Consider the following 57,671-nt stretch of genomic DNA (forward strand, 5'->3'; position numbering starts at 1 on the left):
GCACGGATCCGCAGGACCGGCACGCCGGCCCGCGGCTCCTCGCCGGTGACCACCCCGTCGGCGAGACCGGCGGGCACCAGCAGGTCGGGGACGGTGACGTGGTGCCAGTCGGCGGCGGTCTCCGCACCCGGCTCGGCCGTACGGGCGGCCGGCAGCGGGAACCCGAAGCCGTGCAGCAGCGCGGTCAGCCGGTCCCACAGCTCCGGACGGCCGGTACGGACGACCACCTCGTTGCCGGTCGCCCAGCCGAGCAGCAGACCGCGCAGGGTGTTGCCCGCCCGCTCGTCGTCGATCACCACGGTGCCGACGGGCTCGTAGGCCACGACGTCGTCGGAGTCGACCAGCGAGTGCCACGGGTACTGGCTCAGCCCGTCGAAGAACTCGTCGAGGCCCTCGGCCAGTTCCGCCGCGTCCCACAGGCCGGCCAGCCCGGCACCGGTGACCAGCCGGGCCAGCTCGGAGTCCGGGCGCTCCGCGAGCTCCCGCTCGGCCTGCTGGACCGCGAGGACCAGGTCGGTCGGATAGAAGCGGACCGTGCTCATGCCGCCGCCCCCGCCAGGACCGCCTCGGTCACCGTGATCTCGGCCGCGCACCGGGCCAGGAAGGCCTGGAGCCGCTCCGGGTCCTCGTCCGAGGCCTCGATGAACACCGGCACCTCCCATTCCTGGTAGGTGACCGATCCGCTCGCGACGGCGTCCTCGGCGTCCAGCACGTACAGCCGGTCCACGGCCGGGTGCTCCCGCAGCTCGTCGGGGATGGTGACCTCGACGCGGGTGCCCTGCGCCATCTGGTGGCCGGGGAAGATGAAGAACCCGTGGTACCGGCCGCTCGGCCGGGCCGGCTCGGGACGCTCGAAGCCCAGCCGGACCGCGATCTCGTGCGAGGGCAGGTGGACGCCCGTGTGCCGCAGGTGGGAGTCGACGATGCCGCCGCCGCCCAGCCGGTTGGCCACCTCCAGGAAGACCAGCTCGCCCTCGGCGGTCTCGAAGAACTCCAGGTGCAGGCAGCCCTCCTCGATGCCGAGGGCCTCGATCACCTGCTTCACGAACGCCTCGTACCGCTCCGAGCGGGGCAGCTGGCCCGAGCCGATCGGGCGGCCCGAGGCGAAGTCCACCGGCTTGCCGACGTACCGGCTGACCACCAGGTCGGAGAGCTCGCCGGCGGCGATGATGCCGTCGGCGTGGAACAGCTCGCCCTCGATGTACTCCTCCAGCTGGAACTCGCCCGGCTCCTCCAGCGTCCGGTGGAACTCCACCGCCGCACGCGCGGTCTCGTGGATGGTGACACCCTCGCTGGACGCGCCCTGACGGGGCTTGACCACCGTCTTGCCCGTCCACGGCAGCGGCTTGCACACCGGCGGCGCGGCCACGAACCGCGGGTGCCGCACCCCGGCGTCCACCAGCGCCTGCTTCATCGCGACCTTGTCGCGCACCCGCTCCAGCTGCTCCAGCGACGGCCCCGGCAGGCCCAGGTGCTCGCGGATCCGGTGCGCGCCCAGGATCCCGGACTCGGACAGGGCCAGCACCGCCTCGAACCCGTCCGCACGCGAGGTGCGGGCGATGACCTGCTCGGTCAGGTCCTGCGTCGGGTCGATCAGCAGCCGCTCGCACCGCAGGTCGCGGGGCAGCTGCGCGTCGCCGATCGGGCCGCAGACGTAGGTCACGTCGTGCTTCTCGTGGTCGATGCCCAAGTGGTACTGGATCTTCCGGTACGGCACCTGATTCATGATCAGAATCTTCATCGTCGGTACTCCAAGGCTGTGATTCCCCAGCTGAAGCCCATGGCGCTGGTGGCCAGGAGGATCAGCTCGCCGCCCCGCAGCCGCTGCTCGTCCCGCAGCCCGCCGAGGGCGATCAATGTGTCGGCTCCGCCCATGTGGCCGAGCCGGTGGTAGTTGAAGACGCTCTTCTCGGCCGGAATGCCGAGATGTTCCAGCAGGCGCCGGTGCATGTCCTGGTCGCCCTGGTTGATCAGCAGGTGGTCGACGTCACCGGGCTTCGCGCCGATGGCGTCGAGGGTCTCGCCGACCAGTGCGGTGAAGTTCTCCACGTACGCGGCCGCCAGGCCCTTGCGGTGGGCGGCCCGGCGGATCGCCACCTCGCCGTCCCGGAACTCGCCGGCGTAGTAGTCCGACCAGCTCGGATCGGTGCGCATCGCCGTGTGCAGCAGCCTGAACGCGGTGTCGCCCCGGGAGACCAGCATCGCCGCGGACGCGTCCCCGAAGTTGAACAGCGCCTTCGAGGCCGGGTCGCTGCGGTCCACCATCCGGCTGAGCCGGTCCCCGACGAGCACCAGCGCGTGGCCCTCGCCCGTGAGGTCGAGCCGGTCGGCGGCCACCTTGAGGGCCGCCATGCCCGCGTTGCAGAAGTTCGCCACCTCGAAGCAGTGCGCCCGGGTGATGCCCAGCTCGTGCGCCACCTTGGCGGCCGGGGACCAGAAAGGCCGGTCCCACTGCCCGGACCCGGCGTAGATCACGTACCGGATCTCCTCGGGGGCCACCGGCGTACGGGCCAGGACCGTGCGGGCCGCGTCGAGGGCCAGCTCCCACGCCGTCTCGTCCTTCCCCAGCGCCGGGAAGTGCCCGGCGTGGGTGACGGCGAGGATGTCGGTCAGCGGGACCCCGGAGGCGGCGTGCAGGTCGTGCACGTCGACCCGCCCCCGGGGGAACGTCACGGCGAAGTCGGCAACGCCGCTCACTGCACCTTCTCTTCGACGGGGCCCACCTCGGCCTCGGCCGACTCGATGCTGACGCGGTGCACGGTGCGGCCGACGCCGGGCTCGACCTCGGTGGCGATGTGGAAGGCCGTGCGGGTCTTCCAGATCACGAGGTCCTTCGGGCTCCACACGTGGGTGTAGACGTGCTCCTCGTCGTGGATGAGCGAGTCGACGAGCTGGAAGAACTCCTCGTTCTCGTTGAGGTCGAAGCCCTCCACCCCGTCCATGTACTCGCGGGAGCCGTAGAGGTACTCGCGGCCGGTGAACTCGTCCTTGCGGATGAGCGGGTGGCGGACCTTGGGGTGCTCGACGTCGATGAGCGCCTTGAACTCGGCGACCGACAGGCCGACGTGCTCCGGACGGATGCGCAGCCGCTTGGAGACGGTGTGCACGCCGATCCGGTCGGCGAGGCGGGCCTTCCACTCCTCGGGCAGCCGGTCGTAGACGTGGGCCGCGTTGGCGAACTTGGTGTGCCCGCTGGTGGAGGGCACGTTGACGCCGTAGAGCATGGTGTACGGCGGCGGCTCGGCGATGAAGGTGGAGTCCTGGTGCCAGAAGTTGCCCACGCGGGCGACGCCGATCGGCTTGCCGTCCTTGGACTCGTTGGAGGAGATCATGATCTCCTCGATCTCCGGGTGGCGGTACTTCGTGAGGACGAACGGCACCGGGCGGCCGAGCCGGCCCGCGAGCTCGACCTGCTGCTGCGGGGTGAGCTCGATCCCCCGGACGACGACGAGCTCGTGCTGCTGGACGCCCTGGACCACCTCGTCCCACACCTCGGGCTGGTCCAGGTCGGCGTACTCGACTCCGGATATCTCCACGCCGATGAAGGGCGTGATCTTACGGACGTTCATGCATCTCTCCGCTTGTCGCTGACAGGGCTGTGTACGTGGGGGGCGTGGGGGTGGGGGTGGAGCGCGGCCGGCCGGAAGGGGTCGGTCAGCACTCGTTGAGGCACTGCTTCATCGCCTCGGCGAACTCGGCGATCTGCTCTTCGGTGCGGAACGGCGCCGTGGTCACGCGGAACCGCTCGCCGCCGCGCGCGACCGAGGGGAAGTTGATGGGCTGGACGTAGATGTCGTGGCGCTCGCGCAGCATCTGGGCGACCTTGCGGACCCGCTCGCCGCCGGGCACCATCACCGGCACCAGGTGGCTGTCGGCGTCGATGAAGTCGATGTTGCGCGCCCGCAGTTCGGCCTTCATCAGGGCCGCCTTGCGGTTGAGCTCCTCGCGCATGTCGGTGGCCTTCTGGACGATGTCCAGGCTCTTGAGCGTGGCCTCCATGACCGCCTGGGGGAGGGCGGTGGTGAAGATGAACCCGGGGGCGTGCGAGCGGACCACGTCCAGCGCCGCGTCGGGGCCGGCCACGTAGCCGCCCACGGTGCCGAGGGCCTTGCCGAAGACGCCCTGGATGAAGGTGGCGCGGTGGTCGTCGAGCTCCTCGCTCAGACCGGCGCCGGTGGCGCCGCGCACGCCGATGGAGTGCGTCTCGTCGAGGAAGGTCAGCGCGTTGTACTTCTCGGCCAGGTCGAAGATCGCGCTCGCGGGCGAGGTGTCCCCGTCCATCGAGTAGACGGACTCGAAGACGATCAGCTTCGGCCGGTCGAGGTCGTAGAGGGCGAGCTTCTCCTCCAGGTCCGCCAGGTCGTTGTGGGCGAAGACGTGCTTCTTGGCCCCGGAGCGGACGATGCCCTCGATCAGCGAGCGGTGGTTGAGGGCGTCGGAGAAGACCACCACGTCGTCGATCGCGGCGATCAGCGTGCTGAGCGTCTCGAAGTTGGCCACGTAGCCGCTGGAGAACACCAGCGCCCGCTCGGTGCGGTGCCAGGCGGCCAGCTTCCGCTCCAGCTCCACGTGCGCGGTGCTCGTGCCGGCGATGTTCCGGGAGCCGCCGGTGCCGGTGCCGTGCCGGTAGGTGGCGTCCACCTGGGCCGCGATCACGTCCGGGTGCTGGCTCATCCCGAGGTAGTCGTTGCTGCACCAGACCTGGATGGTCCGGCCCTCGTGGCGGGTCTGGCCGCGGTCGGCGGCGAGGTGGCCGACGGGGAAGAACTCGCGGTACAGCTCGGCCTGCTTGAGCTCCTCGATCTTCTGCTCGAAGGACTCAAGCACCGGGCTCTGCCGCGTCGACATGGTTGAAATGGACATGACATCTCTCCGGACGTTCCGAGCCGCTACGGACTCTGCTGGGGATTCGGACTGGGGAGCGGATCGGCCCCTCACTGAGATCAATCCTGGACGACGCCTCGACCCGAACCAACGAAATCCGCTGGCGTGGGCTCGCCTGGCTCACTCACGCCAGCACCCCGCCCACCGCCGGCCGACCGGGGGGAGAAACACCTCGCACCCCCGGGCACACCCGTACGCCGCCGGGTGCGAAAAAACGCCCTCCGGCCCGCGTATACGCAGGTCAGAGGGCGTTTCAAAAGTGGAGCCTAGGGGAGTCGAACCCCTGACATCTGCCATGCAAAGACAGCGCTCTACCAACTGAGCTAAGGCCCCGTGCAGCGAAGGCGGCCGCCGCGGAACCCCGCACGGCCACTTCCGCAGACCAGAGTACCGGGTTACCCCCCCGATACCGCAAAATGATAGGGACTCCCGGTCCGCGACCACGCTCCGTAAGATGCTCGCGAGGTTCGCACCAGCGAAGGGGAGTAGTAGTGGACGCAGTGCAGCAAGAGGCCACGGCGAGAGCCAGAGAGCTTCAGCGCAGTTGGTACGGGGAGCCGCTCGGCGCGCTCTTCCGCCGGCTCATAGATGACCTCGGCTTGAACCAGGCCCGCCTCGCTGCCGTGCTCGGCCTGTCGGCGCCCATGCTGTCCCAACTCATGAGCGGACAGCGGGCCAAGATCGGGAATCCGGCCGTCGTCCAGCGCGTCCAGGCCCTCCAGGAACTGGCGAGCCAGGTCGCCGACGGCAGCGTGAGCGCGGCGGAGGCCACGGACCGGATGGACGAGATCAAGAAGACCCAGGGCGGCTCGGTGCTCAGCAACACCGGCCAGACCACCACGAGTTCCGGTGCCCCCACCGTCAAGCGGGTGGTCCGCGAGATCCAGTCGCTGCTGCGCTCGGTCGCGGCGGCCGGCGACATCATCGACGCGGCGGACACCCTCGCCCCGACCCACCCGGAACTGGCAGAGTTCCTCCGGGTGTACGGCGCCGGACGCACCGCGGACGCGGTGTCCCACTACGAGGCGCACCAGGGCTGATCCGGACGGGGAGCGGGCGCAGCGCAATGGGAGAGGTCTTCGCCGGTCGGTACGAGCTGATCGACCCGATCGGGCGGGGAGGGGTCGGGGCCGTCTGGCGGGCCTGGGACCACCGCCGCCGGCGGTACGTCGCCGCCAAGGTCCTCCAACAGAGCGACGCCCACGCCCTGCTGAGGTTCGTGCGGGAACAGGCCCTGCGCATCGACCACCCCCACGTGCTGGCCCCGGCCAGCTGGGCGGCGGACGACGAGAAGGTCCTGTTCACCATGGACCTGGTGAGCGGCGGCTCCCTCGCCCACGTCATCGGCGACTACGGGCCGCTGCCGCCCCGGTTCGTGTGCACGCTGCTGGACCAGCTGCTCTCCGGACTGGCGGCGGTGCACGCCGAGGGGGTGGTCCACCGGGACGTCAAGCCCGCCAACATCCTGCTGGAGGCCACCGGGACCGGGCGGCCGCACCTGCGGCTGTCCGACTTCGGGATCTCCATGCGCAAGGGTGAGCCCCGGCTGACCGAGACCCACTACGTGGTCGGCACCCCCGGCTATTTCGCCCCCGAGCAACTCATGGGGGCGGAACCCGACTTCCCGGCCGACCTCTACGCCGCAGGGCTGGTCGCCCTGTACCTCCTGGAGGGCCGGAAACCCGACTCCCAGGCCCTGGCCGAGCTCTTCCTGACCCGCGGCACCCCGGCGGCCCCGCAAGGGCTCCAGGAACCCCTCTGGCAGGTCATAGCGGGCCTGTTGCAGCCCGACCCCGCCCTGCGCTTCCGTACGGCCACCGGGGCCCGCAAGGCCCTCGCCGAGGCCGTGGAGCTGCTGCCCCCGGCCGCCCCGGACGAGGAGCCCGTCGAGGTCTTCGACCAACTGGGCCCGCTGCCGGAGGGATTCGGCCCGGCAGGCCCCCGGCCCGCCCGTCCCCCGCACCCGGCCGCCCCCGCACCCGCGCACCCGGCAACCCACCCCGCCACCGCTCCGGTGGCGCCGCCCGCCGCACCCGCCCCGGGCACCCCGGCCGGCCCTCCCGTCACTCCCACGGAGCCTCCCGCCAGCCCCGCCAGCCCCGCCAGCCCGGCGGGGCCTGCCGCGGCCCCCGCGGCCCCCGCGGCCCCGGCCGCCCCGCTCCGGCCCCCGACCGCAGGCCCGACGGCAGCAGCGCCCGCGGGCCCGGACACAGGCTCCCTCCCCGTACCGCCTCCGGCAGCCCCCGCAGCGCCCCCAGGCCCGGCCATGCCCCCGCCGGACGGCCCGCCGACGCTGTGGACCCCCGGTGAGCCCACCCGAACGGCGCTCGGGGGTGTTTCACGTGAAACATCGCCCCCGGCCCCCGCCGCGCCACCGTCGCCGCACGCGTCCGCCTCCGCCTCCGCCTCCGAGACCGGCAGCTTCCACCTGGCCCCTCCGGAGCCCACCCGGCCCTACACGGCCCCGCAACCGCTCCCCGCGCCCGCGCAGGCCCCGCAGCCGCACCAGGACCCCGCGGCCGTCCGGGAGCCCGCCGCGGCACCGGAACGCCGGCCCGGCCCCCCGGCCAAGGTGGCCGTCCCGGTCCTGGTGCTCGCCCTGCTGTGCTTCGCCGTCGGCTTCTGGGCCCTCAGCCAGACCTGAGACCCGGCCGCCGGGCGAGCAGTGCCCACCCGCCGAGGCCCAGCAGCAGCGCCGTCCCGGTGCCGATCCCCCCGGCTGCCACCACGCCCAGGCGCGAGCGCCGCTCGGCGGCCTGCCGGGCCTCGACCGCGGTCAGCCCCTCCCGGGCGGCGTCCAGATCCGCCTCCGCGAGCCCGAACCCCGCCTTGACGGCGTCCTCCCGGTACGGCGGCGCCGCGGCCGGCTCCCCCTCGGTCCGCACCCGCAGGGTCAGCGGGATGGCCTCGGCATCGGCCACGAACTCGCCGACCTTCCGGTCCACGGTGACGGCGAGGTAGTACCAGCCCGCGAACCGCACCGGCCGCATCCGGGCATCGTCCGAGAAGCGGTTGTCGTAGGCGACCGGGGGAGTCTTCCCGAAGGCCGCCATGGCCTGCCTGCCGTCGTACGGGGCGGTCTCGGTGCCGACGAGCGCCCGGGCGGGGTTGTAGAGGCTCACGGACAGCCCGTAGGCCGCCGAGCCGTACTCCTTCGTCATCCGGGGGGCCTTCGCCAGCTCGGCGCTGACGCTCAGCTGCCGTCCCCACCCGACGGGGATCCGGTAGAACCGGGTCCGGCCCGGGTGCATCCCGTCCCGCCAGGCTCCCGTCTCCAGGGCCCGGGCGTCGTTGAAGCCCGTACCGCCCTCGCGCACCCGCCCGATGCCGGGCGGCCGCACCGGCTCGGCCGAGGGCCAGGTGCTGGGCCGGGCCGCGGGGGGCGCACTGCCGGTGCTGAGCCCCGGCTCCCGCATGACCGTCAGCTCCACCGGCCACGGGGCCTGGTCCGAGGCCTTGTCGGAGGTGCGGACGAGCTTCACGTAGTACAGGCCCGCCTGTTGGCAGTCCCCGTCCTCCTGGAGCCGCCGCACCGCCACGTCGGTGATCGGCCGGGCCTGGTCCGAGGAGAAGGTGCCGCGCTCCGCGCGGCCGCACTCCTTGCCGGCCGCGGTCATCAGCACCACGTCCACCCCGTCCCCGTAGGCCACCGCGGCCCCGGGGTCCGGCCGGACCACCGCCGAGACGTAGACGCTCGACTCTGCGTCCAGGGACAGCTGGTAGAAGCGCTCCCCGGGCCCCAGGACGTCCTCGTAGCCGCCGGTCTCCAGCGTGGGCGCGGTGGCCGTGCTGGACGCCCCCTGCACGCTCCGGGCGCCCGGAGCGGTCACGTACGCCGGCCCGCTCCCGGGAGGAACCGCCCCGGGGAGCGCCCCGGCAACCGCCTCGGGCACCGCCTCAGGAGCCGCAGCAGCCCCCGGAACCCCCGCCAGCAGCCCCAGCCCCGCGCCCGCCACCACCGCCGCCGCCGCCCGGATCCGACCCCTCACGACCCACCCCGAATTTGCCAGCGCAACTCAAACTTTGCAAACCAGAACTTTTCGTGTCAGAACAGCACAAAGCCCCGGCCGCAGCGGCAGCCGGGGCTTCATGAACTCAGCCTTGGGTCTCACACACCGGAACCGGACGGCACGGAGTCGGTCGCCTCCGTCCACAGGTCCTGCTCGGCGCGGTCCGCCTGGATCTGGCGGTACACGAGGAGCCCGCCGATGGCGGCCAGTGCGACCAGGAGCAGCTTCTTCACCGCGCGACCTCGTCTTTCGTTGACGTAGGGGACTTCTGGCGCCCGACTATACACACCGACCGATACCGATTGGTTATCTGGGAAGCACCCGGATGCCACAACGGCAACGGCCCGGCGGAGAATCTCCGCCGGGCCGTTGCCGTTCTGTGGGGCTAACAGGATTTGAACCTGTGGCCTCATCCTTATCAGGGATGCGCTCTAACCAACTGAGCTATAGCCCCTCCGCGCTGCGCGCTGACTCCTGAAGATTAGCGCACAGACCCGGGAGTTCCCAAATCGCAGGTCACAGGGGCTCGAGAGCCCCTACTCGTCCTCGGCGAGCGTCAGCTCGACACCGCCCACGAAGCCCGCGGACAGGTTGTAGATGAACGCCCCGAGGGTCGCGAGGGCCGTCGCCAGCACCACGTCGATCACCGCGATCACCGAGGTGAAGATGATGACCCGCGGCAGCGACAGGAACGACTGCAGATCGAAGCCGTTGCTCTCGTTCGAACCGGTGGCCTCGCTGATCGTGCCGCCGACCGTCTCGAACACGCCCATCGCGTCCATGACCATCCACAGCACCACCGAAGCCACGATGGTGCACACGCCCAGCGCGATCGACAGCAGGAAGCTGACCTTCATCACCGACCACGGGTCGGCCTTCGCCACCCGCAGCCGCGCCTTGCGCGTACGCGGCTGGGTGCGCGAAGCACCCACGCGCACCCGCTCCCCGCCCCGCGGCGCCGCCGGGCCGCTGCCCGGGGCCGCATACGCCTGCGGCGGGTGGTACGGCTGCGACCGGTCGGCCGACTGCTGCTGCGCCTGCGGCTGGGCCTGGGGCGCTCGCGGGTCCGTCACAGTTCCCCCCTTGGAGTCCGCGGCGGGGCCACGGGCACCGTTCGCTCCAGACGTGGCCGATCCGGCGCCCGTGGCTCCACTCACGCTCTACTCCTCGTGCTCCGCGGCCGGGGCTTCGGTGCCCTCGGCGGCCTCGACGGCCTGTCCCTCGGCTGCGTCGGTCGTCTCGTCGACCTCTTCAGCGTCCTGACCGGCCTCGGCGTTACGAGCAATGCCTACCACGGCATCGCGCTTCCCCAGGTTGATCAGCTGGACGCCCATGGTGTCACGGCCGGTCTCCCTGACTTCATTGACTCGCGTACGAATCACACCACCGCCGAGCGTGATGGCGAGAATCTCATCGGACTCGTCCACCACCAGCGCACCGACGAGCGACCCGCGGTCCTCCACGATCTTGGCGGCCTTGATGCCCAGACCGCCACGGCCCTGCACCCGGTACTCGTCCACCGGCGTCCGCTTGGCGTAACCGCCGTCGGTCGCGGTGAACACGAACGTACCCGGCCGCACCACGCTCATCGAGAGCAGCTCGTCGCCCTCGCGGAAACTCATGCCCTTCACACCGGAGGTGGCACGGCCCATCGGGCGCAGCGCCTCGTCCGTCGCGGTGAAGCGGATCGACTGCGCCTTCTTGCTGATGAGCAGCAGGTCGTCCTCGGCCGACACCAGCTCCGCGCCGATCAGCTCGTCGTCGCTGCCGTCCGCCGTCTCGCGCAGGTTGATCGCGATGACACCGCCGGAACGCGGCGAGTCGTAGTCCTTCAGCGCCGTCTTCTTCACCAGGCCGGCCTTCGTGGCCAGGATCAGGTACGGGGCCGCCTCGTAGTCGCGGATCGCGAGGATCTGCGCGATCTGCTCGTCCGGCTGGAAGGCCAGCAGATTCGCCACGTGCTGCCCGCGGGCGTCCCGGCCCGCGTCCGGCAGCTCGTACGCCTTCGCACGGTAGACCCGGCCCTTGTTCGTGAAGAACAGCAGCCAGTGGTGCGTGGTGGACACGAAGAAGTGGTCGACGATGTCGTCCTGCTTCAGCTTCGTGCCGCGCACGCCCTTGCCGCCGCGCTTCTGCGAACGGTAGTCCTCGGTCTTGGTGCGCTTGACGTAGCCGCCGTTGGTGATGGTGACGACGATGTCCTCTTCGGCGATCAGGTCCTCGATGGACATGTCGCCGTCGAACGGCACCAGCTTCGACCGGCGGTCGTCGCCGAACTTCTCGACGATCGCCGCCAGCTCCTCGCTGACGATCCCGCGCTGCTTCTCCGGGGACCCCAGGATCGCGTTGTACTCGTTGATCTTGGCCTGGAGCTCGTCGTGCTCCGCGACGATCTTCTGCCGCTCCAGAGCGGCCAGCCGGCGCAGCTGCATCTCCAGGATCGCGTTCGCCTGGAGCTCGTCGATCTCCAGCAGGCCCATCAGGCCCTCGCGTGCGATCTCGACCGTCTGGCTGCGCCGGATGAGCGCGATGACCTCGTCGATCGCGTCCAGCGCCTTGAGCAGGCCGCGCAGGATGTGCGCCCGCTCCTCGGCCTTGCGCAGCCGGAACCGCGTCCGCCGGACGATGACCTCGATCTGGTGCTGCACCCAGTGCCGGATGAACGCGTCCAGCGACAGCGTGCGCGGCACGCCGTCCACCAGCGCCAGCATGTTCGCACCGAAGTTCGTCTGCAGGTCGGTGTGCTTGTACAGGTTGTTCAGCACGACCTTCGCCACGGCATCGCGCTTCAGCACGATCACCAGGCGCTGGCCCGTCCGGGACGAGGTCTCGTCGCGGACGTCCGCGATCCCGCCGATCCTGCCGTCCTTCACCAGGTCGGCGATCTTCTGCGCGAGGTTGTCCGGGTTCACCTGGTACGGGAGCTCCGTGACCACCAGGCACTGGCGGTTCTGGATCTCCTCGACCTCGACCACCGCACGCATCGTGATCGAGCCGCGGCCCGTCCGGTACGCCTCCTCGATGCCCTTGCGGCCCACCACCAGCGCACCGGTCGGGAAGTCCGGTCCCTTGACCCGCTCCATCAGCGCGTCCAGCAGCTCCTCGTGCGAGGCGGCCGGATTCGCCAGGTACCACTGCGCACCCTCCGCGACCTCGCGCAGGTTGTGCGGCGGGATGTTCGTGGCCATGCCCACGGCGATACCGGCGGAGCCGTTCACCAGCAGGTTCGGGAAGCGCGCCGGCAGGACCGTCGGCTCCTGGTTGCGGCCGTCGTAGTTGTCCGTGAAGTCGACGGTCTCCTCGTCGATGTCGCGGACCATCTCCATCGACAGCGGCGCCATCTTGCACTCGGTGTAGCGCATGGCGGCCGCCGGGTCGTTGCCCGGGGAGCCGAAGTTTCCGTTGGAGTCCACCAGCGGCATGCGCATCGACCACGGCTGGGCCAGACGCACCAGGGCGTCGTAGATCGACGTGTCACCGTGCGGGTGGTACGTACCCATGACGTCACCGACGACACGGGCGCACTTGTAGAAGCCCTTCTCGGGCCGGTACCCGCCGTCGTACATCGCGTACAGCACGCGCCGGTGCACCGGCTTCAGACCGTCGCGTACGTCGGGCAGCGCGCGGGACACGATGACGGACATCGCGTAGTCCAGGTAGGAGCGCTGCATCTCCGTTTCGAGCCCGACGGGCTCGATCCGCAGCTGCGGCCCCTCTTCTTCGGGCGTGGTCCCGGAAGAGACGGGAGTGTTCTCGTCGGCCATTGCTGGTCTTCAGTCCTTTCAGGCGGTCAGCTGAGACCGACTCAGATGTCGAGGAAGCGGACGTCCTTGGCGTTCCGCTGGATGAACGAACGCCGGGCCTCGACGTCCTCACCCATCAGCACCGAGAACAGGTCGTCGGCCTGCGCCGCATCGTCCAGCGTGACCTGGCCGAGCACGCGGTGGTCCACGTCCATGGTGGTGACGCGCAGCTCCTCGGCGTTCATCTCGCCCAGACCCTTGAAGCGCTGGATCGAGTCTTCCTTGATCCGCTTGCCCTGCTGCTTGCCGAGCTCCACCAGGGCGTCGCGCTCACGGTCCGAGTACGCGTACTCGAAGTCGTCGCGACCCCACTTGATCTTGTAGAGCGGCGGGCGGGACAGGTACACGTGCCCCGCCTCGACCAGCGGCCGCATGAAGCGGAACAGGAAGGTCAGCAGCAGGGTGTTGATGTGCTGGCCGTCCACATCGGCGTCCGCCATCAGAATGATCTTGTGATAGCGGAGCTTCTCGATGTCGAAGTCCTCGTGCACACCGGTACCGAACGCCGAGATCAGCGCCTGCACCTCGGTGTTCTGCAGGATCTTGTCGATCCGCGCCTTCTCGACGTTCAGGATCTTGCCGCGGATCGGCAGGATGGCCTGGTACATCGGGTTGCGGCCCGACTTCGCCGAACCGCCGGCGGAGTCACCCTCGACGATGAAGATCTCGCACTTCGTCGGATCGTTCGACTGGCAGTCCGACAGCTTGCCCGGCAGGGAAGCACTCTCCAGCAGACCCTTGCGACGCGTCAGGTCACGCGCCTTCCGGGCCGCCACACGCGCCGTCGCCGCCTGCACCGACTTGCGGACGATGTCCGCCGCCTCGTTCGGGTTCCGGTCCAGCCAGTCGCTCAGGTGCTCGTAGACCGCCTTCTGCACGAAGGTCTTGGCCTCCGTGTTGCCCAGCTTGGTCTTCGTCTGACCCTCGAACTGCGGCTCGCTCAGCTTCACCGAGATGATCGCGGTCAGACCCTCGCGGATGTCCTCACCCGTGAGGTTGTCGTCCTTCTCCCGCAGGATCTTCTTGTCACGCGCGTACTTGTTGATCAGCGAGGTCAGCGCGGCGCGGAAACCCTCCTCGTGGGTACCGCCCTCATGCGTGTGGATGATGTTGGCGAACGAGTACACGCCCTCGGTGTAGCCGTTGTTCCACTGCATCGCGATCTCGACCGAGAGCAGACGCTCCTTGTCCTCGGCCGCGATGTCGATCACCGTCGGGTGGATCAGCTCACCCTTGCGCGAGTTCAGGTACCGCACGAAGTCGACGATGCCGCCCTCGTAGTGGTACTCGACCGTCCGCACCTGGTTCTCGTCGGACTCCTCCGCCGAGTCCGCACCGACCGTCGCCTTCGCCGACTCGCGCTCGTCCGTCAGCCTCAGCCGCAGGCCCTTGTTCAGGAAGGCCATCTCCTGGAAACGCCGCGACAGCGTCTCGAAGGAGTACTCGGTCGTCTCGAAGATGTCCGGGTCCGCCCAGAACGTCACCGAGGTACCGGTCTCGTCCGTCTCCTCGTTCCGCGCCAGGGCAGCGGTCGGAGCACCCAGCTTGTAGTCCTGCGTGAAGCGGTAGCCGTCCCGCTTCACCTCCACGGACACCCGGCTCGACAGGGCGTTCACGACGGACACGCCGACGCCGTGCAGACCACCGGAGACGGCGTAACCGCCACCGCCGAACTTGCCGCCCGCGTGCAGCACCGTGAGGACGACCTCGACGGCCGGCTTCCCCTCGGACGGCACGATGTCGACGGGAATGCCACGGCCGTTGTCGATCACACGCACCCCGCCGTCGGCGAGGATCGTGACGTCGATCGTGTCCGCGTGCCCGGCCAGGGCCTCGTCGACCGAGTTGTCGACGACCTCGTAGACGAGGTGGTGGAGTCCGCGCTCACCGGTCGAGCCGATGTACATGCCCGGCCGCTTGCGGACCGCATCCAGCCCCTCCAGGACCTGGATGTTGCTTCCGGTGTACGAGGCCCCCGCGACCTCGCCGCTCTGCTCGGCTGTGGACTTGTTCTCGTTGGGGTTGCCGGAATCGGCCACGAAGCGCCCTTTCTGGCACAGCACAGGCCGTACTCCGGGCCAGCAGGCATGCAAGCAGGAGCGGCTGCGTCGTTCTGCGTTGTCAGCGTTCTTCAGCGGGATCCCACTCAAACGCGGGATTACCCCCCAGTCTACCGGTACCACGGACATGAATGGGGGTTTGCAGGTACCTGAGTCCGCATGTGCCGCCCTGAACCCGCCTCGGCCGACTCCCCATATCCGGACCGGGGCCCAAAGAGGCTCACACGGGCACCCAGCCCCTCGGGCTGTCAAGCTCCGGACACCGTGCGGGACACCACACCCCCCACGGCCCGCAGCCGGCCCCCGTCACCCGTACGTATCCCCAGGTCCCGTCGACCCCGGAGCCCGCAGCGGCCCGTACCGACGCGGCCCGCCACCCGGCGGCAGCACCTTGATGAACCGCACCGTTCCCTGCCCCAGCTGCCCGTTCAACCGCGCAACCAGCTGCGGAGTCAGGTGCCTCAGCTGCACCATCCACGCGGAAGAATCACACCGCACCGTCAGCTCGCGCTTCTCCGGATCCGCGTCGTACGCCTCCGGCCGGCAATGCGCCGCCACATCCGGACCCACGATCTCGTCCCAGCGCTGCATCACCCCCGCCACCGCCATCGGCTGCTCCCAGCCGTGCTCGGTCCGCATCCGCTCCAGCGCCGCACCCAGCCGCATCGGATCCCGGCCGTCCGCCCGCGCGCCCGACCGCAGCCCGCCCTGACGCGAACGCCGCCGGTCGTCCACCGCAGCACCCCGCGCCCGGGCCGCCTCCTTCGCCGCCGCCAGCGCCTGCCGGGCCAGATCCACACCCGACAGCTCGGGCCCCCGGCCCGCCTCGGGCCGGCCTTCCTTCTCGCTCACAGCCGGGTCACCTCACCACCCGAAACCGCGTACCGGGCCCCCACCAGCACGCCCGGAACATCGTCGTCCACCGCCGCCGTCACCAGCACCTGCTCACCCGGAGCCACCAGCTCCGCCAGCCGCTCCCGACGCCGCGCATCCAGCTCCGCGAACACGTCGTCCAGCACCAGCACCGGCTCACTGCCCTCCGCGCGCAGCAAGTCGTACGAAGCCAGCCGCAGCGCCAGCGCATACGACCACGACTCCCCGTGACTCGCGTACCCCTTCGCCGGCAGCTCCCCCAGCCGCAGCACCAACTCGTCACGGTGCGGACCCACCAGCGTCACCCCGCGCTCGATCTCCTGCTTGCGGGCCTCACCCAGCGCCCCGAGCAGCGCCGTGCACAGCTCCTCGCGCGAACTGTGGACAGCGCAGTCCACCGCCTCGCCCACCGAACTCCGGTACGCCAGCGCCAGCGGGCCACCGCCCGGCGCCAGCTGCTCGTACGCCTTGTCCGCCAGCGGCTGCAGCGTCGCGATCAGATCCAGCCGCTGCGCCAAGAGCTCGGCACCCGCCCGCGCCAGGTGCTGGTCCCACACGTCCAGCGTGGACAGGTCCATCGACCGGCCCCCGTGCCGCCGCGCCATCGCCGCCGACTTCAGCAGCGTGTTCCGCTGCTTGAGCACCCGCTCGTAGTCCGAGCGCACCCCCGCCATCCGCGGGGACCGCGCGGTGATCAGCTCGTCCAGGAACCTCCGGCGCTCCCCCGGATCCCCCTTCACCAGGGCCAGATCCTCCGGCGCGAACAGCACCGTCCGTACGATCCCCAGCACGTCACGGGGTCTGACCTGCGAGGACCTGTTGATACGGGCCCGATTCGCCCGGCCCGGATTCAGCTCCAGCTCCACCAGCTGCCGACGCTCGCCCTGGGCCACCGCGGCCCGGATGACGGCGCGCTCGGCCCCCATCCGCACCAGCGGAGCGTCCGAGGACACCCGGTGGCTGCCGAGGGTCGCCAGATAGCCGACCGCCTCGACGAGATTCGTCTTGCCCTGCCCGTTCGCGCCCACGAAAGCCGTGACGCCCGGGTCGAGCGGAACCTCGGCCCGGGCGTACGAGCGGAAGTCGGCCAGCGACAGATGCGAAACATGCATGGTTGCGCCGACCTCCCCCGGCTGCAGGTGTGTCGTTACTTCTTCTCGACCGCGTGGCCGCCGAACTGGTTGCGCAGCGCAGCGATCATCTTCATCTGCGGGGAGTCCTCCTGACGCGAGGCGAACCGCGCGAACAGCGAAGCGGTGATCGCCGGCAGCGGCACCGCGTTGTCGATCGCCGCCTCCACCGTCCACCGGCCCTCGCCGGAGTCCTGCGCGAAGCCCTTCAGCTGCTCCAGGTGCTCGTCCTCGTCCAGCGCGTTCACCGCGAGGTCCAGCAGCCAGGAACGGATGACCGTGCCCTCCTGCCAGGACCGGAACACCTCGCGGACGTCGGTGACCGAGTCCACCTTCTCCAGCAGCTCCCAGCCCTCGGCGTAGGCCTGCATCATGGCGTACTCGATGCCGTTGTGGACCATCTTCGCGAAGTGGCCCGCACCGACCTTGCCCGCGTGCACGGAACCGAACTCGCCCGCCGGCTTCAGCGCGTCGAAGATCGGCTGTACGGCCGCGACGTGCTCCTTCTCGCCGCCGTACATCAGCGCGTAACCGTTCTCCAGACCCCAGACACCGCCGGAGACCCCGCAGTCCACGAAGCCGATGCCCTTGGCGGCCAGCTCCGCGGCGTGCTTCTCGTCGTCGGTCCAGCGGGAGTTCCCGCCGTCCACGACGATGTCGCCCGGGGAGAGCAGCTCGGCGAGCTCGTCGATCGTGGACTGGGTGGCGGCACCGGCGGGGACCATCACCCACACCACGCGCGGACCCTGCAGACCGTCCACAAGCTCCCGAAGGCTGTGGACATCGGCGAGATCCGGGTTGCGGTCGTATCCGATGACGGTGTGGCCTGCGCGGCGGATGCGCTCGCGCATGTTGCCGCCCATCTTGCCGAGACCGACGAGACCGAGCTCCATCAGGTGTTTCCTTAAGCGTTGAGGCCGTCGGACCCGGGGATTCCCGGGCCCTCTCCCGGCTCCGAGCCTACGCCGGGGCACGGGGCGCGGCCCCACAGGAGTCGCAAGGCCCGGCCCCGCGCGTCGCGGAACCGGGCCTGAACTGCGAGAACGGCCGTCCGGAGGATTCGGCCGGAAGACTCAGCCGGGGAAGGCTCAGCCCGAGAGGCGGACCGGCATGATCAGGTACTTGTACGCCTCGTCCGCCTCGGCGTCGACGGCCGGGCGGCCGCTGAGCAGGGCCGGCTTGGTCGAGGTCGTGAAGGAGAGCTGGGCGACCGGGGAGTCGATGGCGCTCAGTCCGTCGAGCAGGAAGGTCGGGTTGAAGGCGATCGAGATGTCGTCGCCGTCCAGCTTGGCGTCCACACGTTCCACAGCCTGTGCATCGTCGCTGGAGCCGGCCTCCAGGATCAGCACGCCCTGCTCGAAGCTCAGGCGCACCGGGGTGTTGCGCTCGGCGACCAGCGCCACGCGCTTGACGGCCTCGACGAACGGGGCGGTCTCGATGACGGCGACGGAGTTGAACTCGGTCGGGAACAGGGTGCGGTACTTCGGGAGGTCGCCCTCCAGCAGCCGGGTGGTGGTGCGGCGGCCGGCGCCCTCGAAGCCGATCAGGCCCTCGCCCGCGCCGGAGCCCGACAGCGCCAGGGTGACCGTGTCACCGCTGGTCAGGGACTTGGCGGTGTCCAGCAGGGTCTTCGCGGGCACCAGGGCCACGGCGGAGGCGTCCGGGTTCTCCGGCTTCCACAGGAACTCGCGGACCGCGAAGCGGTAGCGGTCGGTGGAGGCCAGGGTGACGCGGTCGCCCTCGATCTCGATGCGCACACCGGTGAGCACGGGCAGCGTGTCGTCGCGGCCGGCCGCGATGGCGACCTGGGCGGCCGCGGAGGCAAAGACCTCGCCGGGCACGGTGCCGGTGGCGGTGGGCATCTGGGGGAGCGCCGGGTACTCCTCCACGGGCAGGGTGTGGAGGGTGAAGCGGGAGGAGCCGCAGACCACGGTCGCCCGTACACCGTCTGTGGAAATTTCGACCGGCCGGTTGGGGAGGGCGCGGCAGATGTCGGCGAGCAGCCGGCCGGAGACGAGGACGGTGCCGTCCTCCTCCACGTCGGCGTCGACCGAGACGCGCGCCGAGACCTCGTAGTCGAAGCCGGAGAGGCTCAGGGAGCCCTCCTCCGCCTTCAGGAGAAGGCCTGCGAGGACGGGCACCGGCGGCCGGGCCGGGAGGCTACGGGCCGCCCACGCCACCGCCTCCGCGAGTACATCGCGCTCCACCCGGATCTTCACCGGAACCGCCTCCTGCTGTTGCTGGCTCGCCCTGCTGGCCTTCGTCGTCGGCTGAATGCCGGAGACCAGTCTGACGTACGGCGCCGACACTCGGTGCTGCTGCCCGTCAAGTCGGGCCCGAGTCGCCGGGGAGGCCGAGGGACGAGTTGTGCACAGGACCTGCTTGAAAACGGATTCCGGCCTAACTCTCTATGGGGGTAGTAGTAGGCCCTGTGGATACCGTGGATAACCCGGTTCCCGCAGCTCAGCGCCCCTTTTTTGTCCCCACCCCCTGTGGGCGGCACCGGTGGACAACATGCCCTGCTTGTGGAGAACGGAAAGTTCTGCACAGGTCGTCCCCAGGGAGGGCCGGGTACTCCACAGAGCCGTCCCCAGCTTTACCCAGCTTGCCCACAGGGCAACCGTCCACCTTGGTGTGACGCCTTTCACTCCGGACGGTGAGGGGACCCTCCCGGTTGCCGAACAGTGGACAACGGTGTGGAGAAGATGCCCGGAGCTGTGCACAAGACGGTCCACCCTGTGGGCCGACGGTGGACAACACTGTGGGCAGTCCTGTGGACAGTTTTTTCGTCCACAGCCTGTGGACTTCTTTCGCCCACAAATTCACACCCCTCTGACCTGCCCTGATGCCCACTCACCCGGCCACCCTGTGGACGGATTGTGGGCGACTCCCGGAGTCCCCAGGGTGTGGACGAAACAAAGTCTCCCGATCTGTGGGCAACTTGCGTAACCCGCGCGCTAATCGAACACACCGGCCGTCCGTTCACCGCCCCACGCCCGCGCATCCCCGGCCCCCGCCCACGCATCACCGCCCCCCCGCCCACGAAAAAGCGCCCCGGGACTGTCGTCCCGGGGCGCCCGAGCCGCCTCCGCAGGGCCGGTGCCGGCCCCGGGTGCGACCGCGTCAGCCGTTCTTGATGCGGTTGGTCAGCTCGGTGACCTGGTTGTAGATGGAGCGCCGTTCGGCCATCAGGGCGCGGATCTTGCGGTCCGCGTGCATGACGGTGGTGTGGTCGCGGCCGCCGAACTGGGCGCCGATCTTCGGCAGGGACAGGTCGGTGAGTTCGCGGCAGAGGTACATGGCGATCTGCCGTGCCGTCACCAGCACGCGGCTGCGCGAGGATCCGCACAGGTCGTCGACCGTCAGTCCGAAGTAGTCCGCGGTGGCGGCCATGATGGCGCCGGCGGTGATCTCGGGTGCGGTGTCCTCGCCGCCGGGGATGAGGTTCTTCAGCACGTCCTCGGTCAGCCCGAGGTCGACGGGCTGCCGGTTGAGGCTGGCGAAGGCCGTGACGCGGATGAGCGCGCCCTCCAGCTCGCGGATGTTGCGCGAGATCCGGGAGGCGATGAACTCGAGGACCTCCGGCGGGGCGTTCAGCTGCTCCTGGACCGCCTTCTTGCGGAGGATCGCGATGCGGGTCTCCAGCTCGGGCGGCTGGACGTCGGTGATGAGGCCCCACTCGAAGCGGTTGCGCAGCCGGTCCTCGAGGGTGACCAGCTGCTTGGGCGGCCGGTCGGAGGACAGCACGATCTGCTTGTTCGCGTTGTGGAGGGTGTTGAAGGTGTGGAAGAACTCCTCCTGCGTCGACTCCTTGCTCGCGAGGAACTGGATGTCGTCGACGAGCAGGATGTCCATTTCGCGATAGCGCTTGCGGAAGGCGTCGCCCTTGCCGTCGCGGATGGAGTTGATGAACTCGTTGGTGAACTCCTCGGAGCTCACGTACCGCACCCGGGTGCCGGGGTAGAGGCTCCGCGCGTAGTGCCCGATGGCGTGCAGGAGGTGGGTCTTGCCCAGTCCGGACTCGCCGTAGATGAAGAGCGGGTTGTACGCCTTGGCGGGTGCTTCGGCCACGGCGACGGCAGCGGCGTGCGCGAACCGGTTCGAGGCACCGATGACGAAGGTGTCGAACAGGTACTTGGGGTTCAGCCGGGCGGTCGGCTCGACGGGGCCGGAGGAGGAGCCGGACGGGGCGGGGGGCGGCGCGGCCGACCCGACGGCCCCGCCGCCGGGCCGGCCCGGCGGGGGCTGCGGCTCGGTGCGGTCGGGGCGCTGCTGCTCGTACGGCTTGGGTTCGTACGGGTAGGGCTCGTACGGGGGCTGCTGGTCGTAGCCGCCGGGCTCGTTCTGGGGCAGGTAGCCGTGCTGCGGCTGCTGCGGCTGCTGCGGGGAGGAGTAGGGGTCGCGCTCGGGGAAGCCGCCGAGGCGGGGCTGCTGCCAGCCGTACTCGTCCTGCTGGGTGGCGCGGGGCCAGGCGCCGGGTTCGGGGCGCGGCTGCTGGTAGTCGGGGTAGGCGGGGCGGATGGCGGGGAGCTGGTCCTCGCCGGGCCGCGGTCCGTACCCCTCGTAGCCGTCGCGGCGGTCCTGCTCTCGGCGGTCCTGCTCGCGGCGGTCCTGGTCCTCGTAGCGGGGCTGGGGGGCCGGCGGGGCGGGCGCGGGTTCGCCGACGGAGTCGTCGACGGTGATCGCGATGCGGATGGGCCGGCCGCATTCGCGGCTGAGGGTTTCGCTGATGAGGGGGGCGAGGCGGCCTTCGAGGACCTGCTTGCCGTATTCGTTGGGTACGGCAAGCAGGGCGGTGTCGGCGACCAGCGCGAGGGGCTGGCAGCGCTCGATCCACTGCTGGTCCTTGGGCTCGATCCCCGTCGTGCCGTCTCCGAGGAGCTGGTCGAGGACCCGCGGCCACACTGCGGCAAGATCGGCAGGTACGTCAGCCACAGGGCACGCTCTCTCACAGGTCCCACGAATGTGTGGTTCTTTGGGACGGTCGGGACAAAAAAATGCGGGGTCAAGCCAAGGTAGTCAGCGCGACCGCCGTGGTTCAAGTTGTTGTCCACAGGCTGTGCACAGTGGGGGGTCGGCGGGGCTCGGTTTGACCGGATGGCGTAGCCGCGCGTACCGTAACGAGGTCGAGTTGTCGATGGCTGCTGCCGCCTGCCTACCGATGGGCGAAGATCACTACGTGTGATCGTTTAGCGGTGCCACTCGGGCGATACGCGAGTTTCTCGTGGGCGCACGGTGACAGCCAGGCGATGTCCCGCCACAACGATTCATTTTCTGGAGCCCCCGAGTGAGCAAGCGCACCTTCCAGCCGAACAACCGTCGTCGCGCCAAGACCCACGGTTTCCGTCTGCGTATGCGTACCCGTGCCGGCCGCGCGATCCTCGCGAACCGCCGTGCCAAGGGTCGCGCCGCCCTGTCCGCGTAATCGCGCACAGGTCATGACGTCGTGCTGCCTACCGAAAATCGGCTGAGGCGGCGCGAGGACTTCGCGACCGCGGTACGACGAGGCCGCCGGGCCGGCCGCCCGCTCCTCGTCGTCCACCTACGTACCAGCGGTGCAACGGACCCGCACGAGCCGGGGGACTCTGCTTCCCCGACGCGTGCGGGTTTCGTCGTCAACAAGGCAGTGGGCGGAGCGGTCGTCCGCAATCGGGTGCGGCGCAGGCTGCGGCACCTGATGCGCGACCGGCTCGCCGAGCTGCCCGCCGGTAGCCTGGTCGTGGTGCGTGCTCTGCCCGGATCGGGCGAGGCGGACCACGGACAGCTTGCCCGGGACCTGGATGCCGCCTTGCAGCGGCTACTGGTGGGAGGCGCGGCTCGATGAAGTACCCGCTGCTCGCTTTGATCAAGCTGTACCAGTGGACGATCAGTCCGCTGCTCGGGCCGGTGTGCCGTTACTACCCCTCGTGCTCGCACTACGGGTACACGGCCATCGACCGGCATGGTGCGGTGAAGGGGACAGCTCTCACCGCCTGGCGGATCCTGCGGTGCAATCCGTGGTCCCCGGGCGGCGTCGATCATGTCCCACCTCGTAAACGCCCGCGTTGGCACGAACAGCTGCGCAGTGCGTTGCGTAGACCTCGCAATGCTCAAGGAGCCTGATTAGTGGACACGATTGCCAGTCTGTTCAGCTTTATCACCACACCGGTGTCATGGGTCATCGTCCAGTTCCACAAGCTGTACGGCGCCCTCTTCGGTGACGACACCGGCTGGGCCTGGGGCCTGTCGATCGTGTCGCTGGTGGTGCTGATCCGTATCTGCCTGATCCCGCTCTTCGTGAAGCAGATCAAGGCGACGCGTGGCATGCAGGCGCTCCAGCCGAAGATGAAGGCGATCCAGGAGCGCTACAAGAACGACAAGCAGCGTCAGTCCGAAGAGATGATGAAGCTGTACAAGGAGACGGGCACCAACCCGCTCTCCTCGTGCCTTCCCATCCTGGCGCAGTCGCCGTTCTTCTTCGCGCTGTACCACGTGCTGGCGAGCATCGCCAACGGCAAGACCATCGGTGTCATCGACCAGCCGCTGCTGGAGAGCGCCCGTAAGGCCCACATCTTCGGTGCCCCGCTGGCGGCGAAGTTCACGGACGGTGCCGACAAGGTCGCCGCGCTGAACGCCTCGATCACCGATGTCCGCGTGGTCACGGCGATCATGATCGTCCTGATGTCGCTGTCGCAGTTCTACACGCAGCGCCAGCTGATGGCGAAGAACGTCGACCTGTCGGTGAAGACCCCGTTCATGCAGCAGCAGAAGATGCTCATGTACATCTTCCCGCTGATCTTCGCCGGCATGGGCATCAACTTCCCCGTCGGTGTTCTCGTCTACTGGCTGACCACGAACGTGTGGACCATGGGCCAGCAGATGTACGTGATCAACCAGAACCCGACGCCGGGCAGCAAGGCCCAGGACCAGTACCTGCAGCGCCTGCTGAAGCACGTCAGCGCGCACGGAGACGTGAAGGGCCGGCGCCGCAAGAACATCGTCGCCGCCATCGTCGCCAAGGGGCCGGACCGCAACGACAACGAGCGCCGGTTCATCACCGCGCTGTCGAAGCAGGGTCTGGCAGCGCAGGCCGACGGCACGGTCCTCGCGAGCTCGGAGTCCACGGCCGACGCCGATGCCGCGAGCAGCGGTGCGCCGAAGCGGCAGCAGCCGAAGCGGCAGTCGAAGTCGCAGCGCCAGAACCCCCCCAAGTCCTCGCCCAAGAAGTAAGAAGGAGTCCATCCCGTGACGGAAGGCACCACCTCCGCCGCCGCTGCCGAGGGTGGCGACACCCTCACCCGCCTGGAGCAGGAGGGCGAGATCGCGGCCGACTACCTCGAGGGTCTGCTCGACATCGCCGATCTGGACGGCGACATCGACATGGACGTCGAGGCCGACCGGGCAGCGGTTTCGATCATCAGCGACTCGGGCAGCCGGGACCTGCAGAAGCTCGTCGGCCGGGACGGTGAGGTCCTGGAGGCGCTCCAGGAGCTGACCCGTCTCGCGGTGCACCGCGAGACCGGCGACCGCAGCCGCCTGATGCTGGACATCGCGGGCTTCCGCGCCAAGAAGCGCGAGGAGCTCGCGGCGATCGGCGCCAAGGCCGCGGACGAGGCGAAGAGCACCGGCAAGCCGGTGAAGCTGGACCCGATGACCCCGTTCGAGCGGAAGGTCGTCCACGACGCCGTCGCCGCTGCGGGCCTGAGCAGCGAGTCCGAGGGCGAGGAGCCGCAGCGCTTCGTCGTTGTGCTTCCGGCCTGATCCGGAGCGAGTCGAGAAGTCGGCCCCGTCTGTATCGCAGGCGGGGCCGATCTTTGTCAGCCTGGCAGTGCCAGTCCGGTGTCGCCCGGACGGCGTTCCCGGTGTTCACACCACGGCTTCACAGCCACCTCAGAGTTCAGACATCACAGCACGGTACGGAAGGACGGTCCCCGTGACGGAGGCAGCAGCCGAGCTTCCCCCGGCCCCCGAAGAGGCCCGGGCGGTATTCGGCGAGTATTTCCCCGAGGCCGTCCGGTACGCGGAGCTGCTGGCGGATGCCGGCGTCAAGCGCGGCCTGATCGGTCCCCGTGAGGTGCCCCGCCTGTGGGAGCGGCACCTGCTGAACTGCGCGGTGCTCTCCGAGGTGGTGCCCGAGGGTGTCACGGTCTGCGATGTGGGCTCGGGTGCGGGCCTGCCCGGTATCCCGCTGGCCCTGGTCCGGCCGGATCTGAAGATCACCCTGCTGGAGCCGCTGCTGCGGCGCACGAACTTCCTGCAGGAGGCCGTCGAGCTGCTGGGCCTGGACCACGTGACGGTGGTCCGGGGCCGTGCCGAGGAGATGCTCGGCAAGCTCCAGCCGGTGCACGTGGTCACGGCGCGGGCGGTGGCCCCGCTGGACCGGCTGGCCGGGTGGGGTGTCCCGCTGCTGCGCCCGTACGGCGAGATGCTCGCGCTGAAGGGGGACACGGCAGACGAGGAGCTCGTGGCCGCCAAGGCTGCGTTGAGCAAGCTCGGTGTGGTGAAGACCTCGGTGCTGCAGGTGGGCGAGGGGGTTGTCGACCCGCTGTCCACGGTGGTGCGGGTGGAGGTCGGGGAGAGCCCGGGCGGGGTCCGGTTTGCGGCCAAGCGGGCCAAGGCGGCCCGGGCGGGGCGTGCCCGTCGGCGCCGTTGATCCGTTGCGCCCCACAAGGTATGGATTTCGGAGTGTCGTAGCGGGCTGATGAGGCCGCCCGTGCATCGTGTTTCACGTGAAACGTCGCTCACTGCTGCACGGAATCATCAGCCGCGGCCGTGCGGCTGCGGCCCCTCGCGCCCGCAAGGAGGCGGGGGTGACAGAGTTGTCCACATCGGTGGATTCATCCACAGGTGGGCAGGCCCCGCTGGTTCGCAACCCCGAAGGCATGGGAGGCTCTGGGTGTCCCGAGCCCGAAGTCGTCGAGGAGAGTGAATCCGTGCGGTCCGACGCCAACCTTGCGGGGCCCGTGGCCGACCCGGTCCCCGGCCCCCGCTCCGAGTCGGCCGGCGAGGATGTTTCACGTGAAACACCTCCACCGGTCGACAGCACCCCGTTCGAGCGTGCCGCCCATCTGGCGGTACAGGCGCTGAGCCGTACGGGCGAGGCACTGCCCCGTCCGGCTCAGACCCGCGTGATGGTGGTCGCCAACCAGAAGGGTGGCGTGGGCAAGACCACGACCACCGTGAATCTGGCGGCCTCGCTCGCCCTGCACGGGGCCCGCGTCCTCGTGATCGACCTCGATCCGCAGGGCAATGCCTCCACCGCGCTGGGCATCGACCACCACGCCGATGTGCCGTCCATCTACGACGTCCTGGTCGAGGGACGGCCGCTGCTGGAGGTCGTCCAGCCCGTCCCCGATGTGGAAGGCCTCTTCTGCGCCCCCGCCACGATCGATCTGGCAGGTGCCGAGATCGAGCTGGTGTCGCTGGTGGCGCGTGAGAGCCGGCTCCAGCGGGCGATCCAGGCCTACCAGCAGCCGCTGGACTACATCCTCATCGACTGTCCGCCGTCCCTGGGCCTGCTCACGGTCAACGCCCTGGTGGCGGGGGCCGAGGTGCTCATCCCGATCCAGTGCGAGTACTACGCGCTGGAAGGCCTCGGCCAGCTGCTGCGGAACGTGGACCTGGTCCGGGCGCACCTGAATCCCGGGCTGCACGTCTCCACGATCCTGCTGACGATGTACGACGGCCGGACCCGGCTGGCCTCCCAGGTGGCGGACGAGGTGCGCAGCCACTTCGGCAACGAGGTCTTGAGGACGAGCATCCCGCGGTCGGTGCGTATCTCGGAGGCGCCGAGCTACGGTCAGACGGTGCTCACGTACGACCCGGGCTCCAGTGGTGCCCTGTCCTACCTGGAGGCGGCGCGTGAGATCGCGCTGCGCGGGGCGGGGATTGCGTACGACGCCCAGCACGCCCACATGGGCGGTGCCCAGATCAGCACAGAGAGCATGGCGGAGGGGATCCAGTGAGCGAGCGACGTAGGGGTCTGGGGCGGGGGCTCGGTGCGCTGATCCCTGCCGCTCCCCAGGAGAAGCCGGGTACTGCGGTGGGGGCGGGTTCCACGTCTCCTTCGGCGGTTCCCCTGTTGACGGCGGAGCGCGGGGTGGCGGCGGCGAAGGTCGCGAGTCTGCCGCACAGCGCTGTTTCACGTGAAACATTGGTGCCGGAGGTGGAGCCGGAGCGCCAGGAGCTGCCGTCGGTGGCCGGGGCGACGTTCGCGGAGCTGCCGCTGGAAGCGATCACTCCGAACCCGAAGCAGCCGCGTGAGGTGTTCGACGAGGATGCTTTGGCGGAGCTGGTCACCTCCATCCAGGAGGTGGGTCTGCTCCAGCCGGTGGTGGTCCGGCAGGCGGGTGCCGAGCGCTTTGAGCTCATCATGGGCGAGCGGCGCTGGCGGGCCTGCCGTGAGGCGGGTCTGGAGCGGATTCCGGCGATCATCCGGGACACGGATGACGAGAAGCTGCTGCTGGACGCTCTTTTGGAGAACCTGCACCGGGCGCAGCTGAATCCGCTGGAGGAGGCGGCTGCGTACGACCAGCTGCTGCGGGACTTCGAGTGCACGCATGACCAGCTGGCCGACCGGATCGGCCGTTCGCGGCCGCAGGTGTCGAACACGCTGCGGCTGCTGCGGCTGTCGCCTCCGGTGCAGCGCCGGGTGGCAGCCGGGGTGCTGTCTGCGGGCCATGCCCGGGCCCTGCTGTCGGTGGAGGATTCGGAGGAGCAGGATCGTCTGGCTCACCGGATCGTGGCCGAGGGGCTGTCGGTGCGTGCGGTCGAGGAGATCGTGACGCTCATGGGTTCGAGCCCGGCGAGCTCGGTGAAGCCGAAGGGGCCGCGGGCGGGTGCCCGTGTCTCGCCGGCGCTGACGGAGCTGGCTTCGCGGCTGTCGGACCGGTTCGAGACCCGGGTGAAGGTGGACCTGGGGCAGAAGAAGGGCAAGATCACTGTCGAGTTCGCCTCGATGGAGGATCTGGAGCGGATTCTGTCGACTCTGGCGCCGGGTGAGGGCCGGGTGCTGGAGCAGGGCGGCACCGAGGGCTGAGCAATGTGTTGCGTGCGGGGGCGGGCTTCGGTCCGCCCCCGCGGCGTTTCTGCCGGCTTCCTGCCGCCGGTGTCCTTTTGCTTTCCACCGGTGTCGGGGCAATCGCCGGGTGGATACGATGCGTTCAGGTATGGCATTTCCACTCAAGAGCACCTCTATGTGGAGGGGGCGGGGGCCATGCGATCGGTGAGTCGTACCGGGCTGGTGACCGTGGGCCTGGGACTGGGAGCCGTCGGAGGTTTTGTCGGATCATGGGCCGTCGGCTTGTACCGCTCACGCTGGACAACCTCAAAGATCTGCCCCAGCAGTGCCGGTCCTGCGTTTTCTGGGAGCTCGATCCGGTCAGCGGTGAGGCTGCGCTGAAGGCGGGCACTTCGGAGCAGGAGAAGGAGGCCTGGATCTCGGCCGTGCTCCTGGAGTGGGGTTCCTGCGGGCGGGTGGTCTATGTGGACGAGGCCCCGGTGGGCTTCGTGCTCTATGCGCCGCCGGCGTACGTTCCGCGGTCGCTTGCCTTTCCCACGAGTCCGGTGGCGCCGGATGCGGTGCAGCTGATCACGGCGCGGATCCTGCCGGGGTACCAGGGGCAGGGCCTCGGGCGGGTGATGGTGCAGACGGTGGCGAAGGATCTGCTGAGGCGCGGTTTCCGTGCGATCGAGGCTTTCGGTGATGCGCGCTGGGAGGGTCCGGCCTGTGTGCTGCCGGCGGACCATCTGCTGTCGGTGGGGTTCAAGACGGTGCGTCCGCATCCGGCGCATCCGCGGTTGAGGCTGGAGCTGCGGTCCACGCTCTCCTGGAAGGAAGACGTGGAGATGGCCTTGGACCGGCTGCTGGGAGCGGTGCAGAAGGAGCCCGCCCTGCGGCCGCTGTGAGGGGAACGTGAAACAGGGCCGCCCCGGAGGGCGGCCCTGTTTCACGTGAAACGCTGTGGCGGTCAGGCCTTCAGCTCGACGAAGCCGTCGAGGTCGCGCAGGAGCGCGGCCTTCGGCTTGGCGCCGACGATGGTCTTGGCGACCTCGCCGCCCTGGTAGACGTTCAGGGTCGGGATGGACATGACGCCGTACTTGGCGGCGGTGTCCGGGTTCTCGTCGATGTTGAGCTTGACGATCTCGATCTGGTCGCCGTACTCGGCCGCGATGGCCTCGAGGGACGGGGCGATCTGGCGGCACGGGCCGCACCACTCGGCCCAGAAGTCCACGAGGACGGGCTTGTCGCTCTTGAGGACTTCGGCCTCGAAGGTCTTGTCGGTCACGTTCTTCAGGGTGCCGGCCACAGCGGCCTCCTTCTTCTCCTGCGGTGGGGTGTGGGGGAGCTCTGGGGGGTCAGACGGTCGCGGCCGCGGTCTCCGCGTCGGAGAGGGCGGCGAGGAAGCGCTCGGCGTCGAGGGCGGCCGAGCAGCCGGTGCCGGCGGCCGTGATCGCCTGGCGGTAGGTGTGGTCCACGACGTCGCCGGCGCCGAAGACACCGGTGACGTTGGTGCGGGTGGAGGGGGCGTCGACCTTCAGGTAGCCCTCGTCGTCGAGCTCCAGCTGGCCCTTGAACAGCTCGGTGCGCGGGTCGTGGCCGACGGCGATGAACAGGCCGGTCACGGGGAGCTCGCTGGTCTCGCCCGTCTTGGTGTTGCGCAGGGTCAGACCGGAGAGCTTCTGCTCGCCGTGGATCGTGGCGACCTCGCTGTCCCAGGCGAACTTGATCTTCGGGTCGGCGAGGGCGCGGTCCTGCATGGCCTTGGAGGCGCGCAGGGTGTCGCGGCGGTGGACGATGGTGACGGACTTGGCGAAGCGCGAGAGGAAGGTGGCCTCCTCCATCGCGGTGTCGCCGCCGCCGACCACGGCGATGTCCTGGTCCTTGAAGAAGAAGCCGTCGCAGGTGGCGCACCAGGAGACACCGCGTCCGGAGAGGGCGTCCTCGTTGGGCAGGCCCAGCTTGCGGTGCTGGGAGCCGGTGGTGACGATGACGGCCTTGGCGCGGTGGACGGTGCCGGCGGTGTCGGTGACGGTCTTGATCTCACCGGTCAGGTCCACGGAGACGATGTCGTCCGGGACGAGCTCGGCACCGAAGCGCTCGGCCTGGGCGCGCATGTTGTCCATGAGGTCCGGGCCCATGATGCCGTCGCGGAAGCCGGGGAAGTTCTCCACCTCGGTGGTGTTCATGAGCGCGCCACCGGCGGTGACGGCGCCCTCGAAGACCAGCGGCTTGAGCGAAGCGCGTGCGGTGTACAGGGCGGCGGTGTAACCGGCCGGCCCGGAGCCGATGATGATCACGTTACGGACGTCGCTCACGGGTGTTTTCCTCGTCTCTGCGGACTGCCTGCTGACTACCGGGGGGCCGGTGCTTGGTCTCACCCCACCCAACGGATCCTACGGCGCGTGCATTCCCGGACGGTCCGCGTGACCACTGGGCGAGCCTTCAGGGGCGCGGGTAGGTGTTCTTCAGCAGGATCTTTCCCTTGCCCTGGGGAGCGGTGCTCTCGCAGGCTGCGTCGACGAGGTAGGCGTCGGCCGTGCGGCTGTCGCCGGGGTGGGGGAGCACGACGAGGTAGACGTCGGTCCCCTGGTAGGTGCCCCGTTCGGCGGCGAGCGCGGGTTCGGTGCGCCCGGTGCCGGAGCGGATGCAGGGGGGGACGGGGGCGGCGTCGCCCTTGGCGGTGTCTTCGGGGGTGCCTTCCGCGCTCATGGGGTCGGGGACCGGGTCTCCGCCCTTGGAGGCGGCGATACCGGGTCCGCCGAGGAGCTGCTGAACGGTTCCCTCCAGGCCGGCGGCGGTGAATTCGGCTGCGGGGGCGCTGGCGGTGAGGGCGGAGCCCGCGTCCTTCTTCATGTCCGAGGAGGGGCCGGTCTGCATGTTCTGGGTGAGGAAGATGCCCAGGGCGCAGACGGCGGCGCCGGTGAGGGTCCCGAGGACGGCGAGCCGGCGGCGGGAGCGGCGGCGGCCGGGGCCGGTGGCGGCGCGGCCCCGCCCGGCGGGGCGGTCCGGGCCGGCGGTCCGGGTTTCGGGTGCCGCGGGCTCGCCCGGCGGTCTGGTTTCACGTGAAACACGGCGCGGGGCGGGCTGGGGGTCTTCGGCGGGCTCCGGGTGGCGGGCCTCGGGGGAGGTCGCGTCCAGGAGTGCTTCGGCGGCGAGGGCGGCGTCGATCCGCCCGGCGATGTCGGCGGGCATCCGCGGCTGGCCGGGCAGGGTGCCGAGCAGCCCGCGGATCTCCTCCAGGGAGGCGCGGACATCGGCGCACAGCTCGCAGCTGCTGAGGTGCCCGCGGACCTCGGCCGTCCGGGCCGGGGAGAGGAGTCCTTCGGTCAGGTCGGAGATCTCCGAGACGTCCGGGTGCCGGATTGCGCCGGTCGTAGAAGTCACGCTCGCCCACCTCCGCCCTTCACAGCATCTGGGTCCCTGGGTTCTGCTGCTGGTGGGACGGCTGTCCCCTGCGACCGGTTCCTTCCCCGGTCGGCGCCACTGTTATCCCCGGGGCCGGCGCGCAGATGAGTGAGCATGGGGAGAAGTCTTGCCCGACCGCGGGCGCAGCGGCTCTTCACGGTGCCGGTGGGTACGTCGAGGATGCGGGCGACCTCGGCCACGGGGTATCCCTGCATGTCGACGAGGATGAGGGCGGCCCGCTGTTCGGCGGGGAGGGTGCTGAGGGCGGCCAGGAGCTCGCGGTGGAGGTCCTGGCGTTCTGCGGGTGCCTCGGCGGACTCGTGGGGCTCCAGGAGGGTTTCCAGGCGCTCTGTGTCGTTGAGCGGGGAAGTGCGCCGCGTGGCTGCTTTGCGGGCGCGGTCGAGGCAGGCGTTGACGGTGATCCGGTGCAGCCAGGTGGTCACGGCGGACTGGCCGCGGAAGGTGTGGGCGGCGCGGTAGGCCGAGACGAGGGCGTCCTGGACGGCGTCTGCGGCTTCCTCGCGGTCGCCGAGGGTGCGCAGGGCGACGGCCCAGAGGCGGTCGCGGTGGCGCCGCACGAGCTCGGCGAATGCGTCGGGATCCCCGGCGACGTGCTGCGCCAGGAGTTCCTGGTCGCTGGCGTCGCCGGGTGCGGAGTCGTCCAACGGTGTGCCCCCTCCTGTGCCGTTCCGTCAGCCGGAGAACTTCACATCCGTGATGGCCTGCTTGTAGCCGGCCCGGGAGCCGCTCTCCTGGTCCCCGGCGGAGTAGGGGACGTCGGTGATCCAGAGGAGAACGTAGCGGGTCTTCACCGGCTGTTTGGCGGTCATCCGGAGACCGGTGCCCGAGGTGGTGCCGGTGGCGATCTGCTTCATGGAGTCGACCGAGCCGGACGGGGACAGGGAATCGGCGGCGTAGAGGTTGATCGTGGTGTGCCCGGAGCCGTAGCGCAGGGTGACGGAGGCCGCCGCGACCTCGTGGGCGGAGCCCAGGTCGTAGACGATGCCGACGCCCTGCTTGTAGGGGGCGAGGCGCGGTCCGTCTATGAAGGTCTTGGACTTCCAGAAGGTGCCCGGGTTCCCGTCGTAGCTGTTGCCGACGCCGTCGAGGTCCTGGGGGGTGCCGTCGGGGTAGTACTCCTCGGCTGCCTTGATCTGGAGCGGGACGGGTGCCTTCTTCTTGGGCGCGTCGTCGCCCTCGTCCTGGATCTGGTTGCCGTTGGTGGGGTTGCCGCCGTTGCGGTGGTCGAGGAGGCTGTCGGCGAGCTGCCAGCTGCCGAGTCCCAGGGCGGCGATGAGCAGGGCGGCGACGCCCCACTTGAGGGCCCTGCCGGTGCGGCTCTGCAGCGGGGGCGGGGGCGGGGTCACGGCCATGGGCGCGGTGACGGGGGCTCCGGGGTGCTGCGGCGGGCGGCCGTAGCTGCCCTGCTGGTAGGTGGTGTGCTGGTACTCCGGCGGGGCGGCGAAGGCGGGCTCCGGCGGCCGGATCCGGGGCATGGCGGCGACGGCCTTGGCCAGCTCCTCGGGGGTGGTGCAGGGGGGTTCCTGCCGGGAGGCGGTGGCTCCGTCGTTGGCGAGGGCGCGCATGGCGAGCTCGCCCAGGCCGCGGTGGACTCCGGCGCGGACCTGGTCGGGTGCGAGGAGGCCGATGCCCTTGGGCAGGCCGCTGAGGCCGTGGGCGTCGTTCTCGTAGGGCCAGCGCTGGGTGAGGGAGGCGTAGAGCAGGGCGCCGATGGCCTCGGTGTCGGTGCGCTGGGGGTGCTGACTGGTGATGCCGCGCAGGGCGGCGTTCACGGCGAGTCCGCGGATCCGGTACTGGCCGGTGGACGTGCGCAATATGGCGCTGGGTGTCAGCCGCAGGTGGGCCAGGCCCTCCCGGTGTGCGGCGGCCATGGCCTGCGAGACCTGGCTGACGAGCTGGTACGCCTCGTGGGGTTCGAGGGGGCCGGCGGCCAGGATGGTGGTGAGCTCGGTGGCGTCGGGCAGCCACTCGTGGACGACGTAGACGAGGTCGTTCTCCTCGACGGCGTCGAGGACCTGGACGAACCGGGGGTCGCCGAGGAGGGCGGAGGAGCGGGCGGCGGCGAGGACGGAGCGGGCGCGGGGGTGGTCCGCGGGCAGCAGGTGGACGCCGACGGCCCGGCGCAGTTTTTCGTCCATTGCACGCCAGCTGCTGAAACCGTCCAGACGGGTGACGCACTCCTCGAGTCGGTAGCGTCTGGCGAGCTTGTGGCCGCTGTGCAGTTCGGGTGCGGCGGCGGCTGCCGTGCTCTTGCGGTCGGCCTCCGGTTCGGGCGTGGTGTTGTCCGTCTGCTGCTGGGCTGTCCGGGCCTGCTGGGTCTCCGCTGCCCCGTCGGCCGTGGCCTTCGCCGCGTTGGCGGCCAGCGGCTTGTCGCCGCTGTTGTCGGCCACGTCGACGGCAGCTGTGCTACGTTCCGCCACCGTCGTTCCTGCCTCCCCATCCGTTGCGCGCTGTCGGCCAGTCTGCAAAGCCATGCCAATTGTGCCCACAGTCCGTCGCTATGCACGACACGCGGCGGGGGGCGATGGTTGTGCGCATCAGCGCCCGAGGCGCCCGCGCACCATGCCGACCATCGCGTTGAGCTCGGCGATCCGCATGCGCTTGGCGGCGACGAGGAACACGCCCAGCAGGACGATTCCGCCTGCGGTCAGGGACAGCAGTGAACCGCCGATTCCGCTGCCGAGCATTCGGGTGACGCCGTAGGCGGCGGCACCGGCGAGGACGGCGGCCGGGAGGCAGGCTCCGGCGAGTCGCGCGTACGTGCGGATGACGTGTGCGCCGTCGAGGTCGCCGCCGAGGCGGGTGCGGAGCCGGCGCCAGGCCACGCCCACGCCGACGGTGTAGCCGAGGCCGTAGGCGACGGCCATGCCGACGACGGCCCATCGGGCGGGCAGGACGAGGAAGGCGATGCCGGAGACGGCTGCGTTCACCGAGGCGACGATGACCGTGTTGTAGAAGGGGGTCCGGGTGTCCTCGTAGGCGTAGAAGCCGCGGAGGACGACGTACTGCACGGAGTAGGGGATGAGGCCGAGGCCGAAGGCCATCAGGACGTAGCCGATGTTCTGGGCGCCGGCGCCGGAGCCGGCGTAGAGCAGGGTGGACATCGGGACGCCGAGGGCGAGGAAGGCGAAGGCGCAGGGCACGATCGCCACGGCCGAGGTGCGCAGCCCGTAGGAGATGTCGTCGCGGACGGCGGCGGCGTCTCCGTCGTGGGCGGAGCGGGAGATGCGGGGCAGGACGGCGGTCATCACGGAGACGGTGATGATGGCCTGCGGCATCTGCCAGAGCAGCAGGGCGTAGTTGTAGGCGGTGATGCCGGTGCCGGGGTGGCCCTGCTTCTCGGCGACGGATCCGGCCCAGGTCGCGAGCTGGGTCACGACGACGAGGCCGAGCTGGTTGGCGAGGACGAAGAAGAAGGTCCACTTGGCGAGGCGGGCGGCCTTGCCGAGGCCGTGGCCCTTCCAGTCGAAGCGCAGGCGGGGCTTGAAGCCGGCGTCGCGGAGGTAGGGGAGCATCGCGAGGGCCTGGACGGTGAGGCCCAGGAGGGTGCCGATGCCGAGAAGCCGGACTCCGTCGGCGGTGACGTTGGAGGCGGTGACGCCGGATTCGGTGAAGCCGCCGAAGGCCCAGATGAACGCGCCGAAGGTGGTGATGACGACGATGTTGTTGAGGACCGGGGTCCACATCATCGCGCCGAAGCGGCCGCGGGCGTTGAGGATCTGACCGAGCACCACGTGGATGCCCATGAAGAACATGGTGGGCAGGCAGTAGCGGGCGAAGGCCACGGCCACTTCCAGCTGCTCCGGGTCGGATGCGATCTTGGTGGACATCATCCGGATGAACAGCGGTGCCGCGAGGACGCAGACCGTGGTGACGCCGGCGAGGAGGACCACCACGAGGGTCAGGAGGCGGTTGGCGTAGGCCTCTCCCCCGTCCTCGTCGTTCTTCATGGCGCGGACGAGCTGGGGGATGAAGACGGCGTTGAGGGCGCCGCCGCCGACGAGGACGTAGATCATCGTCGGGAGGGTGTTCGCGACCTGGTAGGTGTCGTTGAGGGTGCCGACGCCGATGGCGGCGGCGATGACCAGGGTGCGCAGGAAGCCGGTGATGCGGGAGACGATCGTGCCGGCCGCCATCAGGGCCGAGGACTTCAGGAGGCTCGCCGCCTTGCCCGCGGGCTTGCTCGGTGCCGGGGCGGCCACGGGGGCTTCCTCGGCGGGCGCCGGGGGCGGGGCCTGGTCCGGGGTGCGCGGGGCGGGGGCCTGCTGGTCCCGGTACAGGTGCGCGAAGGCGTCGGTTTCGGGCTGCTCGTCCGAGGCGGTGGTGACCAGGGCGTCCACGCCGACGAACTGGGTGGTCGCGGCCTGGTCCCCGTAGGGCAGGTGCCGGGAGGGGCCGTCGGGCTCGGGCGGCGGGGTCTGGGCCCACACCCGGGGGTCGGGACCGTGCGAGGCCGCGGCCGGGCTGCCGTACAGCGGGCCGGGTTCCCGGAAGGTGCCGGGCGGGGGCGGCGGGTGTGCCGCCCGGTCGTAGAGCGCCTCGGTGACCGGGTCCTGTGCGGACAGGTCCTGGGCGCGGTACGGGTCGTGGTCGTAGGCGTCCTGGACGTACGGGTCGGGCTGCGGGGGCGCGGGCGGAGTCGCCTGCCCCGGCACGGGTGCGCCCTGGCCCGCGTCCCGGAAGGGCGCAGGACTGCCCGCGCCCTGCGGGCGGTCACCGTCGTACGGCGCGTTCATCGAAACCCCACCTCATCGTCCATTGGCCGGCCGGCCACGGTCGCTCAACGGTCCACTGTCTCACCCGCGCCGGACGGGTCCCCGCTTTCGGGTCCGGTGTCCGGCGTCGGGTCACTCGGCTGCGTGCTCTGCTCCGAGGCGGCCCGGGCCGCGGCGCGCTTGCGGCTGGCGTACATCTTGATGCCGGCCAGCACGAGGAGCAGCATGCCGCCCGCGATGACGAGCATCACCGTGGGGGTGATCTCCGTGGCGTCCACCGTGAAGGTGCGTTCCTTGCCGTAGGGGACACCGTCCTTGGTGAAGAGCTGGGCGGTGACCTCGACCGGGCCGCTGGCGGTGGCGTTCGCGGTGAACTTCACCGACTGGCTGTGGCCGCCCTGCACGGTCACGTCCTGCTGGTCCTCGCCGCGGTCGCCGAACATCAGGCGGGTGGGGTTGCTGGACTTCAGCCTCAGGACCAGGCCGCGGACGTCCTGGACGAGGCTGTTCTGCACGGTGACGGGGATGGTCGCACTGTGACCGGAGAGGGTGACGTCGGTCTTGGGGATCAGCTGCACCCGCTCGGTGAGGGTGAGCAGGTAGTCCTGTACCTCGTTGCGGTAGATCCGGCCCGCCTCGGCGCGGCCCCGCCAGGAGGTGGACATCTCCCGGTTGAAGGTGTTCCCGAAGGGCTGCTCGACCCGCTCGGGCTTGCTGAGGATCACCTTGAAGTTGTCGAGGGTGTCCTGCGTGGTGCGGATCTGCTCGAACGCCTTCTGGGACAGCTCCTGGCGGCTCAGTGCGCGCGGGTAGCGGCCGGCGCCGGGCACGAGGGAGGTGGCGTCGGGGTCCGGCTTTGCCTTGGCGGCGGTCTCCAGGTCCACGGCCTGGCTCCAGCGCCCGGACTGGAGGGTGCGCAGGGCGGAGGCCATGCTCTGCACCTGGCTGACGGTGGGCATGCGCTGGGGGGCGACGACGAAACTGCGCGGGGTCTCGGCGCCCTGGAGGTTCAGGGCGAGGCTCTGCGCGAGGAAGTTCTGCACGGCCAGGGTGGAGCTGCCGGTGTGGAGCATGTCCCCGGCGAAAGCGGTGGACAGCCGGGCGTCGGCGACGACGGCGGTCCGGCCGGCACCGATGGGGCGCGCTGCGGAGGGGGTGTAGCCGAGGCTGCCGGTCTCCTGGAAGCTGTCGCTGCGGGCCAGCACGTTGTGGGCGCCCGCGGAGGTGGCCACGCTGACGATGGAGGGGTCCACCGCTCCGTCCACGGGCCAGGAGAAGTCGGTGGAGGGGGTCACGTGCAGGACGGTCTCCACGGCCTGCCTGGCCTTCTGGGTGGCGGGCCGGAGCTGGCCCAGGGAGCCGGAGACGTTCTTTCCCCGGTGGGCGAGGGAGGCCAGGTCGGGGTCGGCGAACGGGAGGGCGACGACCTTCTTGCCCTGGACGGCCTGCTCCAGCGCGTTCAGCCAGCTTTTGGCGACCTCCTGGTTCCGGCCGGGGACGGTGCGCCCGTCCTCGGTGCGGACCTGGTAGCCGCCCTTCATCGCGTCTGCGCTGGCGAGCAGGTCGGGGTCGATGACCCAGGTGACGGGCAGTTCGGCGCCGAGCGAGACCATCTGCTCCAGGCGGCCGCCGGGGCGCAGCTCTTCGGCGAGGTCGTCGTTCTCGAAGACCGGGGTCTGGGTGTCGTCGGAGCCGGTTTCCGCGGTGAGGTGGGTCGTGGAGACCAGCGGCCAGACGAAGCTGAGCTGGGAGCGCTTCCCGGCGGCTTCCGGCTGCCACGGCAGCAGGGTCCGGCGGATGCCCTGGACCTGCTCGTAGCGGCGGCTCTCGGTCTGGCCGGACACGGAGACGCCCAGGGGATAGACCCCGTCGTCGTCGAGTCCGAGTTTGGCGACGGGGACCTTGAGGGTGAAGGGCTGGGCGACCTTCGAGGGGAGCGCGGGGAGTTTCACGGCGTACGCCGAGTCGATCTCCGCCGGGTCCACCCCGGGCTGGAAGGAGCTCCGCTCCGCGATCTCGTCGATCGAGCCGCGGTCGGTGAGGGCCGAGCCGACCCGCAGTCCCACGTGGGCGTCGGTGATGGGCTCGGAGCCGCGGTTGACGACGGTCCCGGTGATCGTGAGGGTGTCGTCCTTCACGGGGGCGCTCGGCGTCAGGGAGTCCAGGGAGATCTCGACCGGGGAGGAGCCGGAGCGGGGGCCCGCGGGGGTGCTCGGGGCGGTGGGGGCGGCCGGCGCGGCCGCGGCGGCCTGGGCGGCGGAGCCGTCCTGGACGTAGACCAGTCCGGCCAGGACCGGCGTCCCGGCAAGCAGAACGACCGCTCGCCGCAGCCAGCGGCGGGCAGGAGCGGGGGTGGTCCCCTGGATGTCTGCCGCCTCGGCCACGCGCTCGCCCGTCCCTCGTCGTGTCAGTGGTCGTCGGTTGTGCGTCCACGCATGGTAACGAGGGCCGCTGCACGTGAGTGCCGCGGACTGCTCCACATGATCGGCAGGGCCCGGCGGGGGCCTGTTGCCGGGGCCTGCGGTGAAACGGGGAAGCCCGGACCGGGCGGGCCACGTACCCTCTTCTGTTGTGCCGAACGCCAATGAAGACACCCCCAGCGCCCTGAACCAGGTGCAGCAGCGCGCCGTGACCGAGCTGCTGCGGGTCTCCCCTGTCGCAGACGATCTCGCCCTCCGGTTCCAGGAGGCGGGCTTCAGCCTCGCCCTGGTCGGCGGGTCCGTGCGGGACGCATTGCTGGGTCGGCTCGGCAACGACCTCGACTTCACCACCGACGCCCGTCCCGAGGACGTGCTCAAGCTCATGCGCGGCTGGGCGGACTCCGTCTGGGACGTCGGCATCGCGTTCGGCACGGTCGGTGCGCAGAAGAGCGGCTACCAGATCGAGGTGACCACCTACCGCTCGGAGGCGTACGACCGGACCTCGCGCAAGCCCGAGGTCTCGTACGGCGACTCCATCGAGCAGGACCTCGTCCGCCGCGACTTCACGGTGAACGCGATGGCCGTGGCCCTTCCGCAGAAGGAGTTCGTGGATCCGCACGGGGGTCTGGACGACCTCGCCGCACGGGTGCTGCGCACCCCGGGGACTCCCGAGGAGTCCTTCTCGGACGATCCGCTGCGCATGATGCGGGCGGCCCGGTTCGCCGCGCAGCTGGACTTCGAGGTGGCGCCCGAGGTGGTCGCCGCGATGTCGGCCATGTCCGACCGGCTGGAGATCGTTTCCGCCGAGCGGGTGCGGGACGAGCTGAACAAGCTCCTGCTCTCCGCGCACCCCCGCAAGGGCCTGGCCCTGCTCGTGGAGACGGGTCTCGCCGACCACGTGCTGCCCGAGCTGCCGGCCCTGCGGCTGGAGAGCGACGAGCACCACCGGCACAAGGACGTCTACGACCACTCGCTGATCGTTCTGGAGCAGGCGATCGACCTGGAGGAGGACGGTCCGGACCTGGTGCTGCGGCTCGCGGCCCTGCTCCACGACATCGGCAAGCCGCGCACCCGGCGTTTCGAGGACGACGGCCGGGTCTCCTTCCACCACCACGAGGTGGTGGGCGCGAAGATGACCAAGAAGCGCATGACCGCGCTGAAGTACTCCAACGACATGATCAAGGACGTCTCGCGGCTGGTGGAGCTGCACCTGCGGTTCCACGGTTACGGGACCGGGGAGTGGACCGACTCGGCCGTGCGCCGGTACGTGCGCGACGCCGGTCCGCTGCTGGACCGGCTGCACAAGCTGACCCGGTCGGACTGCACCACGCGGAACAAGCGCAAGGCGGCCGCGCTGTCCCGGGCCTACGACGGCCTGGAGGAGCGCATCGCCCAGCTCCAGGAGCAGGAGGAGCTGGATGCGATCCGGCCCGACCTGGACGGCAACGAGATCATGTCGGTGCTGGGCGTCGGTCCCGGCCCGGTGATCGGGCAGGCCTACAAGTTCCTCTTGGAGCTGCGCCTGGAGAACGGCCCCATGGGGCCGGACGCAGCAGCCGAGGCCCTCAGGGAGTGGTGGGCGGCGCAGAACTGAGCCGCCGACGCGGGTGCCTGCGATGTTTCACGTGAAACAGGGGCGGGCGCGGTACGGGATCTGTGCGAGCGGGGCGATGTTTCACGTGAAACATCGCCCCGTTTCACGTGAAACCGCGGGCGGCCCGGGCCGGCCGGGGATGTTTCACGTGAAACGTCGTCCGGTGCGCAGGAGGGCCAGGGCGACCACGCCGTAGAGGGCCGCGACGCACAGGATCAGGGGCACCGAGGTCCCGTCGGGGGGCAGCATCAAGGCGGCGACTGCCGCGGCGCCCACGAAGGCGACGTTGAACAGCACGTCGTAGACGGAGAAGACGCGGCCGCGGAACTCGTCGTCCACCCGGAACTGGACCTCGGTGTCGGTGCAGATCTTGGCGCTCTGGGTGACCAGGCCCAGGACGAAGGCGGCGGCCAGCATGGGGGCGACGGCGAAGGGCAGTCCCAGGGCGGGGACCAGGACGGCCGCTCCTCCGGCGCAGGCCGTGATCCAGCCCTGGGTGCCGAGCTTCGCCACGGCCCAGGGGGTGACCAGCGCGGCGAGGAAGAACCCGCCTCCGGACACCCCGACCGCGAGGCCGAGCAGGGCCAGCCCTTCCGACTCCGAGTCCGTCCAGGCGTACCGGCAGAGCATCAGCAGCATGACGGTCAGTGCCCCGTAGCAGAAGCGCATCAGGGTCATGGCGGTCAGTGCCCGGGCCGCTTCCCGGCGTCCGGCCAGGTGCCGCAGCCCTTCCCGCATGCCCCGCGCGGTGAGCAGGACGGCCTCGCCCAGTGCGGGGTGGCGGTGCTCGGGGCTGTGGTCCGGGCCGAGCAGCCCGGCGGGCAGCCGCAGGGAGGCGAGGGCGGCGCACAGGTAGAGGGCGGCGCCCAGCAGGACGACGAGGGCGTCGGATTCGGAGGAGAGCAGCCGGACGAGGAAGGCGAGGGCCCCGCCGGCCGTGGCGGCGAGTGTTCCGGCGGTGGGTGAGAGGGCGTTCGCGGTGACCAGTTGGTTGGAGTCGACCACCCGGGGCAGGGAGGCCGAGAGCCCGGCGAGGACGAAGCGGTTGACTGCGGTGACCGACAGGGCCGAGGCGTAGAAGAGCCAGTCGGGAACGGGGACGAGGACGAGGCCGGCGGTGCCGCAGGCCAGGGCGGCCCGCAGCAGGTTGCCGTGGAGGAAGACCTGACGGCGGCGCCAGCGGTCGAGCAGGACCCCGGCGAAGGGGCCGATCACCGAGTACGGCAGGAGCAGCACGGCCATGGCGGAGGCGATCGCGGCCGGCGAGGTCTGCTTTTCCGGGGAGAACACCACGTAGGTGGCAAGGGCCACCTGGTAGACGCCGTCGGCGGCCTGGGAGAGCAGTCGTACGGCGAGCAGGCGGCGGAAGTACCGGAGGCGCAGGAGTACGCGCAGATCACGTACGACAGGCATGTGGGCAAGCGTCACATACGCAGAGGGTCTCCGGACACCTTGTCCGGAGACCCTCTGTGAAGAACGGCCGAAGAGCAGCCGAAGCCGCGGCGCCTGCGGCCCGTCGGCGCTACTTAGCGCTCGACCTCGCCCTTGATGAACTTCTCGACGTTGGCCAGGGCCTCGTCGTCGAAGTACTGAACCGGCGGGGACTTCATGAAGTAGGAGGACGCGGAGAGGATCGGGCCGCCGATGCCCCGGTCCTTCGCGATCTTCGCGGCGCGCAGGGCGTCGATGATGACACCCGCGGAGTTCGGGGAGTCCCACACCTCGAGCTTGTACTCGAGGTTCAGCGGAACGTCACCGAAGGCGCGGCCCTCGAGGCGGACGTACGCCCACTTGCGGTCGTCGAGCCACGCGACGTAGTCGGACGGGCCGATGTGGACGTTCTTCTCGCCCAGCTCGCGGTCCGGGATCTGCGAGGTGACGGCCTGGGTCTTCGAGATCTTCTTCGACTCGAGGCGGTCGCGCTCGAGCATGTTCTTGAAGTCCATGTTGCCGCCGACGTTGAGCTGCATGGTGCGCTCAAGGCGGACGCCGCGGTCCTCGAACAGCTTGGCCATCACACGGTGCGTGATGGTCGCGCCGACCTGCGACTTGATGTCGTCGCCGACGATCGGGACACCGGCCTCGGTGAACTTGTCCGCCCACTCCTTGGTGCCGGCGATGAAGACCGGGAGGGCGTTGACGAAGGCGACCTTGGCGTCGATGGCGCACTGCGCGTAGAACTTCGCAGCGTCCTCGGAGCCGACCGGCAGGTAGCAGACCAGGACGTCGACCTGCTTGTCCTTGAGGACCTGGACGACGTCGACCGGGGCCTCGGCCGACTCCTCGATGGTCATGCGGTAGTACTTGCCGAGACCGTCAAGGGTGTGGCCGCGCTGGACCGTGACGCCCTTGTTCGGGACGTCGCAGATCTTGATGGTGTTGTTCTCGCTGGCGCCGATGGCGTCCGAGAGGTCCAGGCCGACCTTCTTCGCGTCAACGTCGAAGGCGGCGACGAACTCGACGTCACCGACGTGGTAGTCGCCGAACTGGACGTGCATCAGGCCCGGGACCTTGGTGGCCGGGTCGGCGTCCTTGTAGTACTCGACGCCCTGCACCAGCGAGGCGGCGCAGTTGCCCACGCCGACGATGGCTACGCGAACCGAACCCATTCCGGTTGCTCCCTGTCAGTTCTCAGTGTTCCGGTTGAGTGCCTGCCTCGGGCAGGCGCTCACTTTGCAGTGTCGTCGGACGGGCCGGATCGTCGCCGATCCCGCCCCGCCCTCTCGCTCTCGATGAGCTCGTTCAGCCAGCGCACTTCGCGCTCCACGGACTCCATTCCGTGCCGCTGCAGCTCAAGCGTGTAGTCGTCGAGGCGCTCCCGGGTGCGGGCCAGCGAGGCTCGCATCTTCTCCAGGCGCTCCTCAAGCCGGCTCCGGCGGCCTTCGAGCACCCGCATCCGCACTTCGCGTTCGGTCTGGCCGAAGAAGGCGAAGCGGGCGGCGAAGGACTCGTCTTCCCAGGTCTCGGGACCGGTGTGGGACAGGAGCTCTTCGAAGTGCTCCTTACCTTCGGCCGTCAACCGGTAGACGATCTTGGCTCGGCGCCCCGCGAGTGAAGCGGCGAGGGCGTCCTCCGGGGCATTGCCCGGTTCCTCGATCAACCAGCCGTTGGCCACCAGCGTCTTGAGGCACGGGTAGAGGGTTCCGTAGCTGAACGCCCGGAACACCCCCAGCGAGGTATTGAGCCGTTTCCGCAGCTCGTAGCCGTGCATGGGGGATTCGCGGAGCAGTCCGAGGACGGCGAATTCGAGGATCCCGGAGCGTCTGCTCACCGCCGCCTCCTCCTCCGCCCTGGTTCCTTATGCCGAGCTGATGTATCGACTCGATACATCCAGACGATAGAACGGGCTGGATCAAGCAGCAAGGCCGGAGATGGTGACCGGCGTCACATCACCAATTCGTAGGAGGCAAGTTGCCTGATTTGGGGTGAACTTCGGTGCTGCGAGGGTTTTGACCGTGCGTAGTCTGTGCGGCAGACACCGGGGGGAACCGGAACTCAACTGCCGCTTCAGGCGTACCTGCCTGCCCGAGGAGTAGTCGTTCGATGAGCGAGCACCGTCGCAAACCGCCGCAGTCGCAGGGTGGTGGACGCGCCGCGGCCCGCCGGGCTGCGCAGCAGCGTCCCGGTCGCCGAGGAGCGGCCGGACGGGACGTCCCCACCGGGTCGCCCTCGGCCCCCTACGGTCAGACCCCCTACGGGCAGCAGGGCCACGGCGGCCAGGGATACGGCCAGTCCCCCTACGGTCAGGGCGGCTACGGCCAGGACGCGTACGGCCAGGAAGCCGCCCAGGGCGGCCGCGCGGAGGCCCGCCGGGCCGCCCAGCGCGGCGCGGGCGGCCGCCGGCGCGGGGCGGAGCCCCAGGGCCGCGGCGGGCAGGCCGCGGGATCCCGCTTCATCAACTATCCGCGGTCGGACAAGTACGGCTGGAAGCGGTTCGTGCCGAGCTGGAAGCTGGTCGGCGGCACCGCCCTCGGCTTCACGGCCCTGGTGACCGCAGGCGCCGGCATCGCCCTGGCCATGGTGGGCACGCCCAACGAGAAGGACGCGGCGATCGCCCAGAACAACGTCTACTACTGGGCCAACGGCGACCAGATGGCGGCGGTCGGCGGCGAGCGCAACCGCCAGATCGTCCGGATCGAGAAGATCCCGAAGTCCCTGCAGAACGCAGTGATCGCGGCCGAGAACGCCTCGTTCGACACCGACAAGGGCGTCGACCCCATGGGCATCGGCCGCGCCGTCTTCAACATGATGACGGGCGGCGACACGCAGGGTGGTTCCACGATCACCCAGCAGTTCGTGAAGAACACCTACCTGGACTCGGAGCAGACCCTCAAGCGGAAGGTCACCGAGCTCTTCATCTCGATAAAGGTCGGTGCCACGAAGAAGAAGCCCGAGATCATGCAGGGCTATCTGAACACCGCCTACTTCGGCCGCAACGCCTACGGCTGCCAGGCCGCGTCGCAGGCCTACTTCAAGAAGGACTGCGAGGAGCTCGACCCCTCCGAGAGCGCCTTCCTCGCCCAGCTCCTCAAGGGCCCCAACCTCTACAACCCGGACGGCGGCATCGGCTCGGCCGCCACCCCCGAGGCCAACACCGACCGCGCCAAGAAGCGCTGGAAGTGGGTCCTCGACCGGGAGGTCGAGGTCGGCCGCATGACGCAGGAAGAGCGGGCCAAGTACCAGACCTTCCCCAAGCTCCAGCCCTCCGAGCAGGCCCTCGCGCTGACCGGCCAGACCGGCTACCTGGTCGAGACGGCCAAGCAGTACGTCATGAAGAAGCTGGACCTCAAGCCCGAGGACCTCGACCGCGGCGGCTACCGGATCTACACCACCTTCGAGAAGCCCCGGGTGGACGCCCTGGCGAAGGCCGTGGACAAGACCCGCAAGGAGTTCCTGGACGAGAAGGCCCGGCCGCGCACGGACAAGTTCGTGCAGTTCGGCGCCGCTTCGGTGGACACCAGGAGCGGGGCCATCGTCGCCCTGTACGGCGGCGCCGGCTACGACAAGAACCACTTCTCGAACAACGCCAACACCATCGGCGTCCCGGTCGGCTCCACCTGGAAGCCGTACGTCCTGGCCGCCGCGATGGAGTACGGCACGTCGAACTCCGACGGCGAGGGCATCTCGGTCGACAGCAAGTACAACGGCAACGACCTGACGATCATCAAGAACCGCAACGGCGAGCCGCTGCGGTACGCCGACGGCCGCCCCTTCCGGCAGAAGAACGAGAGCCCCACGCAGTACGGCTACGTGACCCTCAACGAGGCGATGGAGAAGTCCATCAACACGCCGTTCGCCCAGCTCGTCTTCGACGTCGGGCACGACAAGGTGCGCAAGGTCGCCGAGGCCACCGGCATCCTCAAGGAATCGATGGACCCGAACGACAACGCCTCGTTCGCCCTCGGCACCTCCACCCCGAGCGCCATCCGCATGGCCGACTCGTACGCCACCTTCGCGGCCTCCGGCACCCACCACGAGCCGTTCTCCGTCACGAAGGTGAGCAAGGACGGCTTGGACCAGCCCGGCTTCGAAGCCCCCGAGGGCGAGAAGGCGATGGACAACGACATCGCGGACAACATCACCAAGGTGCTGCGCAACGTCGTCGAGAACGGCACCGGCACCAAGGTCAAGAAGCTGGGCCGGCCGGCCGCCGGCAAGACCGGCACCACCGACAAGAACAAGTCGGCCTGGTTCGTCGGCTACACCCCCCAGCTGTCGACCGCCGTGACGCTGTTCCGCACCGACCCGAACTCCAAGGACAAGGGACTCATCTCCATGAACGGCACGGGCGACGTCCCGTCCATCCACGGTGGTGACATCCCGGCGGAGATCTGGGTCAACTACATGAAGGACGCCGTCAAGGGCCTTCCCGTGAAGGACTTCCCCGAGGCCGAGGACATCGGCGTCGATGCCGACGCCCTGGGTGCGCCCACCCCGAAGCCCACGCCGACGGCGACCAAGTCGGTGGAGCCCACGCCCAGCGCCACCACGGAGTCCCCCGACCCGACGCCCACCCCCACCCGGGGCGGGAAGCCGACCTGCAAGCCCTGGAAGTGGGACTGCAACACCGACGGCGGCACTGACTCGGGCACGACCACCGGCGCCGACAGCGGAGGCGCAGCCGACGGCGGCACCATCGGCGGGGCCACCCCGACGCCGACCCCGACCAGCACCGGGAAACCGGGCCGCAACGGCGGCACCAACAGCGGACTGATCGGCGGGACCGGCGAGGGCGGCTGATCCCGGACCACCACGGCGGAGGGCCGTCGCACCCCGGTGCGGCGGCCCTCCGCCGCGTTCCGGGTCCGTACGGCAGGATGAGCCCATGACCAAGGTGCACGAGGACCGCCCCGTACTGCCCACCCAGCAGGACGAGGTCGCCGCGGCCGGCAGCGGGCTGCTCGGCGGCCCGCTCGGCAGGTACGCCCGTACCGGCGGCCACTGGCTCACCCCCGTGCGCGTGGTCGTCCTGGTCGCCCTCGGCATGTTCGCCCTGGGCATGGCCCAGAAGGCGCCCTGCTACGACTGGGCCTGGTTCCGCGGAGCCGCCTCCCAGTACACCCACGCCTGCTACTCGGACATCCCGCACCTCTACGTGGCCCGCGGGTTCTCGGACGGCCTCACGCCGTACGTGGACCGCATCCCCGGGGACATGGAGTACCTGGAGTACCCGGTGCTGACCGGGCTCTTCATGGAGTTCGCCTCCTGGCTCACCCCGGGCGGCGGCACCATGCAGCACCGGGAGCAGGTCTACTGGATGGTCAACGTGGGCATGCTGATGGCCTGCGCCGCGGTGATCGCCGTCTGCGTGGCCCGCACCCACCGCCGCCGCCCCTGGGACGGGCTGCTCGTCGCGCTGGCCCCCGCCTTCGCCCTGACCGCGACGATCAACTGGGACCTGCTGGCCGTGGCCCTGACCGCGGCCGCCCTGCTCATGTGGTCCCGGGGCCGCGCCCTCGCCTTCGGCATCCTGCTCGGCCTGGCCACCGCCGCGAAGCTCTACCCCGTGCTGATCCTGGGGCCGCTGCTGGTGCTGTGCTGGCGGGCCGGCACCTGGCGCGCGTACGGGACCGCGCTGGGCGGGGCCGTGGGCGCCTGGCTGCTGGTCAACGTGCCGGTGATGCTGATGGCTCCGCAGGGCTGGAAGAAGTTCTACACCTTCAGCCAGGAGCGGCCGGTGGACTTCGGCTCCTTCTGGCTGATCCTCTCCCAGCGCACCGGTAACCCCCTGGACAACGCCAACACGTACGCCGTCGCGCTGATGCTGCTGTTCGCCGCAGGCATCGCCCTGCTCGCGCTGACCGCCCCCCGGCGGCCTCGCCTCGCCCAGCTGGCCTTCCTCGTCGTGGCCGCGTTCATCCTGACCAACAAGGTCTACTCGCCGCAGTACGTGCTGTGGCTGGTCCCGCTGGCCGCGCTCGCCCGGCCGCGCTGGCGCGACTTCCTGATCTGGCAGGCCGGCGAGACCGCGTACTTCCTCGGCATCTGGCTGTACCTGGCGTACACGACCAGCGGGGACAAGCACCAGGGGCTGCCCCTGGAGGGCTACCAGCTGGCCGTCGCCGCGCACCTGCTGACCACGCTGTACCTGTGCGCGATGGTCGTACGCGACATCCTGCGGCCCGACCGGGACCCGGTCCGCCGGGACGGCAGCGACGACCCCTCCGGCGGGGTCCTCGACGGCGCCCCCGACGTGTTCGTCCTCGGAGACGCCGCGAGGGCGCCGCACGATGCGGCGCCCCCGGAGGCACAGCGGGTGGACTGGGGCCGGCCCTGAACCGGCCCCGCCGGTCCTAGCGGTCGACCAACCGGTCGAACTGCGTGGTGGTGTGCCGCAGGTGGGCCACCAGCTCGTCGCCGACCTTCGGCTCCGTCGCGTCGGCGGGCACGAAGAGGATCGACACCTGCATGTGCGGGGGCTCGGCGAACCAGCGCTGCTTGCCCGCCCACACGTACGGCGACAGGTTGCGGTTGACCGTGGCCAGGCCGGCGCGGGCGACACCCTTGGCCCGAGGCATCACACCGTGCAGGGCCTTCGGAGCCTCCAGGCCCACGCCGTGCGAGGTGCCGCCGGCCACGACGACCAGCCAGCCGTCCGAGGCGGCCTTCTGCTGGCGGTAGCCGAAGCGGTCCCCCTTGGCGACCCGGGTCACGTCCAGCACCGAACCGCGGTACTCGGTCGCATCGTGGTCGCCCAGCCACAGCCGGGTGCCGATCCGGGCCCGGAAGCGGGTCTGCGGGAACTGCTGCTGGAGCCGGACCAGCTCCTCGGCCCGCAGGTGGCTGACGAACATCGTGTGCAGCGGCAGCCGGGCCGCGCGCAGCCGGTCCATCCAGCCGATGACCTCCTCGACGGCGTCCGAGCCGTCCGGGCGGTCCAGCGGCAGGTGCAGGGCGAAGCCCTCCAGCCGGACGTCCTCGATGGCCGAAGCGAGCAGGCCGAGGTCCTGCTCGGAGACGCCGTGCCGCTTCATCGAGCTCATGCACTCGATCACGACCCGGACGCCGACCAGGGCGCGGACCCCGTCGACGGACGAGACGGAACGGATCACCCGGTCCGGCAGCGGCACCGGCTCCTCGCCCCGCCGGAACGGGGTGAGGACCAGCAGGTCGCCGCTGAACATGTCCTTGATCCGGGACGCCTCGTACGTCGTACCCACGGCCAGCACGTCGGCGCCCAGCCGGGTCGCCTCGTCGGCGAGCCGCTCGTGGCTGAAGCCGTATCCGTTGCCCTTGCAGACCGGGATCATCCCCGGGAACTGGTCCAGGACGTGCTTCTGGTGCGCACGCCAGCGCGCGGTGTCGACGTAGAGCGTGAGCGCCATGACGCGGACGGAGCCTTTCTCGAGAAGGGGGTGGAGGGGGTGCGCCCGCCGTCAGCGGCGGGACATGTAGATGTCGAGCGCCTTGTGGAGGAGCTTGTTGAGCGGGAAGTCCCACTCTCCGACGTACTCGACCGCCTCGCCGCCGGTGCCGACCTTGAACTGGATCAGACCGAACAGGTGGTCGTTCTCGTCCAGGGTGTCACTGATGCCGCGCAGGTCGTAGACCCCGGCGCCCAGCGCGTACGCGTCGCGCAGCATGCGCCACTGCATCGCGTTCGAGGGGCGGACCTCGCGCTTGTGGTTGGCCGAGGCGCCGTACGAGTACCAGACGTGCTGGCCGACCGTCAGCATCGTGGCGGCGGCGAGCGGCTCGCCCTCGTGCTTGGCGATGTACAGGCGCATGCGGTTGGGGTCCTCGGAGTTGAGGGCCGTCCACTGGCGCTGGAAGTAGCTGAGCGGGCGCGGGCGGAACTTGTCGCGCTCTGCGGTGATCTCGTACAGGTGCTGCCAGGTGGGCAGGTCCTCGTAACCGCCCTGGACCACCTCGACACCGGCCTTCTCGGCCTTCTTGATGTTGCGGCGCCACAGCTGGTTGAAGCCCTTGAGGACGTCGTCCAGGGAGCGGTTGGCCAGCGGGACCTGGAAGACGTAGCGCGGCTGGACGTCGCCGAAGCCGGCGCCGCCGTCCTCGCCCTGCTGCCAGCCCATGCGGCGGAGCTTGTCCGACACCTCGAAGGCCCGCGGCTCGATGTGGGTGGCCTCCACGTCACGCAGGCGCTTGACCTCGGGATCCTGGATGCCCGCCTTGATGGCGGCGGAGTTCCAGCGGCGGATGACCACCGGCGGGCCCATCTTCACGGTGAACGCGCCCTGGTTCTTCAGGTGGGCCAGCATCGGCTGGAGCCACTCGTCGAGATTGGGGGCGTACCAGTTGATGACCGGGCCCTCGGGGAGGTACGCGAGGTAGCGCTTCACCTTGGGCAGCTGGCGGTACAACACCAGCGCGACACCGACGAGTTCGCCGGACTTGTCGAACCACCCGAGGTTCTCGGAACGCCACTCGTTCTTCACGTCGGCCCATGCCGGGACCTGACAGTGACTCGCCGAGGACAGGCTCTGGATGTAGGCCAGATGCTGCTCTCGGCTGATGGTCCTCAGGGACAGGCTCATGCGGGGTGTCTCCTCCGGCGGCTTCGCTGGGTATGGCGCGAAGCCTACTGCGACAAGGGCGGCACCCATCTGGGGGACGGGCTGCGGAAACTCCGCAGCCCGTCGCACCGCCCCTCGCGGAGGGAGCCCGGTCAGCCCAGAACGCCGCCGAAGAGCCCGCCGTGGGCCATGCCGAGGAAGAAGCCGATGGCCGAGGCTCCGAGCCCGATGATCAGTGCGAAGCGCTCGCGTGTCGTCTCCGAGATGAACTGGCCGTAGGCCCCCGTGAGGATGCCGATCAGACCGGTCCACGAGCTGAGCAGGTGCAGGTTGTGGAAGAACGCCGTGACGAAGGCCACGGCGCCCAGCACCAGGGTCACCGCGAGGAGCGTGTCCTGGAGCGGATGGGGCTTGTGGTCGGTCGAGAGCAGAGAGATGGACTGCTGCGGACGCATTGCCTGTGCCATGAGGGGCACCTCCCGGCGAAGGAGAGACGTGCCGCAGTGCTGCGCCGGCCGCTCCGGCGGCCCTAGCACCGCGCACACCCGATGCATACAGATTGTGGCCCTCCGGTGCCGGATTTCAACCGGAAGGAGGTGAGCAGGTACTCTGTACGGTCTGCGCGGTGTCTGCTCTCAGGCTGCCGTGCAGCACGCATCACGACCCTCCTGCCACGGAACGACCGTGGCCGCTGAGTCCAAAGGAGGTGGGTTCCACATGCGTCACTACGAGGTGATGGTCATCCTCGACCCCGATCTCGAGGAGCGCGCTGTCTCCCCGCTGATCGAGAACTTCCTCTCCGTCGTCCGTGAGGGCAACGGAAAGGTCGAGAAGGTCGACACCTGGGGCCGTCGTCGTCTCGCTTACGAGATCAAGAAGAAGCCCGAGGGCATCTACTCGGTCATCGACCTGCAGGCCGAGCCTGCGGTCGTCAAGGAGCTCGACCGCCAGATGAACCTGAACGAGTCGGTCCTCCGGACCAAGGTCCTCCGTCCCGAGACCCACTGAGCTTCCGGCTCAGAAGTCATCGGGTTCGAGTAGCCAAGCACCAGCAGCCAGCAGCAATCCCCGCCGAGAGGTTCATCCATGGCAGGCGAGACCGTCATCACGGTCGTCGGCAATCTCGTCGACGACCCCGAGCTGCGCTTCACCCCGTCCGGGGCGGCCGTCGCGAAGTTCCGCGTCGCGTCCACCCCGCGCACGTTCGACCGCCAGACCAATGAGTGGAAGGACGGCGAGAGCCTGTTCCTGACCTGCTCGGTGTGGCGCCAGGCGGCTGAGAACGTCGCCGAGTCGCTTCAGCGCGGTATGCGCGTCGTCGTACAGGGCCGGCTCCGCCAGCGCTCGTACGAGGACCGCGACGGAGTCAAGCGCACGGTCTTCGAGCTGGACGTCGAGGAAGTCGGCCCCAGCCTGCGCAACGCCACGGCCAAGGTCACCAAGACCGCCGGCCGCGGTGGTCAGGGTGGCTACGGCGGCGGTGGCGGCCAGCAGGGCGGTGGCGGCGGCTGGGGCGGAGCCCCCAGCGGCGGTGGCCAGCAGGGCGGCGGAGCTCCCTCCGACGACCCCTGGGCCTCCAGCGCGCCGGCCGGTGGCCAGCAGGGCGGCGGGGGCGGCTGGGGTGGAAACTCCGGCGGCTCCGGCGGCGGCTACTCGGACGAGCCGCCCTTCTAGGGCAGCCCGTTCCCCACTTCTTGATCACACAGGAGAAACACCATGGCGAAGCCGCCTGTGCGCAAGCCTAAGAAGAAGGTCTGCGCGTTCTGCAAGGACAAGACCGCGTACGTGGACTACAAGGACACGAACATGCTGCGGAAGTTCATTTCCGACCGCGGCAAGATCCGTGCCCGTCGCGTGACCGGCAACTGCACGCAGCACCAGCGTGACGTCGCCACGGCCGTCAAGAACAGCCGTGAGATGGCGCTGCTGCCCTACACGTCCACCGCGCGATAAGGGAAGGGTGACCGAACAATGAAGATCATCCTGACCCACGAGGTCTCTGGCCTCGGCACCGCCGGCGACGTCGTTGACGTCAAGGACGGCTACGCTCGCAACTACCTGGTCCCGCGTGGTTTCGCGATCCGCTGGACCAAGGGTGGCGAGAAGGACGTGGCGCAGATCCGCCGCGCCCGCAAGATCCACGAGATCGCGACCATCGAGCAGGCCAACGAGGTCAAGGCCAAGCTCGAGGGCCTGAAGGTCCGCCTGGCCACCCGCTCGGGTGACGCCGGCCGCCTCTTCGGCTCCGTGACCCCGGCCGACATCGCCACGGCGATCGAGTCCTCCGGTGGCCCGAAGGTCGACAAGCGTCGCGTGGAGCTGGGCTCCCCGATCAAGACCCTCGGTTCGCACCAGGTCTCCGTGCGTCTGCACGCTGAGGTCGTGGCGCAGCTGGGCGTCGAGGTCGTCGCTGCCTAAGGCTGTACGGGAAGGGCCGCACCCCCGAGGGGGTGCGGCCCTTTCGCATGTCCGGGGGTCGTGTTTCACGTGAAACGTCGCCCGTGCTTCGCCTGAAGCGTCGGCCGAGGATGTGTTTCACGTGAAACGTCCGTGCCCGGCCCCGCGGGGTGGTGTTTCACGTGAAACGTCGGTCAGCGGCTGGCGCCGGTGACCAGCCAGCGGCCCGAGCGGGCCCGGAGCTGGAGGGTGGCCATGCGGACCAGCATCATCAGGGTCATGGCCCACCACAGGGTGGTGAGCCCGCCCCCGACCACAGGGACGAGCAGGGCGGCCGGGGCGAACACGGCCAGGGTCACGAGCATGGCCCGGGCCAGGTAGGGGCCGTCACCCGCCCCCATCAGCACCCCGTCGAGGACGAAGACGATGCCGCAGACGGGCTGGGAGACCGCCACCACGAGCAGGGCGGGCAGGAGCGCGTCCCGTACCACCGGATCGCCCGTGAAGAGCGGGATGAACAGCGGGCGGGTCAGGACGACCAGGATGCCCAGCACCGCGCCCGAGACGATTCCCCACTGGACCATGCGCCGGCAGACCGCCCGGGCGCCTTCGGTGTCCCCGGCTCCCAGGTAGCGGCCGATGATGGCCTGCCCGGCGATGGCGATCGCGTCCAGGGCGAACGCGAGCAGGCTCCACAGGGACAGCAGGATCTGGTGGGCCGCGATGTCCGCGTCGCCGAGCCGGGCCGCCACCGCGGTGGCGATCATGAGGACGGCCCGCAGGGACAGGGTGCGGACCAGCAGCGGGGCGCCCGCCTGGGCGCAGGCCCGGATGCCGGCCGCGTCCGGACGCAGGGAGGCCCCGTGGCGGCGGGCTCCGCGGACGACCACGGCCAGGTAGACGCCGGCCATGGCGCACTGGGCGATGACCGTGCCCCAGGCGGATCCGGCGATGCCCAGTCCGGCGCCGTAGACGAGTCCGATGTTGAGGGCCGCGTTGGCGGTGAAGCCACCGAGTGCCACGTAGAGCGGTGTACGGGTGTCCTGGAGGCCGCGGAGCACGCCGGTGGCGGCCAGGACCACGAGCATGGCCGGGATGCCGAGGGCGGCGATCCGGAGGTACTCGACGGCGTAGGGGGCGGCGGTGCCGGAGGCGCCGAACAGGGAGACCAGGGCGGGCGCGGTGGGCAGAATGGCGGCCACCACGGCGGCGCCGAGCAGCAGGGCGAGCCAGATGCCGTCCATGCCCTGCCGGATCGCGGCCTGGAGGTCCCCCGCGCCGACCCGGCGGGAGACGGCGGCGGTGGTCGCATAGGCCAGGAAGACGAAGACGCTCACGGCGGTGGTGAGGAGGGCCGCGGCGATGCCGAGGCCGGCCAGCTGGGCCGTCCCGAGGTGGCCGACGACGGCGCTGTCGGCCATGACGAAGAGGGGCTCGGCGACGAGCGCGCCGAACGCGGGCACGGCGAGCGCGAAGATCTCGCGGTCGTGCTTCCGGAGGGCGGTCTGCGGTCTGGCGGGGGCCTGTGTCATGGGGGCAGTCTCATCTTCCACAGGTAATGGGCGCAATCACATTACATCTATTACTTTAGCTTCGGTTGACAGCTCGTTCGGGCGCCGTTCGCGAGGATCTTGAGGGATCCGTGCAAGTTTTTCTTCCCCACAGGTCGTGGATGGAGAAAGTGCAGGTCAGGCACGTGGAGGGGGGTGGCGTGAGATTTTGTCCACAGTGCCGTCCCCCGGTCCGTACACAGGAAGGAGTGAGTTACCCACAGACTTCCGGGCTTCGTCCACACGGCCTGTGGATAACAAGATTGGCTGACGGTGCCCGCAGCCCTACCGTGGACCGGCGCCCCGACGCGCCGAGTGTGGATTCGGGCGCCCCAATTGTCAGAGCCGTGTCGTAGAAAGAGTGCCACGGCGAGGTCCGCGTGGCGGACGGGAGGAGGTGGCCGGTGAGCATCGCCGAGCCCATGGACGACCCCTGGGCCGACGCCGGTCCCGGTGACCGTCTGCCCGTCACCCGCTCCCGCCGCGGCGAAGGCGGAAGCCGGCGCGGCGAGGACCAGCGCGACGGCAACGGCTCGTGGGAAGGCGGCGGCGCCTTCGAACGCGTACCCCCCCAGGACCTCGACGCAGAGCAGTCCGTCCTCGGCGGCATGCTCCTCTCCAAGGACGCCATCGCAGACGTCGTCGAGGTCCTCAAGGGACACGACTTCTACCGGCCCTCCCACGAGACCATCTACCAGGCCATCCTCGACCTGTACGCCAAGGGCGAGCCCGCCGACCCCATCACCGTCGGCGCCGAGCTGACCCGGCGCGGCGAGATCAGCAAGGTCGGCGGCGCCGCATACCTACACACCCTCGTGCAGTCCGTGCCCACCGCCGCGAACGCCGAGTACTACGCGGAGATCGTCCACGAACGGGCCGTCCTGCGCCGACTCGTCGCCGCCGGTACGAAGATCACGCAGATGGGCTATGCCGCCGACGGAGACGTCGACGAGATCGTCAACAGCGCCCAGGCGGAGATCTACGCCGTCACCGAGCAGCGGACCTCCGAGGACTACCTGCCGCTCGGCGACATCATGGAAGGCGCGCTCGACGAGATCGAGGCCATCGGCTCGCGCAGCGGCCAGATGTCAGGGGTCCCCACCGGGTTCACCGACCTCGATTCGCTCACCAACGGCCTGCACCCCGGCCAGATGATCGTCATCGCGGCCCGTCCCGCGATGGGCAAGTCCACCCTGGCCCTCGACTTCGCCCGGGCCTGCTCCATCAAGAGCAACCTGCCCAGCGTGATCTTCTCCCTCGAAATGGGGCGCAACGAGATCGCGATGCGCCTGCTGTCGGCCGAGGCCCGGGTGGCCCTGCACCACATGCGCTCCGGCACGATGACGGACGAGGACTGGACCCGGCTCGCGCGCCGCATGCCGGACGTCTCCGCGGCCCCGCTCTACATCGACGACTCCCCGAACCTGTCGATGATGGAGATCCGCGCCAAGTGCCGCCGGCTCAAGCAGCGCAACGACCTCCAGCTCGTGGTGATCGACTACCTCCAGCTGATGCAGTCCGGCGGCGCCCGGCGGCCCGAGAGCCGACAGCAGGAAGTCTCGGACATGTCCCGTAACCTCAAGCTCCTCGCCAAGGAGCTCGAGGTGCCGGTGATCGCGCTGTCCCAGCTGAACCGTGGCCCCGAGCAGCGCACGGACAAGAAGCCGATGGTCTCCGACCTGCGTGAGTCCGGCTCCATCGAGCAGGACGCCGACATGGTGATCCTGCTGCACCGCGAGGACGCGTACGAGAAGGAGTCACCGCGCGCCGGTGAGGCCGACCTGATCGTCGCGAAGCACCGCAACGGCCCGACGGCGACCATCACGGTCGCCTTCCAGGGCCACTACTCCCGCTTCGTGGACATGGCCAACACCTGATCCGGCCCCGCGGGGCGCGGTCCGGAATCCGGATGATCCGGGCATCGGGAAGTGCGAAGCTGCGGGCATGACTTCCGTACCTGAAGAGCTTCTTCCCGGGACCCGCCGGGGTCTGCTGCACCGCCTTGCCGTCGCCCAGTCCGAGGGGCGGGCCCCGTCCGTGGTCGCGGCCGTCGCGCGGGACGGGCGGATCGTGTGGGAGGGCGCGCGCACCTCGGTTGAGGGGCACGGCCCGGACGGCGATGTGCAGTACCGGGTGGGCTCGATCACGAAGACGTTCACGGCAGTTCTGGTGCTGCGGCTGCGCGACGAGGGGCTGCTGAGCCTGTCCGATCCGCTGGAGAAGCACCTGCCCGGGACGGGGGCGGGTGAGGTGACCGTCGCCCAGCTGCTGTGCCACAGCGCCGGACTGGCGGCGGAGACCCCCGGGGAGTGGTGGGAGCGGTCGTCGAGCACCCTGCGGCCGGGTTTTGCGGAGGTGCTGGGCGAGGAGCCGTTCCGGCACGAGCCCGGCCGCCGGTTCCACTACTCCAACCCGGGGTACACGCTGCTGGGCTCCCTGGTGGAGGCCGTGCGGGGGCGTCCGTGGGCGGAGGTGCTGCAGGCGGAGGTGCTGGACCCGCTGGGGCTGGACCGTACGAGCGTGCAGCCGCAGGCCCCGCATGCAGGGGGCTGGGCGGTGCACCCGTGGGCGGACGTGCTGATGCCGGAGCCGCTGGAGGACCTGGGGCTGATGGCGCCGGCGGGCCAGCTGTGGTCGACGGCCCGGGACCTGGCGCGGTTCGCGCTGTTCCTCGCCCGTGGGGACGAGCGGGTGCTGGGTGCGGAGAGCGTGCGGGAGATGCGTACGCCTGCGGTGGCGCCGGAGGCGGGGGTCCCCGGGGCCGGCTACGGGCTGGGGCTCCAGCTGCTGGACGCGGGCGGGCGGGCCATGGCGGGGCACGGGGGTTCGCTGCCCGGTTTCGTGGCGGGCCTGTGGTTCAGCGAGGCGGACGATGCGGCCGCGGTGGTGCTGGCCAACTGCACCACGGCGCTGCCCGCGTCCACGGTCGCCGTGGACCTGGTGCGGATCCTGGCGGAGGCGGAGCCCCGGCTGCCGGAGCCCTGGCGGCCGCTGCCGGAGGCCGAGGCCGATCCGGAGGTGATCGCACTGACCGGTCCCTGGTACTGGGGGACTTCGGCGAACCTTCTGAGGCTGCTGCCCGGCGGGGAGTTGGATCTGAGCCCGGTGGGGGCCACCGGCCGCGGGGCTCGCTTCCGGGCGGAGGCGGACGGCACCTGGACGGGGCTGAACGGCTACTACGCGGGTGAGACGCTGCGCGTGGTGCGGCGTCCCGACGGTTCGGTGAGCCATCTGGACCTCGGCTCGTTCTTCTTCACGCGGGAGCCGTACGATCCGCAGGCTCCGGTGCCGGGCGGCGTGGACCCGCAGGGCTGGCGGGGTCTGGACGTGTGAGCCGAGGGGGGCGGGGCCGCAGGGTTCCCGTCCCTGCGGCTGCGGTGCGGGGGCGGGGTGTCAGGCGACGAGTTCGCGCTCCAGCGGGGTGCGGAAGCGGGGGGTGACCCGGGCCGGGCCCAGCCAGGCGGTGAGGGCTTCGGCCTCGGCGGCCACGGCTGCGGCCGCCGCCCGGCCGCGGTCGGCGAGGAGCCGCCAGACGAGTTCCCCGTCGGGCCGCTGCGCCCACCCGCCGATGATCTCGCCGTTCCACCACACGGTGGGGCCGATGTTGCCGGCCCGGTCGAACAGGGCGGACCGGTGCGCGGGGTCGAGGTGGAATCCGCGGTCGGCCCAGCCCATGGCGCTCGGGTCGAGGCCGGGCAGCAGGGCTGCCCACGGCTCGGGGGCGGCGACGGGGGCGGTGTCCCCGGGGGCCACCAGGGCGGTGCTGCCGTCGTCGAGGCGGACCTGTTCGGGTCCTGCGGCGGCCAGGGCCTTGCGGACGTCGGTGAGGGTCCAGCCGGTCCACCACTTGAGGT

General features: G+C 70.2%; 50 protein-coding genes and 2 tRNA genes (2 of these 52 running past the window's edge). 20 read left to right on the forward strand and 32 right to left on the reverse strand.

Translation table 11 applies throughout. The annotated features are described in order from the left end of the window. The 6 genes from ACZ407_RS05980 to ACZ407_RS06005 form a co-directional block, all read right to left on the reverse strand. Positions 1-542, reverse strand: partial view of a phenylacetate--CoA ligase family protein gene (locus ACZ407_RS05980; RefSeq protein ID WP_468125842.1) — the beginning only. It extends 1,384 nt beyond the left edge of the window; the window shows 542 of its 1,926 coding nt (coding positions 1-542); the start codon lies at positions 540-542; its stop codon lies off the left edge, out of view. After that, a complete protein-coding gene (locus tag ACZ407_RS05985; RefSeq protein WP_468125843.1) occupies positions 539-1,726 on the reverse strand; it encodes an ATP-grasp domain-containing protein in 1,188 nt (395 codons plus the stop codon). Before ACZ407_RS05985 ends, ACZ407_RS05980 begins: the two co-directional genes overlap by 4 nt. A gap of 11 nt (positions 1,727-1,737) precedes the next feature. After that, positions 1,738-2,697: a 3-oxoacyl-ACP synthase III family protein gene (locus tag ACZ407_RS05990; RefSeq protein ID WP_468125844.1), complete on the reverse strand. Its 960-nt coding sequence runs from the start codon at positions 2,695-2,697 to the stop codon at positions 1,738-1,740. After that, positions 2,694-3,569 (reverse strand): TauD/TfdA dioxygenase family protein, encoded by an 876-nt coding sequence (locus ACZ407_RS05995; protein WP_468125845.1) that lies wholly within the window; start codon positions 3,567-3,569, stop codon positions 2,694-2,696. The genes ACZ407_RS05990 and ACZ407_RS05995 overlap by 4 nt, the downstream gene beginning before the upstream one ends. Positions 3,570-3,654: 85 nt before the next feature. Further along, entirely contained in the window at positions 3,655-4,848 is a 1,194-nt protein-coding gene (gene hemA / locus ACZ407_RS06000) for a 5-aminolevulinate synthase (protein ID WP_468125846.1), read from the reverse strand. Positions 4,849-5,144: 296 nt separating this feature from the next. Further along, positions 5,145-5,217 (reverse strand) — tRNA-Ala (locus ACZ407_RS06005). A 158-nt stretch (positions 5,218-5,375) separates the two neighbouring features. On the opposite strand from ACZ407_RS06005, the gene ACZ407_RS06010 reads away from it, so the two are divergent. After that, the gene (locus ACZ407_RS06010) at positions 5,376-5,924 is read left to right on the forward strand and encodes a helix-turn-helix domain-containing protein (RefSeq protein ID WP_226731524.1); all 549 of its coding nucleotides are present in this window, start codon (positions 5,376-5,378) and stop codon (positions 5,922-5,924) included. A 26-nt stretch (positions 5,925-5,950) separates the two neighbouring features. Then, positions 5,951-7,528 (forward strand): serine/threonine-protein kinase, encoded by a 1,578-nt coding sequence (locus ACZ407_RS06015; protein ID WP_468125847.1) that lies wholly within the window; start codon positions 5,951-5,953, stop codon positions 7,526-7,528. Here the strand turns inward: ACZ407_RS06015 and ACZ407_RS06020 are convergent. The 11 genes from ACZ407_RS06020 to dnaA all read right to left on the reverse strand — a co-directional run bounded on the left by ACZ407_RS06020 (position 7,515) and on the right by dnaA (position 21,695). Beyond that, complete coding sequence (locus ACZ407_RS06020) at positions 7,515-8,714, reverse strand: hypothetical protein (RefSeq protein ID WP_468125848.1); 1,200 nt, start codon at positions 8,712-8,714, stop codon at positions 7,515-7,517. The two genes, ACZ407_RS06015 and ACZ407_RS06020, sit on opposite strands and share 14 nt — an antisense overlap. Positions 8,715-8,992: 278 nt before the next feature. Then, the gene (locus ACZ407_RS06025) at positions 8,993-9,127 is read right to left on the reverse strand and encodes a DLW-39 family protein (RefSeq protein WP_208809277.1); all 135 of its coding nucleotides are present in this window, start codon (positions 9,125-9,127) and stop codon (positions 8,993-8,995) included. 147 nt (positions 9,128-9,274) lie between these two features. Next, positions 9,275-9,348: transfer RNA gene (locus ACZ407_RS06030), tRNA-Ile, on the reverse strand. An 82-nt stretch (positions 9,349-9,430) separates the two neighbouring features. Next, on the reverse strand, positions 9,431-10,051 hold the full coding sequence (locus ACZ407_RS06035; protein ID WP_468125849.1) for a DUF3566 domain-containing protein: 621 nt from the start codon (positions 10,049-10,051) through the stop codon (positions 9,431-9,433). Between the two features lie 3 nt (positions 10,052-10,054). Next, complete coding sequence (gene gyrA, locus ACZ407_RS06040) at positions 10,055-12,658, reverse strand: DNA gyrase subunit A (RefSeq protein ID WP_468125850.1); 2,604 nt, start codon at positions 12,656-12,658, stop codon at positions 10,055-10,057. Between the two features lie 41 nt (positions 12,659-12,699). Next, a complete protein-coding gene (gene gyrB / locus ACZ407_RS06045; RefSeq protein WP_468125851.1) occupies positions 12,700-14,760 on the reverse strand; it encodes a DNA topoisomerase (ATP-hydrolyzing) subunit B in 2,061 nt (686 codons plus the stop codon). A gap of 303 nt (positions 14,761-15,063) precedes the next feature. Further along, entirely contained in the window at positions 15,064-15,609 is a 546-nt protein-coding gene (locus ACZ407_RS06050; protein ID WP_468125852.1) for a DciA family protein, read from the reverse strand. Further along, entirely contained in the window at positions 15,606-16,742 is a 1,137-nt protein-coding gene (gene recF / locus ACZ407_RS06055) for a DNA replication/repair protein RecF (protein ID WP_468125853.1), read from the reverse strand. Before recF ends, ACZ407_RS06050 begins: the two co-directional genes overlap by 4 nt. 35 nt (positions 16,743-16,777) lie before the next feature. After that, positions 16,778-17,653: a phosphogluconate dehydrogenase (NAD(+)-dependent, decarboxylating) gene (gene gnd, locus ACZ407_RS06060; protein ID WP_468125854.1), complete on the reverse strand. Its 876-nt coding sequence runs from the start codon at positions 17,651-17,653 to the stop codon at positions 16,778-16,780. A gap of 195 nt (positions 17,654-17,848) precedes the next feature. Further along, positions 17,849-18,979, reverse strand: coding sequence for a DNA polymerase III subunit beta (gene dnaN / locus ACZ407_RS06065; RefSeq protein WP_468125855.1), 1,131 nt, complete (start codon positions 18,977-18,979; stop codon positions 17,849-17,851). Positions 18,980-19,883: 904 nt separating this feature from the next. Then, positions 19,884-21,695: a chromosomal replication initiator protein DnaA gene (gene dnaA, locus ACZ407_RS06070; protein WP_468125857.1), complete on the reverse strand. Its 1,812-nt coding sequence runs from the start codon at positions 21,693-21,695 to the stop codon at positions 19,884-19,886. Positions 21,696-22,047: 352 nt separating this feature from the next. On the opposite strand from dnaA, the gene rpmH reads away from it, so the two are divergent. The 9 genes from rpmH to ACZ407_RS06115 all read left to right on the forward strand — a co-directional run bounded on the left by rpmH (position 22,048) and on the right by ACZ407_RS06115 (position 28,646). After that, positions 22,048-22,185, forward strand: coding sequence for a 50S ribosomal protein L34 (rpmH, locus tag ACZ407_RS06075; protein ID WP_468125859.1), 138 nt, complete (start codon positions 22,048-22,050; stop codon positions 22,183-22,185). 21 nt (positions 22,186-22,206) lie between these two features. Next, positions 22,207-22,584 carry a ribonuclease P protein component gene (gene rnpA, locus ACZ407_RS06080; RefSeq protein WP_468125860.1) on the forward strand — a complete coding sequence of 126 codons (378 nt, stop codon included), beginning with the start codon at positions 22,207-22,209 and terminating at the stop codon, positions 22,582-22,584. Then, on the forward strand, positions 22,581-22,862 hold the full coding sequence (gene yidD / locus ACZ407_RS06085) for a membrane protein insertion efficiency factor YidD (protein WP_150208749.1): 282 nt from the start codon (positions 22,581-22,583) through the stop codon (positions 22,860-22,862). Before rnpA ends, yidD begins: the two co-directional genes overlap by 4 nt. Before the next feature lie 3 nt (positions 22,863-22,865). Continuing rightward, positions 22,866-23,969 carry a membrane protein insertase YidC gene (gene yidC, locus ACZ407_RS06090; protein WP_468125861.1) on the forward strand — a complete coding sequence of 368 codons (1,104 nt, stop codon included), beginning with the start codon at positions 22,866-22,868 and terminating at the stop codon, positions 23,967-23,969. A 15-nt stretch (positions 23,970-23,984) separates the two neighbouring features. Then, on the forward strand, positions 23,985-24,500 hold the full coding sequence (locus ACZ407_RS06095) for a Jag family protein (protein WP_468125862.1): 516 nt from the start codon (positions 23,985-23,987) through the stop codon (positions 24,498-24,500). 172 nt (positions 24,501-24,672) lie between these two features. Beyond that, entirely contained in the window at positions 24,673-25,392 is a 720-nt protein-coding gene (gene rsmG / locus ACZ407_RS06100) for a 16S rRNA (guanine(527)-N(7))-methyltransferase RsmG (RefSeq protein ID WP_468125863.1), read from the forward strand. 229 nt (positions 25,393-25,621) lie between these two features. Beyond that, positions 25,622-26,704 carry a ParA family protein gene (locus ACZ407_RS06105; RefSeq protein WP_468125865.1) on the forward strand — a complete coding sequence of 361 codons (1,083 nt, stop codon included), beginning with the start codon at positions 25,622-25,624 and terminating at the stop codon, positions 26,702-26,704. Continuing rightward, entirely contained in the window at positions 26,701-27,777 is a 1,077-nt protein-coding gene (locus ACZ407_RS06110) for a ParB/RepB/Spo0J family partition protein (RefSeq protein ID WP_468125867.1), read from the forward strand. The genes ACZ407_RS06105 and ACZ407_RS06110 overlap by 4 nt, the downstream gene beginning before the upstream one ends. Positions 27,778-28,028: 251 nt before the next feature. After that, positions 28,029-28,646: a GNAT family N-acetyltransferase gene (locus ACZ407_RS06115; RefSeq protein WP_468125868.1), complete on the forward strand. Its 618-nt coding sequence runs from the start codon at positions 28,029-28,031 to the stop codon at positions 28,644-28,646. A gap of 62 nt (positions 28,647-28,708) precedes the next feature. Here the strand turns inward: ACZ407_RS06115 and trxA are convergent, their stop codons facing one another. The 7 genes from trxA to ACZ407_RS06150 all read right to left on the reverse strand — a co-directional run bounded on the left by trxA (position 28,709) and on the right by ACZ407_RS06150 (position 38,266). After that, positions 28,709-29,047 (reverse strand): thioredoxin, encoded by a 339-nt coding sequence (gene trxA / locus ACZ407_RS06120; protein WP_468125870.1) that lies wholly within the window; start codon positions 29,045-29,047, stop codon positions 28,709-28,711. Positions 29,048-29,096: 49 nt separating this feature from the next. After that, positions 29,097-30,056, reverse strand: a complete 960-nt coding sequence (gene trxB / locus ACZ407_RS06125; RefSeq protein WP_468125871.1) for a thioredoxin-disulfide reductase — start codon at positions 30,054-30,056, stop codon at positions 29,097-29,099. Between the two features lie 127 nt (positions 30,057-30,183). Continuing rightward, the gene (locus ACZ407_RS06130; protein ID WP_468125872.1) at positions 30,184-31,125 is read right to left on the reverse strand and encodes an anti-sigma factor; all 942 of its coding nucleotides are present in this window, start codon (positions 31,123-31,125) and stop codon (positions 30,184-30,186) included. After that, positions 31,122-31,811, reverse strand: coding sequence for an RNA polymerase sigma factor SigM (gene sigM / locus ACZ407_RS06135; RefSeq protein ID WP_468125873.1), 690 nt, complete (start codon positions 31,809-31,811; stop codon positions 31,122-31,124). The genes ACZ407_RS06130 and sigM overlap by 4 nt, the downstream gene beginning before the upstream one ends. A 27-nt stretch (positions 31,812-31,838) precedes the next feature. Continuing rightward, a complete protein-coding gene (locus tag ACZ407_RS06140; RefSeq protein WP_468125874.1) occupies positions 31,839-33,587 on the reverse strand; it encodes a serine/threonine protein kinase in 1,749 nt (582 codons plus the stop codon). 117 nt (positions 33,588-33,704) lie between these two features. Beyond that, on the reverse strand, positions 33,705-35,903 hold the full coding sequence (gene murJ, locus ACZ407_RS06145) for a murein biosynthesis integral membrane protein MurJ (protein WP_468125876.1): 2,199 nt from the start codon (positions 35,901-35,903) through the stop codon (positions 33,705-33,707). Between the two features lie 44 nt (positions 35,904-35,947). Then, on the reverse strand, positions 35,948-38,266 hold the full coding sequence (locus ACZ407_RS06150; RefSeq protein WP_468125878.1) for a DUF6049 family protein: 2,319 nt from the start codon (positions 38,264-38,266) through the stop codon (positions 35,948-35,950). 187 nt (positions 38,267-38,453) lie between these two features. On the opposite strand from ACZ407_RS06150, the gene ACZ407_RS06155 reads away from it, so the two are divergent. Beyond that, positions 38,454-39,896, forward strand: a complete 1,443-nt coding sequence (locus ACZ407_RS06155) for a CCA tRNA nucleotidyltransferase (RefSeq protein WP_468125880.1) — start codon at positions 38,454-38,456, stop codon at positions 39,894-39,896. A 144-nt stretch (positions 39,897-40,040) separates the two neighbouring features. On the opposite strand, the gene ACZ407_RS06160 is transcribed toward ACZ407_RS06155, so the two are convergent. From ACZ407_RS06160 to ACZ407_RS06170, 3 genes are all read right to left on the reverse strand, one after another. Next, a complete protein-coding gene (locus ACZ407_RS06160) occupies positions 40,041-41,309 on the reverse strand; it encodes an MFS transporter (protein WP_468125882.1) in 1,269 nt (422 codons plus the stop codon). Between the two features lie 113 nt (positions 41,310-41,422). Next, positions 41,423-42,505, reverse strand: coding sequence for an inositol-3-phosphate synthase (locus tag ACZ407_RS06165; RefSeq protein ID WP_361849581.1), 1,083 nt, complete (start codon positions 42,503-42,505; stop codon positions 41,423-41,425). A 59-nt stretch (positions 42,506-42,564) separates the two neighbouring features. After that, positions 42,565-43,167, reverse strand: a complete 603-nt coding sequence (locus ACZ407_RS06170) for a PadR family transcriptional regulator (protein ID WP_468125884.1) — start codon at positions 43,165-43,167, stop codon at positions 42,565-42,567. Between the two features lie 272 nt (positions 43,168-43,439). Between ACZ407_RS06170 and ACZ407_RS06175 the strand changes: the two genes are divergently transcribed. Together ACZ407_RS06175 and ACZ407_RS06180 are read left to right on the forward strand one after the other, a co-directional pair. Continuing rightward, on the forward strand, positions 43,440-46,136 hold the full coding sequence (locus tag ACZ407_RS06175) for a transglycosylase domain-containing protein (RefSeq protein WP_468125886.1): 2,697 nt from the start codon (positions 43,440-43,442) through the stop codon (positions 46,134-46,136). Positions 46,137-46,221: 85 nt separating this feature from the next. Next, positions 46,222-47,673, forward strand: a complete 1,452-nt coding sequence (locus ACZ407_RS06180; protein WP_468125888.1) for a glycosyltransferase family 87 protein — start codon at positions 46,222-46,224, stop codon at positions 47,671-47,673. 16 nt (positions 47,674-47,689) lie between these two features. Here ACZ407_RS06180 and ACZ407_RS06185 read toward each other — a convergent pair whose 3' ends face one another. The 3 genes from ACZ407_RS06185 to ACZ407_RS06195 form a co-directional block, all read right to left on the reverse strand. After that, positions 47,690-48,721 carry an alanine racemase gene (locus ACZ407_RS06185; RefSeq protein WP_468125890.1) on the reverse strand — a complete coding sequence of 344 codons (1,032 nt, stop codon included), beginning with the start codon at positions 48,719-48,721 and terminating at the stop codon, positions 47,690-47,692. A 51-nt stretch (positions 48,722-48,772) separates the two neighbouring features. After that, complete coding sequence (locus ACZ407_RS06190; RefSeq protein ID WP_468125892.1) at positions 48,773-49,891, reverse strand: lipid II:glycine glycyltransferase FemX; 1,119 nt, start codon at positions 49,889-49,891, stop codon at positions 48,773-48,775. 131 nt (positions 49,892-50,022) lie between these two features. Beyond that, complete coding sequence (locus ACZ407_RS06195; protein ID WP_468125894.1) at positions 50,023-50,337, reverse strand: hypothetical protein; 315 nt, start codon at positions 50,335-50,337, stop codon at positions 50,023-50,025. 250 nt (positions 50,338-50,587) lie between these two features. Between ACZ407_RS06195 and rpsF the strand changes: the two genes are divergently transcribed. From rpsF to rplI, 4 genes are all read left to right on the forward strand, one after another. After that, on the forward strand, positions 50,588-50,878 hold the full coding sequence (gene rpsF, locus ACZ407_RS06200; RefSeq protein ID WP_004950685.1) for a 30S ribosomal protein S6: 291 nt from the start codon (positions 50,588-50,590) through the stop codon (positions 50,876-50,878). A 78-nt stretch (positions 50,879-50,956) separates the two neighbouring features. Further along, positions 50,957-51,544 (forward strand): single-stranded DNA-binding protein, encoded by a 588-nt coding sequence (locus tag ACZ407_RS06205; RefSeq protein WP_468125896.1) that lies wholly within the window; start codon positions 50,957-50,959, stop codon positions 51,542-51,544. A gap of 42 nt (positions 51,545-51,586) precedes the next feature. Then, a complete protein-coding gene (gene rpsR / locus ACZ407_RS06210; protein WP_005315025.1) occupies positions 51,587-51,823 on the forward strand; it encodes a 30S ribosomal protein S18 in 237 nt (78 codons plus the stop codon). Positions 51,824-51,841: 18 nt separating this feature from the next. After that, a complete protein-coding gene (gene rplI, locus ACZ407_RS06215; protein ID WP_468125898.1) occupies positions 51,842-52,288 on the forward strand; it encodes a 50S ribosomal protein L9 in 447 nt (148 codons plus the stop codon). A gap of 173 nt (positions 52,289-52,461) precedes the next feature. Here rplI and ACZ407_RS06220 read toward each other — a convergent pair whose 3' ends face one another. Beyond that, on the reverse strand, positions 52,462-53,799 hold the full coding sequence (locus tag ACZ407_RS06220; protein ID WP_468125900.1) for an MATE family efflux transporter: 1,338 nt from the start codon (positions 53,797-53,799) through the stop codon (positions 52,462-52,464). Positions 53,800-54,221: 422 nt separating this feature from the next. Between ACZ407_RS06220 and dnaB the strand changes: the two genes are divergently transcribed. Further along, entirely contained in the window at positions 54,222-55,694 is a 1,473-nt protein-coding gene (dnaB, locus tag ACZ407_RS06225; RefSeq protein WP_468125902.1) for a replicative DNA helicase, read from the forward strand. Positions 55,695-55,761: 67 nt separating this feature from the next. Then, positions 55,762-57,150, forward strand: coding sequence for a serine hydrolase domain-containing protein (locus ACZ407_RS06230; protein ID WP_468125904.1), 1,389 nt, complete (start codon positions 55,762-55,764; stop codon positions 57,148-57,150). 60 nt (positions 57,151-57,210) lie between these two features. On the opposite strand, the gene ACZ407_RS06235 is transcribed toward ACZ407_RS06230, so the two are convergent. Beyond that, positions 57,211-57,671 carry the 3' portion of a winged helix DNA-binding domain-containing protein gene (locus tag ACZ407_RS06235; RefSeq protein ID WP_468125906.1) on the reverse strand. Its footprint extends 709 nt past the window's final position, so 461 of the gene's 1,170 nt are visible here — the last part of the coding sequence; the start codon falls outside the window, past its right edge — the gene reads right to left on this strand; the stop codon is at positions 57,211-57,213.

The organism is Streptomyces sp. NPDC030809, from assembly GCF_055572195.1.

What these genes read in the sequence shown, in the direction of transcription:
- ACZ407_RS05985 (WP_468125843.1), bottom strand. Translation starts at nt 1,726, where the DNA reads ATGAATCAGGTGCCGTACCGGAAGATCCAGTACCACTTGGGCATCGAC.
- ACZ407_RS05995 (WP_468125845.1), bottom strand. Translation starts at nt 3,569, where the DNA reads ATGAACGTCCGTAAGATCACGCCCTTCATCGGCGTGGAGATATCCGGA.
- hemA (WP_468125846.1), bottom strand. Translation starts at nt 4,848, where the DNA reads ATGTCGACGCGGCAGAGCCCGGTGCTTGAGTCCTTCGAGCAGAAGATC.
- ACZ407_RS06015 (WP_468125847.1), top strand. Translation starts at nt 5,951, where the DNA reads ATGGGAGAGGTCTTCGCCGGTCGGTACGAGCTGATCGACCCGATCGGG.
- gyrA (WP_468125850.1), bottom strand. Translation starts at nt 12,658, where the DNA reads ATGGCCGACGAGAACACTCCCGTCTCTTCCGGGACCACGCCCGAAGAA.
- recF (WP_468125853.1), bottom strand. Translation starts at nt 16,742, where the DNA reads ATGCATGTTTCGCATCTGTCGCTGGCCGACTTCCGCTCGTACGCCCGG.
- gnd (WP_468125854.1), bottom strand. Translation starts at nt 17,653, where the DNA reads ATGGAGCTCGGTCTCGTCGGTCTCGGCAAGATGGGCGGCAACATGCGC.
- yidD (WP_150208749.1), top strand. Translation starts at nt 22,581, where the DNA reads ATGAAGTACCCGCTGCTCGCTTTGATCAAGCTGTACCAGTGGACGATC.
- ACZ407_RS06105 (WP_468125865.1), top strand. Translation starts at nt 25,622, where the DNA reads ATGGGAGGCTCTGGGTGTCCCGAGCCCGAAGTCGTCGAGGAGAGTGAA.
- ACZ407_RS06115 (WP_468125868.1), top strand. Translation starts at nt 28,029, where the DNA reads ATGGGCCGTCGGCTTGTACCGCTCACGCTGGACAACCTCAAAGATCTG.
- murJ (WP_468125876.1), bottom strand. Translation starts at nt 35,903, where the DNA reads ATGAACGCGCCGTACGACGGTGACCGCCCGCAGGGCGCGGGCAGTCCT.
- ACZ407_RS06160 (WP_468125882.1), bottom strand. Translation starts at nt 41,309, where the DNA reads ATGCCTGTCGTACGTGATCTGCGCGTACTCCTGCGCCTCCGGTACTTC.
- ACZ407_RS06165 (WP_361849581.1), bottom strand. Translation starts at nt 42,505, where the DNA reads ATGGGTTCGGTTCGCGTAGCCATCGTCGGCGTGGGCAACTGCGCCGCC.
- ACZ407_RS06175 (WP_468125886.1), top strand. Translation starts at nt 43,440, where the DNA reads ATGAGCGAGCACCGTCGCAAACCGCCGCAGTCGCAGGGTGGTGGACGC.
- ACZ407_RS06180 (WP_468125888.1), top strand. Translation starts at nt 46,222, where the DNA reads ATGACCAAGGTGCACGAGGACCGCCCCGTACTGCCCACCCAGCAGGAC.
- ACZ407_RS06185 (WP_468125890.1), bottom strand. Translation starts at nt 48,721, where the DNA reads ATGGCGCTCACGCTCTACGTCGACACCGCGCGCTGGCGTGCGCACCAG.
- ACZ407_RS06190 (WP_468125892.1), bottom strand. Translation starts at nt 49,891, where the DNA reads ATGAGCCTGTCCCTGAGGACCATCAGCCGAGAGCAGCATCTGGCCTAC.
- ACZ407_RS06195 (WP_468125894.1), bottom strand. Translation starts at nt 50,337, where the DNA reads ATGGCACAGGCAATGCGTCCGCAGCAGTCCATCTCTCTGCTCTCGACC.
- rpsF (WP_004950685.1), top strand. Translation starts at nt 50,588, where the DNA reads ATGCGTCACTACGAGGTGATGGTCATCCTCGACCCCGATCTCGAGGAG.
- ACZ407_RS06205 (WP_468125896.1), top strand. Translation starts at nt 50,957, where the DNA reads ATGGCAGGCGAGACCGTCATCACGGTCGTCGGCAATCTCGTCGACGAC.
- rpsR (WP_005315025.1), top strand. Translation starts at nt 51,587, where the DNA reads ATGGCGAAGCCGCCTGTGCGCAAGCCTAAGAAGAAGGTCTGCGCGTTC.
- rplI (WP_468125898.1), top strand. Translation starts at nt 51,842, where the DNA reads ATGAAGATCATCCTGACCCACGAGGTCTCTGGCCTCGGCACCGCCGGC.
- ACZ407_RS06220 (WP_468125900.1), bottom strand. Translation starts at nt 53,799, where the DNA reads ATGACACAGGCCCCCGCCAGACCGCAGACCGCCCTCCGGAAGCACGAC.
- ACZ407_RS06230 (WP_468125904.1), top strand. Translation starts at nt 55,762, where the DNA reads ATGACTTCCGTACCTGAAGAGCTTCTTCCCGGGACCCGCCGGGGTCTG.